General features: G+C 64.1%; 54 protein-coding genes and 1 other RNA gene (1 of these 55 running past the window's edge). 11 read left to right on the top strand and 44 right to left on the bottom strand.

What is annotated here, in order from left to right; genetic code table 11:
* Window positions 1-52: 52 nt before the first annotated feature.
* Together ACVJNE_RS14595 and ACVJNE_RS14590 are read right to left on the bottom strand one after the other, a co-directional pair.
* Window positions 53-349, bottom strand: coding sequence for a hypothetical protein (locus ACVJNE_RS14595; protein ID WP_173192144.1), 297 nt, complete (start codon window positions 347-349; stop codon window positions 53-55).
* 198 nt (window positions 350-547) lie between these two features.
* Window positions 548-1,171 (bottom strand): DapH/DapD/GlmU-related protein, encoded by a 624-nt coding sequence (locus ACVJNE_RS14590; protein ID WP_499566670.1) that lies wholly within the window; start codon window positions 1,169-1,171, stop codon window positions 548-550.
* A gap of 141 nt (window positions 1,172-1,312) precedes the next feature.
* On the opposite strand from ACVJNE_RS14590, the gene ACVJNE_RS14585 reads away from it, so the two are divergent.
* From ACVJNE_RS14585 to ACVJNE_RS14575, 3 genes are read left to right on the top strand one after another with little or no spacing between them, the layout of a single operon-like run.
* Window positions 1,313-1,471, top strand: a complete 159-nt coding sequence (locus ACVJNE_RS14585; RefSeq protein WP_368804418.1) for a hypothetical protein — start codon at window positions 1,313-1,315, stop codon at window positions 1,469-1,471.
* A 42-nt stretch (window positions 1,472-1,513) separates the two neighbouring features.
* Window positions 1,514-2,089, top strand: a complete 576-nt coding sequence (locus ACVJNE_RS14580; RefSeq protein ID WP_499566668.1) for an SCO family protein — start codon at window positions 1,514-1,516, stop codon at window positions 2,087-2,089.
* An 11-nt stretch (window positions 2,090-2,100) separates the two neighbouring features.
* Entirely contained in the window at window positions 2,101-2,976 is an 876-nt protein-coding gene (locus tag ACVJNE_RS14575) for a 50S ribosomal protein L11 methyltransferase (protein ID WP_499566666.1), read from the top strand.
* 71 nt (window positions 2,977-3,047) lie between these two features.
* On the opposite strand, the gene ACVJNE_RS14570 is transcribed toward ACVJNE_RS14575, so the two are convergent.
* On the bottom strand, window positions 3,048-3,236 hold the full coding sequence (locus ACVJNE_RS14570; protein ID WP_499566665.1) for a hypothetical protein: 189 nt from the start codon (window positions 3,234-3,236) through the stop codon (window positions 3,048-3,050).
* Between the two features lie 225 nt (window positions 3,237-3,461).
* Here ACVJNE_RS14570 and ACVJNE_RS14565 point away from each other — a divergent pair, with 225 nt between their 5' ends.
* Complete coding sequence (locus tag ACVJNE_RS14565) at window positions 3,462-5,288, top strand: aminopeptidase P family protein (protein ID WP_499566663.1); 1,827 nt, start codon at window positions 3,462-3,464, stop codon at window positions 5,286-5,288.
* Here the strand turns inward: ACVJNE_RS14565 and ACVJNE_RS14560 are convergent.
* The 22 genes from ACVJNE_RS14560 to mraZ all read right to left on the bottom strand — a co-directional run bounded on the left by ACVJNE_RS14560 (window position 5,283) and on the right by mraZ (window position 31,613).
* Window positions 5,283-5,576, bottom strand: coding sequence for an AzlD family protein (locus tag ACVJNE_RS14560; RefSeq protein ID WP_173192156.1), 294 nt, complete (start codon window positions 5,574-5,576; stop codon window positions 5,283-5,285). The genes ACVJNE_RS14565 and ACVJNE_RS14560 overlap by 6 nt on opposite strands.
* A complete protein-coding gene (locus tag ACVJNE_RS14555; protein ID WP_499566661.1) occupies window positions 5,573-6,298 on the bottom strand; it encodes an AzlC family ABC transporter permease in 726 nt (241 codons plus the stop codon). The genes ACVJNE_RS14560 and ACVJNE_RS14555 overlap by 4 nt, the downstream gene beginning before the upstream one ends.
* Window positions 6,299-6,549: 251 nt before the next feature.
* On the bottom strand, window positions 6,550-8,703 hold the full coding sequence (gene ligA, locus ACVJNE_RS14550) for an NAD-dependent DNA ligase LigA (protein ID WP_499566659.1): 2,154 nt from the start codon (window positions 8,701-8,703) through the stop codon (window positions 6,550-6,552).
* Window positions 8,704-8,771: 68 nt separating this feature from the next.
* Entirely contained in the window at window positions 8,772-10,445 is a 1,674-nt protein-coding gene (gene recN, locus ACVJNE_RS14545) for a DNA repair protein RecN (protein WP_499566657.1), read from the bottom strand.
* A gap of 22 nt (window positions 10,446-10,467) precedes the next feature.
* Window positions 10,468-11,301 carry an outer membrane protein assembly factor BamD gene (locus tag ACVJNE_RS14540; protein ID WP_173192162.1) on the bottom strand — a complete coding sequence of 278 codons (834 nt, stop codon included), beginning with the start codon at window positions 11,299-11,301 and terminating at the stop codon, window positions 10,468-10,470.
* 260 nt (window positions 11,302-11,561) lie between these two features.
* On the bottom strand, window positions 11,562-12,512 hold the full coding sequence (lpxC, locus tag ACVJNE_RS14535) for a UDP-3-O-acyl-N-acetylglucosamine deacetylase (RefSeq protein WP_499566655.1): 951 nt from the start codon (window positions 12,510-12,512) through the stop codon (window positions 11,562-11,564).
* A 316-nt stretch (window positions 12,513-12,828) separates the two neighbouring features.
* Window positions 12,829-14,496, bottom strand: a complete 1,668-nt coding sequence (gene ftsZ, locus ACVJNE_RS14530) for a cell division protein FtsZ (protein WP_499566653.1) — start codon at window positions 14,494-14,496, stop codon at window positions 12,829-12,831.
* A 65-nt stretch (window positions 14,497-14,561) separates the two neighbouring features.
* A complete protein-coding gene (gene ftsA / locus ACVJNE_RS14525; RefSeq protein ID WP_368804410.1) occupies window positions 14,562-15,875 on the bottom strand; it encodes a cell division protein FtsA in 1,314 nt (437 codons plus the stop codon).
* Entirely contained in the window at window positions 15,872-16,807 is a 936-nt protein-coding gene (locus ACVJNE_RS14520) for a cell division protein FtsQ/DivIB (RefSeq protein WP_499566651.1), read from the bottom strand. The genes ftsA and ACVJNE_RS14520 overlap by 4 nt, the downstream gene beginning before the upstream one ends.
* Window positions 16,795-17,721 carry a D-alanine--D-alanine ligase gene (locus ACVJNE_RS14515; RefSeq protein WP_421925862.1) on the bottom strand — a complete coding sequence of 309 codons (927 nt, stop codon included), beginning with the start codon at window positions 17,719-17,721 and terminating at the stop codon, window positions 16,795-16,797. The genes ACVJNE_RS14520 and ACVJNE_RS14515 overlap by 13 nt, the downstream gene beginning before the upstream one ends.
* Before the next feature lie 224 nt (window positions 17,722-17,945).
* The gene (gene murB / locus ACVJNE_RS14510; protein ID WP_499566649.1) at window positions 17,946-18,911 is read right to left on the bottom strand and encodes a UDP-N-acetylmuramate dehydrogenase; all 966 of its coding nucleotides are present in this window, start codon (window positions 18,909-18,911) and stop codon (window positions 17,946-17,948) included.
* Window positions 18,908-20,311, bottom strand: coding sequence for a UDP-N-acetylmuramate--L-alanine ligase (murC, locus tag ACVJNE_RS14505; RefSeq protein ID WP_499566647.1), 1,404 nt, complete (start codon window positions 20,309-20,311; stop codon window positions 18,908-18,910). Before murC ends, murB begins: the two co-directional genes overlap by 4 nt.
* Complete coding sequence (murG, locus tag ACVJNE_RS14500) at window positions 20,308-21,432, bottom strand: undecaprenyldiphospho-muramoylpentapeptide beta-N-acetylglucosaminyltransferase (RefSeq protein WP_499566645.1); 1,125 nt, start codon at window positions 21,430-21,432, stop codon at window positions 20,308-20,310. Before murG ends, murC begins: the two co-directional genes overlap by 4 nt.
* Window positions 21,433-22,587: a putative lipid II flippase FtsW gene (gene ftsW / locus ACVJNE_RS14495; protein WP_368804407.1), complete on the bottom strand. Its 1,155-nt coding sequence runs from the start codon at window positions 22,585-22,587 to the stop codon at window positions 21,433-21,435.
* Entirely contained in the window at window positions 22,587-23,987 is a 1,401-nt protein-coding gene (gene murD, locus ACVJNE_RS14490; RefSeq protein WP_499566643.1) for a UDP-N-acetylmuramoyl-L-alanine--D-glutamate ligase, read from the bottom strand. The genes ftsW and murD overlap by 1 nt, the downstream gene beginning before the upstream one ends.
* 3 nt (window positions 23,988-23,990) lie before the next feature.
* Entirely contained in the window at window positions 23,991-25,073 is a 1,083-nt protein-coding gene (mraY, locus tag ACVJNE_RS14485) for a phospho-N-acetylmuramoyl-pentapeptide-transferase (protein WP_368804405.1), read from the bottom strand.
* 22 nt (window positions 25,074-25,095) lie between these two features.
* A complete protein-coding gene (locus ACVJNE_RS14480; RefSeq protein WP_499566641.1) occupies window positions 25,096-26,541 on the bottom strand; it encodes a UDP-N-acetylmuramoylalanyl-D-glutamyl-2,6-diaminopimelate--D-alanyl-D-alanine ligase in 1,446 nt (481 codons plus the stop codon).
* A complete protein-coding gene (locus tag ACVJNE_RS14475) occupies window positions 26,538-27,989 on the bottom strand; it encodes a UDP-N-acetylmuramoyl-L-alanyl-D-glutamate--2,6-diaminopimelate ligase (RefSeq protein ID WP_499566639.1) in 1,452 nt (483 codons plus the stop codon). Before ACVJNE_RS14475 ends, ACVJNE_RS14480 begins: the two co-directional genes overlap by 4 nt.
* A gap of 48 nt (window positions 27,990-28,037) precedes the next feature.
* Window positions 28,038-29,756 carry a peptidoglycan D,D-transpeptidase FtsI family protein gene (locus tag ACVJNE_RS14470; RefSeq protein ID WP_499566637.1) on the bottom strand — a complete coding sequence of 573 codons (1,719 nt, stop codon included), beginning with the start codon at window positions 29,754-29,756 and terminating at the stop codon, window positions 28,038-28,040.
* Window positions 29,753-30,127, bottom strand: coding sequence for a cell division protein FtsL (gene ftsL, locus ACVJNE_RS14465; protein WP_173192181.1), 375 nt, complete (start codon window positions 30,125-30,127; stop codon window positions 29,753-29,755). The genes ACVJNE_RS14470 and ftsL overlap by 4 nt, the downstream gene beginning before the upstream one ends.
* Window positions 30,128-30,132: 5 nt before the next feature.
* Entirely contained in the window at window positions 30,133-31,149 is a 1,017-nt protein-coding gene (gene rsmH, locus ACVJNE_RS14460; RefSeq protein WP_499566635.1) for a 16S rRNA (cytosine(1402)-N(4))-methyltransferase RsmH, read from the bottom strand.
* Window positions 31,146-31,613 carry a division/cell wall cluster transcriptional repressor MraZ gene (gene mraZ / locus ACVJNE_RS14455; RefSeq protein WP_368804400.1) on the bottom strand — a complete coding sequence of 156 codons (468 nt, stop codon included), beginning with the start codon at window positions 31,611-31,613 and terminating at the stop codon, window positions 31,146-31,148. Before mraZ ends, rsmH begins: the two co-directional genes overlap by 4 nt.
* Window positions 31,614-32,012: 399 nt before the next feature.
* Between mraZ and ACVJNE_RS14450 the strand changes: the two genes are divergently transcribed.
* Window positions 32,013-33,119: a cystathionine gamma-lyase gene (locus ACVJNE_RS14450; RefSeq protein WP_499566633.1), complete on the top strand. Its 1,107-nt coding sequence runs from the start codon at window positions 32,013-32,015 to the stop codon at window positions 33,117-33,119.
* A gap of 54 nt (window positions 33,120-33,173) precedes the next feature.
* Here ACVJNE_RS14450 and rnpB read toward each other — a convergent pair.
* From rnpB to ACVJNE_RS14400, 10 genes are all read right to left on the bottom strand, one after another.
* Window positions 33,174-33,569: RNase P RNA component class A (gene rnpB, locus ACVJNE_RS14445), an RNA gene on the bottom strand.
* A gap of 59 nt (window positions 33,570-33,628) precedes the next feature.
* Window positions 33,629-34,207 (bottom strand): lytic transglycosylase domain-containing protein, encoded by a 579-nt coding sequence (locus ACVJNE_RS14440; protein ID WP_499566631.1) that lies wholly within the window; start codon window positions 34,205-34,207, stop codon window positions 33,629-33,631.
* Window positions 34,208-34,391: 184 nt separating this feature from the next.
* Entirely contained in the window at window positions 34,392-35,156 is a 765-nt protein-coding gene (locus ACVJNE_RS14435) for an N-acetylmuramoyl-L-alanine amidase (RefSeq protein WP_499566629.1), read from the bottom strand.
* A complete protein-coding gene (locus ACVJNE_RS14430; protein WP_499566627.1) occupies window positions 35,153-35,863 on the bottom strand; it encodes a TerB family tellurite resistance protein in 711 nt (236 codons plus the stop codon). The genes ACVJNE_RS14435 and ACVJNE_RS14430 overlap by 4 nt, the downstream gene beginning before the upstream one ends.
* Window positions 35,864-35,983: 120 nt before the next feature.
* Window positions 35,984-36,154 (bottom strand): hypothetical protein, encoded by a 171-nt coding sequence (locus ACVJNE_RS14425; RefSeq protein WP_173192191.1) that lies wholly within the window; start codon window positions 36,152-36,154, stop codon window positions 35,984-35,986.
* A 114-nt stretch (window positions 36,155-36,268) separates the two neighbouring features.
* Window positions 36,269-37,192 (bottom strand): hypothetical protein, encoded by a 924-nt coding sequence (locus ACVJNE_RS14420; RefSeq protein WP_499566625.1) that lies wholly within the window; start codon window positions 37,190-37,192, stop codon window positions 36,269-36,271.
* A 13-nt stretch (window positions 37,193-37,205) separates the two neighbouring features.
* Window positions 37,206-37,724, bottom strand: coding sequence for a winged helix DNA-binding protein (locus ACVJNE_RS14415; RefSeq protein WP_368804393.1), 519 nt, complete (start codon window positions 37,722-37,724; stop codon window positions 37,206-37,208).
* 23 nt (window positions 37,725-37,747) lie between these two features.
* Entirely contained in the window at window positions 37,748-39,052 is a 1,305-nt protein-coding gene (locus ACVJNE_RS14410) for a TRAP transporter large permease (protein ID WP_499566623.1), read from the bottom strand.
* Window positions 39,053-39,055: 3 nt separating this feature from the next.
* A complete protein-coding gene (locus tag ACVJNE_RS14405) occupies window positions 39,056-39,589 on the bottom strand; it encodes a TRAP transporter small permease (RefSeq protein WP_499566621.1) in 534 nt (177 codons plus the stop codon).
* A gap of 77 nt (window positions 39,590-39,666) precedes the next feature.
* Complete coding sequence (locus ACVJNE_RS14400) at window positions 39,667-40,647, bottom strand: TRAP transporter substrate-binding protein (protein ID WP_499566619.1); 981 nt, start codon at window positions 40,645-40,647, stop codon at window positions 39,667-39,669.
* Window positions 40,648-40,805: 158 nt separating this feature from the next.
* Between ACVJNE_RS14400 and ACVJNE_RS14395 the strand changes: the two genes are divergently transcribed.
* Window positions 40,806-44,441 (top strand): hydantoinase B/oxoprolinase family protein, encoded by a 3,636-nt coding sequence (locus tag ACVJNE_RS14395; protein WP_499566617.1) that lies wholly within the window; start codon window positions 40,806-40,808, stop codon window positions 44,439-44,441.
* Between the two features lie 11 nt (window positions 44,442-44,452).
* Here ACVJNE_RS14395 and ACVJNE_RS14390 read toward each other — a convergent pair whose 3' ends face one another.
* The 4 genes from ACVJNE_RS14390 to ACVJNE_RS14375 form a co-directional block, all read right to left on the bottom strand.
* The gene (locus tag ACVJNE_RS14390; RefSeq protein ID WP_499566615.1) at window positions 44,453-44,842 is read right to left on the bottom strand and encodes a cupin domain-containing protein; all 390 of its coding nucleotides are present in this window, start codon (window positions 44,840-44,842) and stop codon (window positions 44,453-44,455) included.
* Window positions 44,843-44,904: 62 nt separating this feature from the next.
* Complete coding sequence (locus ACVJNE_RS14385; protein ID WP_499566613.1) at window positions 44,905-45,390, bottom strand: SRPBCC domain-containing protein; 486 nt, start codon at window positions 45,388-45,390, stop codon at window positions 44,905-44,907.
* On the bottom strand, window positions 45,387-45,725 hold the full coding sequence (locus ACVJNE_RS14380) for an ArsR/SmtB family transcription factor (protein WP_421925890.1): 339 nt from the start codon (window positions 45,723-45,725) through the stop codon (window positions 45,387-45,389). Before ACVJNE_RS14380 ends, ACVJNE_RS14385 begins: the two co-directional genes overlap by 4 nt.
* A gap of 121 nt (window positions 45,726-45,846) precedes the next feature.
* Entirely contained in the window at window positions 45,847-47,220 is a 1,374-nt protein-coding gene (locus ACVJNE_RS14375; protein WP_499566611.1) for a serine hydrolase domain-containing protein, read from the bottom strand.
* Window positions 47,221-47,406: 186 nt separating this feature from the next.
* On the opposite strand from ACVJNE_RS14375, the gene ACVJNE_RS14370 reads away from it, so the two are divergent.
* Window positions 47,407-48,258 (top strand): glycoside hydrolase family 25 protein, encoded by an 852-nt coding sequence (locus ACVJNE_RS14370; protein ID WP_499566989.1) that lies wholly within the window; start codon window positions 47,407-47,409, stop codon window positions 48,256-48,258.
* A 71-nt stretch (window positions 48,259-48,329) separates the two neighbouring features.
* Window positions 48,330-49,502 (top strand): lytic murein transglycosylase, encoded by a 1,173-nt coding sequence (locus tag ACVJNE_RS14365; protein ID WP_499566609.1) that lies wholly within the window; start codon window positions 48,330-48,332, stop codon window positions 49,500-49,502.
* Between the two features lie 37 nt (window positions 49,503-49,539).
* On the opposite strand, the gene ACVJNE_RS14360 is transcribed toward ACVJNE_RS14365, so the two are convergent.
* Entirely contained in the window at window positions 49,540-50,760 is a 1,221-nt protein-coding gene (locus ACVJNE_RS14360; RefSeq protein WP_499566607.1) for an alanine racemase, read from the bottom strand.
* Between the two features lie 173 nt (window positions 50,761-50,933).
* Here ACVJNE_RS14360 and ACVJNE_RS14355 point away from each other — a divergent pair, with 173 nt between their 5' ends.
* Entirely contained in the window at window positions 50,934-51,854 is a 921-nt protein-coding gene (locus tag ACVJNE_RS14355; RefSeq protein WP_499566606.1) for a DMT family transporter, read from the top strand.
* A gap of 361 nt (window positions 51,855-52,215) precedes the next feature.
* On the opposite strand, the gene metF is transcribed toward ACVJNE_RS14355, so the two are convergent.
* Both metF and ACVJNE_RS14345 read right to left on the bottom strand, forming a co-directional pair.
* The gene (metF, locus tag ACVJNE_RS14350; protein WP_499566604.1) at window positions 52,216-53,127 is read right to left on the bottom strand and encodes a methylenetetrahydrofolate reductase [NAD(P)H]; all 912 of its coding nucleotides are present in this window, start codon (window positions 53,125-53,127) and stop codon (window positions 52,216-52,218) included.
* Window positions 53,127-54,146 carry an ArsR/SmtB family transcription factor gene (locus ACVJNE_RS14345; protein WP_499566603.1) on the bottom strand — a complete coding sequence of 340 codons (1,020 nt, stop codon included), beginning with the start codon at window positions 54,144-54,146 and terminating at the stop codon, window positions 53,127-53,129. The genes metF and ACVJNE_RS14345 overlap by 1 nt, the downstream gene beginning before the upstream one ends.
* Before the next feature lie 105 nt (window positions 54,147-54,251).
* Between ACVJNE_RS14345 and tsaA the strand changes: the two genes are divergently transcribed.
* Window positions 54,252-54,755 (top strand): tRNA (N6-threonylcarbamoyladenosine(37)-N6)-methyltransferase TrmO, encoded by a 504-nt coding sequence (tsaA, locus tag ACVJNE_RS14340; protein ID WP_499566601.1) that lies wholly within the window; start codon window positions 54,252-54,254, stop codon window positions 54,753-54,755.
* Window positions 54,752-55,069, top strand: coding sequence for a DUF2293 domain-containing protein (locus ACVJNE_RS14335; protein WP_499566599.1), 318 nt, complete (start codon window positions 54,752-54,754; stop codon window positions 55,067-55,069). Before tsaA ends, ACVJNE_RS14335 begins: the two co-directional genes overlap by 4 nt.
* A gap of 9 nt (window positions 55,070-55,078) precedes the next feature.
* Here ACVJNE_RS14335 and ACVJNE_RS14330 read toward each other — a convergent pair whose 3' ends face one another.
* Window positions 55,079-55,456, bottom strand: coding sequence for a nuclear transport factor 2 family protein (locus ACVJNE_RS14330; protein ID WP_499566597.1), 378 nt, complete (start codon window positions 55,454-55,456; stop codon window positions 55,079-55,081).
* A gap of 32 nt (window positions 55,457-55,488) precedes the next feature.
* On the bottom strand, window positions 55,489-56,062 hold the 3' portion of the coding sequence (locus tag ACVJNE_RS14325; RefSeq protein ID WP_499566595.1) for an MOSC domain-containing protein. The gene runs 44 nt beyond the window's last position; 574 of the gene's 618 nt are visible here — the last part of the coding sequence; its start codon lies off the right edge, out of view; the stop codon is at window positions 55,489-55,491.

Raw genomic sequence — 56,062 nt, 5'->3', positions numbered from 1 at the left:
TATCGCAAAAGAGGAGGCAGGAGACGATCCCCTGCCCCCAAAAAGGCGCGGCCTAGCGCCGATGTCCGCGGCGATTGCGTTCGGGCGCGGTAATCACATTGTTGAGCAGGCCGGTTCCGTTGCCGAGGATGCCCAGTCCGAGATTGTTGCCGGACAGGATCGGCGAGTTGTTGAGGATGCCGATTCCCCTCAGCACGTTGAGGTCACCGGTGCGAACCGTCGGCGAGACGTTGATGAGCCCGCTCGACTGGTTGTTGCCCCGGCTCCCGCCCCAACCGCCGGCTTCGGCCGAGACGGAGGCGAACGAGCAAACGAGTGCAACGGTAGCAAATGCGGTGAACTTCTTCATGACACTTCTCCCTTGTCTTGAAGTCCCTCCGCTTCCTTCGGCCTATCTCCGAAAACAAGAAAGCCACTTATGCGCGAGAAATACAACCAGTAAGTGCATCAATTCTTTAACGACGCCTACAAATGATCTGTTATCGATAACCGGTATGGTTACTACATAAAATACAAATCAAATTTTATCTTGATGGGCGAAAGAATATCAGCCGCCCCACCGAGCAAGGAAAGCTTCGGCATCCATTGCCTGCATATCCGGCACAGCCTCGGCCAGCTTCTCGGCGGGCCAGTCCCACCAGGCCAGGGCCTGCAGCCGGGCCGATATCTCCGGTTCGAAACGCATCCTGATCCGCTTCGCCGGCACCCCGGCAACGATCTCGTACGCGGACACGTCCCGGGTAACCACCGCATTGGCGCCAATGACGGCGCCGTCGCCGATGGTCACGCCCGGCATGACCACCGCCCCGTGGCCGATCCAGACGTCATTGCCGATCGTCACGGGCCGCGCCCGCCTGCGCTCGCGAAAGTCCTGATCGACGCCGAGATAGTTGAAATACTCGTTCGGCCGGTATGTGACCTTGTGCGTTGTGATACGCTCCAGCGGATGTTCGAGCGCGTTGAGGCGCACATTGGCCGCAATCGAGCAGAACTTGCCGATCCTCGTGTAGATCGCCTCACCGTGACGCTCGAAATAGGAATAGTCGCCCACGGAGACCTCCCTAAGGATCACGCGTTCGGCGACCGCAACATAACGGCCAAGCCGACACCCTTTCAGCTCTGCCGTGGTGTGAATGCGCGGGTCGGAATCCTTGGGAAGACTTGGAGCCATGACAAAGCCATTAGCGCGCGCCCTCGCGCGGCTCAATCCTTCACACGCAGCCTTACCGCTTCAGATCATAGTTCCGTGAGCCATCCGTTCGCGGCAAGTTGACATCTTTCGCGCATCGGGCGGAGGGAGTATCACACGCATATGTCTGGTTTCAGTCATCCCTTCGTGCGCCCCGCGGCGCTCGCGCTGGCCGCTGTCGCACTCGCGGCGGCGATGGGCCTTGCTTTCGCGGGCTGGCTGGAGCACGCCCCGGCAATCTTCATGGCATTGGTCGAATCGGGCCTTGCCTGGTGTTTCTGACCCGGCGCACGGCCAGACCAACTCTCAGGGACTTCAATCATCATGATGCGATCGATCCTCGTCGGCATACTCCTGATCATGGTGGCCGGCGTCGGCTGGCTGGCCTTCGACTGGTATCGCGGCCAGAATGCCGGTGAGGCCTACGGCGCCCCCTTCACCCTCGTCGACCAGGACGGCGCAGAGATCACCGAAGCAGCGTTCCGCGGCACGCCGAGTGCCGTCTTCTTCGGCTTCACCCACTGCCCGGAAGTCTGCCCGACGACGCTTTTTGAGCTCGACGGCTGGCTGAAGCAGCTCGGCGACGAAGGCAAGGACATCAACGCCTTCTTCGTGACGGTCGACCCCGAGCGCGACACGCCTGAAGTGATCGGTTCCTACGTCACGAACGTCTCGGACCGCATCACCGGCATCTCCGGGGAGCCCGAGAAGGTGCTGGCGATGGTGAAGTCATTCGGCATCTACTGGAAGAAGGTCGACCTGGAGAACGGTGACTACACGATGGATCACACGGCGTCCGTGATGCTGCTCGATCGCGCCGGCGACTTTGCCGGAACCATTGCCTATGGCGAGAACCCCGAGAACGCGATCGCGAAACTCAAGCGCCTGGCGGCGGGCTGAGACTGCTCGCCGTGGCCCAGACACGCCTGCATTTCATCGCCACGCGACCGGAGTCGACCACGCTTTTCAGCTTGCTGGAACACGAATTCGAGGATGACGGCCTCGCCCTTGCCGTCTTCGAGATCGACGAAGCGGAGGAGACGGAGGAAATCTCCGTTTATACGGACGCCGCCAACGCGGGCGACATCGAAAATCGCATCCGCATCGCCGCCGGTGTCCCGGGCGCATCTCTCGAGATCGCGCACGAAGAACTGCTTGACATCGACTGGGTCACCAAGTCGCTGGAGGGCCTGAAGCCGGTCCGTGCCGGCCGCTTCCTGATCCATGGCGCGCATGACCGCAACAGGCGCCGCATCGGCGATCTGGCGATCGAGATCGAGGCAGGCCTTGCATTCGGCACCGGCCATCACGGCACCACCGCCGGCTGCCTTGAAATGCTTCATCGGGTGGCGCGTCGTGAGGCGCCGCGCAACGCTCTGGATCTGGGAACGGGTAGCGCCGTGCTGGCGATCGCACTGGCGAAACTGTCGCGTATTCCCGTGCTCGCGACCGATATAGACGCGGTTGCCACCAAAGTGGCCGCGCAGAACGTACGGCTGAACGGCGTTTCAACCTATGTCGAAACCGTAACTGCCGCCGGCTTTCAGGACCCCATCTTTTCCGCGCGCGGTCCTTTCGATCTCATTGTGGCGAACATTCTGGCGCGACCGCTGATGCGGCTTGCACCGCAGATGGCGACCTTTGTCACACCCGGCGGCTCGCTGGTCCTGTCGGGCATTCTGGATCGCCAGCGCGACGCGGTGGTCGCAGCCTACGCCGGCCAGCGCTTCCGCCACGTGCGAACGACCCACCGCGAAGGGTGGGTTACGATCCACCTGAAACGATAATCGCTCAACGAAAAAAGGCGGCCCGTCAGGACCGCCTTCTTCATGTTCCGTGCGGCGTCGCCCCACGCGGCTCAGAACAGATAAGAAACTCCACCGGTGCGCTTGAGCTCGGCGCGGCTGTAGCCGCTGGCCTTCAGCGTGTCGTCGTCCAGCGCCAGCAGCGCGTTCGCGACATAGCGCTTGGCCTGCTGTTCACGGGCAGCCACCATCGCGTCGAGTGCAGTACGGAAAAAACCACGCTTTGCAGGGTTGTGTCCCATTTTCACGTCTCCTGTCAGTTACGTTGTTCCTCCGCGCTTTGAAAGGTAAGGATTACTGACCTAAACCACCAGAGACGTTTCCGCATGGGAACCATGCGTTTTTGCAAGTGCGAAGAGATTTGCTGCATCGCACACATGGCAGGCGCCGTCAGCCTCCCGAACGCGTTGCAACCGCTCTGCCACGCGGATAGACCTTTGCAGCGGCACAGCTAAGCGAGGAAAGCCATGTTCCAGTCATTCGATCCGCGCACCGATCCGAGCCAAGGCATCGCCAGGGTCGCGCAATTGCGTGAAAAGCTCTCAGACGCTGGGCTGGACGGTTTTCTTGTGCCGCGCGCCGATGAGCACCAGGGCGAATATGTCGCTGCATCTTCCGAGCGTTTGCAATGGCTGACCGGCTTCACCGGTTCCGCCGGCGCCGCGCTCGTGCTGGCATCGCGCGCGATCCTGTTTGTCGACGGTCGCTACACGCTTCAGGCGCGCGCGCAGGTCGATGCGGCGACCTTCGACATCGACAGCCTGGTGGAGAACCCACCGGCCAAATGGCTTGAGGCGAATGCCCGCGCCGGCATGAAGATCGGCTTCGACCCCTGGCTTCACACGGTGGCCGAAGCTGAAGCCTTGCGCAAAGCGCTGGACAAGGCCGGCGCGACGCTCGTGCCTGTGCAAGGCAACCTCGTCGATGCGATCTGGTCGGACCGGCCGGCGCCGCCGGCCGAAAAGGTCGAGATCCAGCCGATCGGCTTTGCCGGCGAACTGGCGAAGGACAAGATCGACCGCCTAGCCGAAACCCTGCGCAAGGACGGCGCGAGCCACGCCGTGCTGACGGACCCGTCCTCGCTTGCCTGGGCATTCAATATCCGCGGGCGCGACGTGCCGCACACCCCGCTGGCGCTGGGCTTTGCCATTATTGCCGCCGAGGGTCTGCCGAAGCTCTTTTTGGCGCACCAAAAGCTGACAATCGAAACCGAGGCCTATCTGACTCAGCTCGCCGACATTCTGGACCCGCAAATGCTGGAAGGCGAACTCGCCCGGATCGCCGCATCAGGCGGCAAGGTCGCGCTCGACCCGGCGCTCGCCGCGGAGCGCCTGCGCCTCATCGTCGAAGAAAACGGCGGCACGGCTCTTTCCCTGCCCGATTCGGCGCGACTGCCGCGCGCGATCAAGAACGAGGCCGAGCTGCAGGGCAGCCGCGCCGCCCACCGGCGCGACGGTGCGGCCATGGCGAAATTCCTGTGCTGGCTTGATACGCAGAAAGCCGGCTCTGTCGACGAAATCCAGGCCGTCCAGGCACTGGAAGGGTTCCGCGCAACCACCGGCGCGGACGTGCAGATGCCGCTGCGCGACATCTCATTCGACACAATCTCGGGCGCGGGGCCGAACGGCGCGATCATCCACTATCGCGTGACGACGAAGACCAACCGCACACTTGGCGACGGCGAACTCTACCTCGTCGATTCCGGCGGCCAGTACCAGGACGGCACCACCGACATCACCCGCACGATCGCAATCGGCGCTCCGACCGAAGAGATGCGCGAACGCTACACGATCGTGCTGAAAGGCCTGATCGCCCTGTCGATGCTGCGCTTCCCGCCCGGCACCCGCGGCATGGACGTCGACCCGATCGCGCGTCAGGCACACTGGAATGCCGGCATCGACTACGCCCACGGCACCGGCCACGGCGTCGGCGCGTTCCTCTCCGTGCACGAGGGGCCGCAGCGCATCGCCAAGACGGGCACGGAAAAGCTGCAGGCCGGAATGATCCTTTCCAACGAGCCCGGCTATTACAAGGAAGGCGGCTACGGCATCAGGCTCGAGAACCTGATCGTTGTCACGGAACCGGAGCCGATCCCCGCCGGCGACATCGCGATGCACGGCTTCGAGACGCTGACGCTGGCACCCTTCGACCGCCGGCTGATCGCAACCGACATGCTCTCGCCTGCCGAGCGCAGCTGGCTCGACGCCTATCATACGCGCGTGTTGAAGGAGATCGGCCCGATGGTGGATGGCGAGGTGCTTGCGTGGCTGGAGGCTGCTACGGCTGCCCTATAGCGTGTTGCGCAGCACGATCAGCACGACCGCGCCTGCGACGAACATCGCCGACAGACTGCCACGCAACGCAACCACCCCGGCAACCACGAGGGCGGCCCATTCCGCCGGACCGCCGGTGGTGGCGACCGGCGCGACCAGTGTCGTCAGCACCGCAGCCGGCACCGCGTTTAATCCAGCCTCGACACGCGGGTGAACGCGATCGAACCGCGACAGCACCAGATGGCCGCCAATGCGCGATATGTAGGTTGCGAGCGCGCCGGCCAGGATGATCCAGATCGTGGTGCTCATGCGCCCGTGCCCTCCCCGCTCGGCGGCATCATGGCCGCCAGTGCGATGCCGGCAGCGGCACCGATGGACACATGCCAGGGCGAGCCGACGAAATAGTAGGCGGCAATGGAAGCTGCGGCACTGACGCTGACCACGGGCAGCCAGAGCGGCCGCTTGCGAAAGTCCATCACCAGACCGAGGAAATAGATCGGCAGGAGAAAATCGAGGCCAAGCGCATGCGGATTGGGTATCAGGCTGCCGAACGCCGCGCCGAGCCCGGCCTCGATCACCCAGCAGACATAGATCGGTGTGGCCATGCCCATATACCAGGCGAACGAGAGCCGACCCCTCAGGCTCTGTTTCTCGCCCTCGGCATATTGCGGATCGACGAGGAAGAAGAAGCCGAACGCGCGTTGCGCCGACGTCCAGTGCGTTACTTTGCGGCCAAGGGCCGCCGAATAGAGCACGTGCCGGAAATTAACCGCGAAAATCGACAGCACGATGAGCCACGGCGCGATCGTCTGCCCGAACAGTTCGAGCCCGACCATCTGGCTGGCGCCGGCATAGACGGTGGCGCTCATCAGCACCGCTTCGCCGAGTGTCATCCCGTTCTGGATGGCAAGCGCCCCGAACAGCAGGCCGAAAGGCGCAGAGGCGAGCACCACCGGCAGCCCCCGGCGCGCGCCGTCGAGAAAATCGCTTCTGGGGCTGAATTTCTGCCCGGTCGTTTCGGCAATGGACATGTAGCCTCGCTCAGGTGACGCGTATTTAGGTCAGCACCGCTGGCCTGTCACATGAATTCGCTTGAACCAATCAGCCACAAAAAACGAAGCTTCCGCCAGCAAAGGCGAACGCACCGCTGAGGGTTTCCGGATCGCGTTCGCGATGCCGACTTTCCTAAAGGGTTCATCTGGCGGATGACGCATCAACGAAGCTGAGCAATCGGGAGAAACTTTTTCGCATCACCGGTCCCTGCCTCGCGCACTGAAACAGCCTATTGCCCCACCCGCTCGAACCAGGCGTCCTCGTCGATCACCTCGATGCCGAGTTCGGTCGCCTGCTTCAGCTTGGAGCCCGCGCCCGGCCCGGCGACGACAAGATCGGTCTTCTTGGAGACCGAACCGGCAACCTTGGCGCCGAGCCGTTCGGCCATGGCCTTAGCTTCGTCGCGCGACATACGCTCGAGCGCGCCGGTAAAGACGACGGTCTTCCCGGCCACCGGAGACGAGATATCGCCCACGGGTTCCTCGTCCAATGGCGTCACCTCGGCGAGCAGTGCATCCACGGCTTCGTTGTTGTGCGCTTCGGCAAAGAACTCCACCAGCGCCTCGGCCACGACGGAGCCGATGCCGTTGATCCCGACCAGCTCCTGCCAGGCGGCATTGCCGGGGTCGCCCTTGCCTTCGGGCATCACCGCCTCGCTGGCGCCTGCGCGCAGGGCCTCAAACGACAGATAGTGCCGCGCCAGCCGCTTGGCGTTGGTCTCGCCGATGTGGCGCACGCCGAGCGCGAACAGGAACCGCGACAGCGCGACCTGTCGCCGCTCGTCGATGGCTGCGTAGAGCTTGCGTACGGACACGGCGCCGAAACCTTCGACATTCTCCAGCTTGGTCAGCGAGCCGTCCTGCCGCGCCTTGAGCGTAAAGATGTCGGCCGGGGTGCGTATGCGCAGTGAAGCGTCTTCGTGGTTGAAGAAGAACTCGATCTGCTTTTCGCCCAGGCCTTCGATGTCGAACGCGTTGCGCGACACGAAATGCCGGATGCGCTCCACGGCCTGCGCCGGACAGACGAGCCCTCCCGTGCAGCGGCGCACGGCCTCCCCTTCCTCGCGCACCGCATGGCTGCCGCACGCCGGGCAACGGTCGGGGAATACGTAAGGTTGCGCATCGGACGGGCGCTTCTCGGGCACGATGTCGAGGATTTGAGGGATGACGTCGCCGGCCCTCTGCACCAGCACGGTGTCGCCGACGCGGATGTCCCTGCCCTCGCGGATCGGTTGCCCATCATTGCCGATGCCGCGAATGTAGTCCTCGTTGTGCAGCGTCGCGTTGGTTACGACGACACCGCCGACTGTCACCGGTTCGAGCCGCGCCACGGGCGTCAGCGCACCGGTGCGGCCGACCTGTATCTCGATCGCGCGCAGCACCGTCGTCGCCTTCTCGGCGGGGAACTTGTGCGCGGTCGCCCAGCGCGGGCTGCGCGAGCGGAAACCGAGCCGTTCCTGAAGGTCGAGCCGGTCGACCTTGTAGACGACGCCATCGATGTCATAAGGCAGGCTCGCCCGCTCGGCCTCGATTGTGCGATAGTGCGCCAGCATCTCCTCGACCGATCGGCAGATGCCCATATGGTCGTTGATCCGGAACCCCCACGAGCCCAGCCGCCTCACGGCTTCGAACTGCGTTTCCGCCAGCGGCGCACTCGTCTCGCCCCACGCATAGGCGAAGAACCTCAGCGGCCGCTTGCGGGTGTTCTCCGGATCCTTCTGGCGTAGGCTGCCGGCGGCGAAATTGCGCGGATTGGCGAAGACGCGGCCGGCCTCTTCCGCCATGCGCTCGTTAAGCGCCAGGAAGTCGTCGCGCCGCATATAGACCTCGCCGCGCACCTCCACCACATCCGGCGCGTCATCCGGCAACCGTTGCGGCACCTCGTCGAGCGTGCGGATATTGGCGGTGACGTTCTCGCCGGTCGAGCCGTCGCCACGCGTGGCCGCCGTCACCAGCTCGCGATTCTCGTAGCGCAGTGACATCGACAGGCCGTCGATTTTCGGCTCGGCGGTGAATGCCAGCTCGCCCTCCGCCGGCAGAGCCAGGAACCGGCGCACGGAAGCAACGAAGTCGCGCACGTCCTCGTCGGAAAAGACGTTGTCCAGCGACAGCATCGGCTTTGCGTGGACGACCTGCCCGAACGCACCGGAGGGGGCTGCGCCAACAGCAGCGGATGGCGAATCCTCGCGCATCAGCTCGGGAAAGGCCGCCTCTATCTCCGCATTGCGCAAGCGCAGGGCGTCGTACTCGGCATCCGAGATCGTCGGCGCATCCTCGCCATGATAGCGCCTGTCATGTTCGGCGATGTCGGCGGCAAGTGCTGCCAATTCCTCTGCGGCCTCCTCGGCGGAAAGGTCTTCGACGGGCTTTGGGGAACGGGGCATGACGAGAATCCGGGCTGCGGCAGGTGCGATACACTAGCGTGGCCGACGCGGTGCTCAAGAGCCCCGTGTCAGGAGACCACGGCGTTTTCGCGCAGAAGTCGCTCGGCAGCAGCGCGGGCTTCATCGGTGATGGTCGCGCCGGCAAGCATGCGCGCGATCTCTTCCTGCCTGTCGGGCCGCCCAAGCGCCGCGACGCCGGTCGCGACCTTGTCGGCCCCGCCCGACTTTGAGATCAGGTAGTGCGTGCCCGCCCGGGCTGCGACCTGCGGCGCATGGGTGACGGAAAGCACCTGGATATGGCTTGCCAGCCGGGCGAGCCGCTGCCCGATCGCATCGGCAACCGCACCGCCTACGCCGGTATCGATCTCGTCGAAGACGAGCGTGGGTGCCGAACCGCGATCGGCCAGCGCGACCTTCAGCGCCAGCAGGAACCGTGAAAGCTCACCGCCGGAAGCGACCTTCATGATCGGTCCCGCACGCGTGCCGGGATTGGTGCGCACCCAGAACTCGATCTGGTCTATGCCGGCTTCCGTACGGTCCTCCGGCTCCGAATTGATTTCGACGATGAATTCCGCGCGCTCCAGTTTGAGTGCGGGCAGTTCTTTCATCACCGAGCGCGCCAGCGCTTCAGCCGTTCCCTTGCGCAGTTCGGACAGGTGCGCCGCTGCTTCGTCGTAGGCGGCGCGGGTCGCAACCGCGTCCTTCTCCAGCCCGGCAAGTCGCTCCTCGCCCGCATCGAGATCGGTCAGGTCGGCTGCCATGGCGTCGCGCAGTGCCGCCAGATCGTCGACGGCAACGGAATGCTTGCGGGCAACGGCCCGCAGCGCGAACAGCCGCTCCTCGGCATCTTCCAGCGCCTTGGGATCGAACTCGGCTGCCCTCAGCGCGGCATCAACCGCCTCCTGCGTGGCATCGAGCGAAATCAGCGCTTCGTCCAACGTCCTGATGATCTCGTCCAGCAGGCCAGGCGCGGCCTCGGCCTTGCGCTGCAGCCGTCGCAGCAAGCTTGCCAATTGCGGAACCGAGGAATTCGGCCCCGAAAGCACGTCCTGAGCGTCCGAAATGTCGGAGGCGATCTTCTCCGCGTGCATCATGGCCGCGCGGCGCTCAGCCAGTTCGGTCTCCTCGCCGGGCTGCGGCTCGAGACGCGAAAGCTCTTCGACCGACGCGCGCAGATAGTCCGCCTCGCGCGCGGCAGCCTCGACCTTTGCGCGATGGCTGACAAGCGCTTGCTCCGCTGCACGCCATGTGCGCCACGCTCGGGCGACCGACTGCGCCGCGCCGACATGCCCGCCGAACGCGTCCAGCAGGTCGCGATGGGCCGCCACATCCACCAATGCGCGATCGTCGTGCTGGCCATGAATTTCGACCAGCGCGCGGCCGATCTGGCGCAGCAGCGTGACGCTTGTCGGTTGATCGTTGACGAACACCCGGCTGCGGCCGTCCGCCGACTGACTGCGGCGCAGGATCAGATCGCCGTCGTCATCGAGCCCGTTCTCGCGCAGGAGTTCACGCGCCGGGTGGTTTTGGGGAACATCGAAGATCGCGATGACATTGCCCTGCCCCGCCCCGTTGCGGACCAGCGAGGCATCGCCGCGCGCACCAAGCGCGAGCGACAGGGCATCGAGCAGGATCGACTTGCCGGCGCCGGTCTCGCCGGTCAGCACCGAGAGGCCGGTCGAAAAATCAATGTCGAGCCGTTCGATCAGTACGATATCGCGGATCGACAGGTGGGCGAGCATCTAGCCTCTGGCGAAGTCTGGATCAGCTTCTGGCGTTACCGCCGAGCAGCGAGCCGGCCCGGCTGAGCCAGGACTCCTGATTCTCGCGCGGCGAGAGACCACCCGATTGCAGAAGCGCGTAGGAATCCTTATACCACTGGCTCTCGGGATAGTTGTGGCCGAGAACGGCGGCAGCCGTCTGCGCCTCGGAAGCGAGTCCCATGGCGTAATAGGTCTCCGTCAGACGCGCCAGCGACTCCTCGACGTGGCGGGTATCGGAATAGACCTCGACGACATTGCGGAACCGCTTGACGGCGGCGATGTACTCACGACGCTCGAGGTAATAGCGGCCGATCTGCATTTCCTTGCCGGCGAGTTGGTCGCGGGCAAACCGGATCTTGGCCTTGGCGTCCTCGACATATTCAGACTCCGGCCACCGGTCGATCACTTCCTGCATCGCTTCAAGCGCGCGGCGCGATTCCTTCTGGTCGCGGGTGACGTCGCGAATCTGCCGGAAATAGGACAGGCCCACGATGTACTGCGCGTACGCAGCATCGTCAGTGGTGGGATAAAGCGAAACGTAGCGCTGACCGGCGGTCACGGCCTCTTCGTAGTTACCCTGGCGGTACTGGGCGAAGGCATTCATGACCATCGCCTTGCGGGCCTGCTCCGAATAGGGGTGCTGACGGTCCACCGCCTCGAACTTCTTTCCGGCTTCGCTCAGCCGGCCAGCCTCGAGGTTCGCAAGACCCTGGTTGTAAAGGGTATCGGCCGGTTCAACACTCTCGACATATGCCGCGAGGTCGACGTCGCGATCGCTGGCGCAGGCCGAGACAAGCAGCGGCAGCGCAATGGCAGACACGACCAGCCCGACCATACGGGGGCGCCTGTCGCAAGCGGCTCTCCGGAAATCATTCATACGGGTGTTCGCCCCTCTGGCGTTCAGTAACCTGGCAACGCATCGACGCTCTGCGAAAATTGCAATCGTCTCGCGGCCCGATGCTCGAATGTCGCGGCAGTCATAATTCAACTACCGTCCCTCGGCAACGTTCTTGCCCTGCAATGGCACTTTTTTGTGGCGATCAGATGTTACCGTCGCTGCAATGCACAGCCGGATAACGGCCCGTCGGTGAGCTGTCAGATAGCCCAGGGAGCGTAAACCGGCGCGTTGACGGCAATCATCTCCGCCTTGCGGCCGCTTTCCCGGCGACCTGTTTCGACGATCTCGAATGCCGAGCGATCCGAAAGCAGCCGCCGCAGTGCGGTCGCATTCAGCCGGTGCCCGCCACGATAGGACCGGAAGCAGCCGATGAAACGCGCGCCCGCAAGCGCCAGGTCGCCCATCGCATCCAGCATCTTGTGGCGCACGAATTCGTCGGAATAGCGCAGGCCTTCCATGTTGATGACGCGATCGTCATCGCCGATCACCACGGAATTCTCGAGCGACGAGCCCAGCGCGTAGCCGGCGGCCCAAAGACGCTCGACATCCTTCATGAAGCCGAAGGTGCGCGCCCGCGCAATGTCCTTGCGGAACAGGTCCGGCGTGACGTTCGCCGCATAGAACTGCCGGCCGATGGCCGGGCTGTCGAAATCGATCTCGATTTCGAAGCGGGTTCCGTCGTGGGGGCGAAACTCGGCCCAGGACGCGCCGCTCTCGATGCGAACAGGCTTCACGATGCGGATATAGCGGCGCTTGACCGCCTGCTGCTTGATCCCGACCTGATCGAACGCCTCCACGAACGGACCGGCGCTGCCGTCGAGCACGGGAACCTCGTTCCCATCGATCTCGATGGCCAGATTGTCGATACGCAGGGAAGACAGCGCGGCCAGCAGATGCTCGACAGTCGCGACATGAACACCGGCAGGATCGCCGAGGATCGTGCTCAAGTCCGTACCGCCCACTTCCGCCACCAGTGCCCGCATTTCCACTGTCTCGCCATTGCCGAGAACGCGCGTGAATACGATGCCGGTGTCAGGGTCTGCCGGGCTGAAGTGAATGGAAACGGTTTTTCCGCTGTGTACACCCGTGCCGGATAACGACACGCGCGAATTGAGCGTGGTCTGGTAGTCGTGCAAGTCGATCCCCATAGGCCCGTCCCGGTTACGCCCGCTATATCGGCATTCCGATTGCGGCTCTTCTCACCGGTCGGCGGATTCTCATCCCCACGAATCCCCTGACCGTAACGCTTGGTCGAGAAGATAAAGTTCCGGACCGGAGAGTCCAAATCACGGTTTCTTACCTTCTGTTACGCGAGAGCGCGATTTCACTCTGAGCTTTAACCCTTTGTTATCATTTTGCCTTTGACGGCAAAAGGCGAGTGCGTCAGCACTCGCCTGTAACAATGCGTTACCGCAATGAAAGAGCCTTGAAGGTGGCCGGGCGGCGAACCGCCCGGAACCTTTGCTAGTTGGCCTGCCGGCGCAGGAATGCCGGAATTTCGAGCTGGTCGTCATCCTGCGGTCCACGCGGCTGAACCGAGAGCCGGCCCTGGTCGTCGAGCTGGCCACGGCGCGGCGCATAGGCCTGCGTGTCGCTCATCTGCGGACGGCGCTGCTCCGGCTGGCGCAGGCGCGGCTCGCGAGGCTGTGCCGGCTGAAGGCGTGCAGGCTCGTCTTCACGGCGACCTGCCGAGAGCCCCTGGGTCAGGCGCTTTAGCAAGCCCATCGGACCGCGCTCTTCGCCGTCATGTGCATGCGGAGCCTCCAGTTCAGCCCGCACGACCGGCGGAAAATCCTCGACGCGCGGCATGCGCGGCTGGACGGGTGCGGCCATCTGAGGCGCGGGGGCATGCTCAGCCACCGGTGCCGGACGCATCTGTACGGGCTGCTGCACCGCTTGCGGAGCGGCAGCTTCGGGAGCCGGCTGCGCGAACAGCTTGCTCTGCGGGCGGAACTCCTGCTCGGCGGCGGCACGGGGAGCCGTGGCAGCCATTTCGGCGTTCATTTCCGCGATGCGGATAGCTTCGGCAACGGGATCGGCAGCACGCGGCGCTTCGGCCTGCACCGGCGCCGGCTGCGCCGGACGAACCTCGACCGGACGCTGTTGCTGCTGGACCGGCTTCTGCGGCTGGCGCACGGCAATCGGCGGCATGTTGATGTCCGCAGCCGACTTGTCGATGCCCGTGGCGACGACCGAGACGCGGATGACGCCTTCCAGTTCCTCGTCGAACGTGGCGCCGAGGATGATGTTGGCATCCTGGTCCACTTCTTCCCGGATGCGGGTTGCTGCTTCGTCAACCTCGAACAGCGTAAGGTCACGACCACCAGTGATGGAGATCAGCAGGCCCTTCGCGCCCTTCATCGAGGTTTCGTCAAGCAGCGGGTTGGCGATCGCCGCTTCGGCGGCTGCCATTGCGCGGCCTTCGCCGGACGCTTCGCCGGTGCCCATCATCGCCTTGCCCATCTCGCGCATCACCGAGCGAACGTCGGCAAAATCGAGATTGATCAGGCCTTCCTTGACCATCAGGTCGGTGATGCAGGCAACACCGGAATAAAGCACCTGGTCGGCCATCGCGAAGGCGTCGGCGAAGGTGGTCTTGTCGTTGGCGATGCGGAAGAGGTTCTGGTTGGGAATGACGATGAGCGTATCGACGCTCTTCTGCAGTTCCTCGATGCCCATATCCGCCGTCTTCATGCGGCGCTGGCCTTCGAAGTGGAACGGCTTGGTCACGACGCCAACCGTCAGGATACCCTTCTCGCGGGCAGCGCGTGCCACGACCGGGGCTGCACCCGTACCCGTGCCGCCGCCCATGCCGGCAGTGACGAAGCACATATGCGTGTTGGAGAGGTGGTCGACGATCTCGTCGATGCACTCTTCAGCGGCTGCACGCCCCACTTCCGGCTGCGAGCCGGCGCCCAGACCCTCGGTCACGTGCGCGCCGAGCTGGATCAGCCGGTCTGCCTTCGACTGGGTGAGCGCCTGTGCATCAGTGTTGGCAACGACAAAGTCGACGCCACGCAGACCGGCGGTGATCATGTTGTTGACGGCATTGCCGCCACCACCACCAACACCGAACACGGTGATACGCGGCTTGAGTTCGGTAATGTCCGGCTTCTGCAGATTGATGCTCATTTTCCTCGTCCTTTTCGCCTTTCCCGCCGCTTCGCCGCCGCGGCTGCGTGGGGCTATCCCCGCTGTTAGAAACTATCTTTGAACCACTGACTGACACGATGGAGCCTGCCACCGGTACCGGTGCCCTTGAAACGCAGGACACCCCCCTTTCCGTACCGGCTCTCGGCTTCCGCGACCTGCGGATAAATCAGCAGGCCTACCGTCGTCGCGAATGCCGGCCCCTTGGCCGCTTCCGGCAGACCGGTAACGCCAAGTGGGCGCCCCAGCCTTACATTGCGCGCGAGAATGCGCCGCGCCGCTTCCGGCAGACCCGAAAGCTGGCTGGCACCGCCTGTAAGCACCACGCGTTTGCCGACCACGCCGCCGAAACCGGACTTGTTCAGCCGATCCCGCACGATCTCGAGAGTCTCCTCGATCCGGGCGCGGATGATCTTGTTCATCACGGAGCGCGGCGCGTGCTGCGGCATGTCGCCATCGTCCGGGCCGATCGGCTGGATCGTCACCATGTCGCGGTCGTCGTCGACCGCCGGCAGGGCCGAACCGTGCATCACCTTCAGTCGCTCTGCATGTTCGCGGCCGGTCGAAAGTCCCCGTGCCAGATCCATTGTGACGTGCCCGCCGCCGATCGGCAGCACTTCGGCATGAACGAACTTGCCCTCGGCGAAAATCGAGATGGTTGTCGTGCCGCCACCCATGTCGATGCAGGCGGCACCCATTTCGGCCTCGTCGTCGACCAGCGCCGACAGGCCGCTTGCATAAGGCGTGGCAACCATGCGCTCGACCGACAGGTGCGAGCGATTGACGCAAAGCTCGAGATTGCGCAGTGGCGCGGAGTCGGCGGTCAGCACATGCATGTCGACGCCCAGCACGTCGCCGATCATGCCACGCGGATCGCGAATCCCGCGCTCGGCATCGAGCGAGAAGCCGACGGGCAGCGAATGCACGACCTCGCGCTCCGCGCGCAGCGCTTGCTTGGCGCCTGCGGTCAGGACACGCCGGATGTCGCCCTCGCCCGCTTCATGGCCGCCAAGATTGACCGAGGACGAGAAGATCGTGCTCTTCATCCGCCCGGCAGACATGTTCACGAACAGCGACTCGACCGTCAGCCCGGCCATGCGCTCGGCCGCATCCACCGCCAGCCGGATCGACTGCTCGGCGCGATCCAGGTCGATGATCGTGCCGGACTTCACACCCTGCGATTTCTGGTGGCCGATGCCGATGACCTTCACCTTGTGGGTGCGACCGGGCAGGCGCTCACTTTCTTCGCAAGGCTTAAGCCGACCGATGACGCAGCACACCTTCGTGGAGCCGACATCCAATACGGTGACGATGCCGGAGCGACCGGCCGTCGAATCCTTTTGTCCACCGAGCCAGCTCATATGCGTCGCTCCGTAGGACGGTAGTTTTTGCCGAGGCGTTCCTTGAGCGCCGCTTCCCGCGCTGTCGCCGCATCCGGCGTCAGCTTGACCACGAGCCGGTCCGCAAAGCGCATATCGACAGTTTCGATGTCCCGCGACAGCAGACCATAGCGATGGTCGAGTGCCAGCAGATCGCGCAGCGCATCGTCCTCGCCGCGCTCTGGAAGCTTTACGGTCATGCCGTTTTCGAGGCGCAGATCCCAGCGCCGCTCCGAAACACGCACATAGCCACGCACACGCGCCGCGAGATCGGGATAGGCCGCCACCTTGGCGACGAAACCGGCCGCAGGCTCCTCGGCGCCGACACCGACAACCAGCGGCAACGCGCGATAGCGCGCACCCGAAAGCGGCGCGATCGTCCGGCCGTCGCTTTCAATCAGCGAAAGGCGGCTGCCCTGCTGCCAGATCGCGAACGGCTCGCGCTCAACGATCTTCACCTCGAGCGTCGACGGGTAAATCTTGCGAACCGACGCCTCCTCGACCCACGGCAGGCTGGCGATCCGATCCCGCGCGTCCTGCACATCGAACCCGACCAGCGAGGTCCAGCCATCCAGTCCGACGCGGTCGAAGATATCGATCTCGGAGGTCTCGCGATTTCCGCTCACGCGAATCTCGTCGATCGCAAAGCCGGTACGCGCGGTAACCGCCTGGATAACGGTCGGCATGTGACCGCCGAGCACGGCACCGTAGAGTGAAAACGAGCCGACGACGGCGGCTGCAAGCATGGTCATGGTATAGGGTGGCGCCTCGATCTCGCCGGAGACGAAACGCGAGAACGCGCGCGCAGGCTTGCGCAGCCAGCGCGGAAGGACATACCCGCCGGATACAGGCGCAAGCCGCCCGCGCACTCCAGCGATGGCCGTCCTACCGTGTCCTGACGTCAACGCAAACAAGAAGCGTCCTCCACCATCCAACTCAGAAGCTCACCAAACCCATGACCCGCCTCAGCGGCAATTTCAGGCACCAGCGACGTCGGCGTCATTCCCGGCTGCGTGTTCACTTCCAGCCAGATCAGTTCGCCATTTTCCGAATGGCGATCGTCGTAACGGAAGTCCGATCGAGAGACGCCACGGCAGCCAATCGCTTGATGTGCCTTCAACGCCAGTGTCTGTATTTTTTGGTAAATAATTGGTGAAACTTTTGCGGGGCATTCGTGTTTTGAGCCGCCGGCGACATATTTTGCGTCGTAATCGTAGAAGGTGTGGCCGACGGGTATGATCTCGGTGACGCCGAGCGCCACATCACCCATCACCGCGCAGGTCAGCTCGCGTCCGTGGATGTATCGCTCGACCATCACCGTATCGCCGTAACGCCAGTCCGAAGAGCCGATCACCTGCGGCGGATGCGACTGATCCTCCTGGACGATGACCACACCGAAGCTGGACCCCTCCTTGACCGGCTTGACGACATAGGGCGGCTTCATCGGATGCTTGTTGCCGATGTCGAAGCGGTTCATGACCTTGGCCTCGGCCACCGGAATGCCCGCCGCCTTGGCAACCCGCTTCGCCCGTTCCTTGTCCATGGCAAGAGCAGACGCGAGCACGCCGGAATGGGTATAGGGAATTTCGAGATATTCGAGGATGCCCTGGATGGTGCCATCCTCGCCGAAAGGACCATGAAGCGCATTGAAGACCACGTCTGGCCGAAGTTCAGCCAGAACGCTGGAAACGTCACGCGTCACGTCGATACGGGTAACCTTATACCCCTCACCCTCAAGCGCATCTGCGCACGCATTGCCTGAAGAGAGCGAAACCGGCCGTTCGGCCGAAAACCCGCCTAACAGAACGGCCACATGCTTCTTTGCCATGCCCGCAGATCCCCTCTTGAGCCGGGCCGCATTCGTGTTTCGCCAAGTTTGAGTCCGAGTCTTCCGGCGACAAGGGTTCGCCAGCGTCCGCACGCTCGACTCAAATCAGGAAACGATTCTGACCCCAAGGAATCAGAGGATTGATTCCGTGACAAGCCCTTGAGATTCGAAGCGATTCACTTTTTGAAACAGAACCCCTTCAACGGGGTCGAAAATAGTGCGCGCTAAAGCAGCTGCCCCAGGAAAGGCTGCACTTCGCGACCGGACTTGAAATCGCCGATACGCTTGATTTCCCATTCGAGGCGGATGCCTGAATGCTCGAGCACACGGGCGCGCACGGTCTCGCCGAGAAACTCCAGGTCGTAGCCCGTCGCAGACCCGGTGTTGATCATGAAATTGCAGTGCATTGGCGACATCTGCGCGCCGCCGATCATCAGCCCGCGGCATCCAGCCTTGTCGACTTCCTTCCAGGCCGAGGTGCCTTCGGGGTTCTTGAAGGTGGAACCGCCGGTCTTCTCGCGAATCGGTTGCACCGTCTCGCGATGGGTCTGCACCGCATCCATCGCCGCCTTGATCGCCTCGCGATCCTCCGGGTAGCCCTCGAACTCCGCCCCGACGAAAATCAGGTCCGATGCCGCAGACGAATGGCGATAGGCGTAGCCCATCTCCGCATTGCTGAACTCATGCGCATTGCCCTGCCGGTCGAGCGCGCGCACGGACACAACGCGCTCGCGGGTCTCGACGCCGTTGGCGCCGGCATTCATCCGCAGCGCACCGCCGATCGCGCCAGGTATGCCGTGATAGAAATGAAAGCCGCCGAGCCCCGCCTCCAGCGCTGCGGCCGCCACACGTTTGTCGGGCGTCGCTGCGCCGGCACGAAGCCGATTCGCGCCGATCGCCTCGACACTGCCGAAGCCCTTTGCGGAAAGGCGAATTACGACCCCGCGAATCCCGCCTTCGCGGACGAGCAGATTGGAGCCGATGCCAACCACGGTGACGTGAACGTCCTGCGGTAACCCCTTCAGAAAGACCGACAGGTCCTCTTCGTCGGCCGGCTGGAACAGCAGGTCCGCAGCACCACCGGCGCGAAACCACGTGATGGCGTCCATCGGCGCATCCGGCGTCAGCCGGCCGCGCACGGTGCCGGCCAGATCGCCAAGCCGCTTGAGAAGAGCTGCACCGGTCGTCATGACGCCCCTTCCAGTTCCTTCGGAAGCGCGTATGCCCACTGCGTGATGTTGCCGGCTCCCAGGAGCACGACGAAATCGCCTTCGCGCGCCAGCTCACGCACCAGTGGCGCGATCGCCTCAGGGCCGTCGATATGACGGGCATCGCGATGACCGCCGGCACGAATGCGCGAAACCAGCGCCTCCGAGCTGACACCCTCTATGGCATCTTCGCCCGCCGCATAGACCGGCGCGAGCAGGACCGTGTCGGCATCGTTGAAGCAGGCTGCGAAATCGTCGAACAGGTCGCGCAGGCGGGTGAACCGGTGCGGCTGGGCCACCGCGATCACACGCCCCTTGCATGCCTCGCGGGCCGCCCTCAGCACCGCCTTGATCTCCACCGGATGGTGCCCGTAGTCGTCGAATATCTCGACGCCGTTCCACGAACCCGTGTGGGTGAAACGACGCTTGACGCCGCCGAAGGACGACAGGCCGCGCCGGATGTCATCGGCCGACAGCCCGAGCTCGTGTGCAACGGCAATTGCAGCTGTGGCGTTGGAAACGTTGTGACGGCCGGGCATCGGCAGCCGCAGGCCGGCAATCTCCTCCACCCCGCCCGTCTTGCGGTCGCGGATGGTCACGTCGAACACGGATGTCGCGCCGTCCATGTGCATGTTGGAAAAACGAATGTCGGCCTGCTTGTTTTCGCCATAGGTCACGACACGGCGATCCTCGATACGGCTCACCAGCGCCTGCACCTCGGGATGGTCGATGCACATGACGCCGAAGCCGTAGAACGGCACGTTCTCGACGAAGCTGGCGAACGCCTCGCGCACCTTGTCGAACGAGCCGTAATGGTCGAGATGCTCAGGATCGATATTGGTGACGACCGCGATGTCGGCAGGCAGCTTGAGGAAGGTGCCGTCGCTCTCATCGGCCTCCACCACCATCCAGTCGCCTCCGCCCATGCGGGCATTGGTGCCGTAGGCGTTGATGATACCGCCATTGACGACGGTCGGATCGAGCCCACCGGCATCGAGCAGCGTCGCCACCATGGATGTCGTTGTCGTCTTGCCGTGCGTGCCGCCGATGGCGATCGCGTTGCGGAAGCGCATCAGCTCGGCAAGCATCTCCGCGCGCCGCACGATCGGCAGCAGTTTTTCGCGGGCGGCGACAAGCTCGGGATTGTTCTTCTTCACTGCGGTGGACACGACCACGACCTCGGCCGCGCCAAGGTTCTCGGCCGCGTGGCCGACGAAGCAGGCGATGCCCTTGTCGCGCAGCCGCTGTACATTGGCGCTGTCGGCCTGGTCGGAGCCCTGCACCGAATAGCCGAGATTGTGCAGCACCTCGGCTATGCCGCTCATGCCGATACCGCCGATGCCAATGAAATGCACGACGCCGATTGTCTGCGGCATCTTCATGCCTGCATCCTTCCCTTGAACGCTTCGACGGATTCGCCGGAGGCAATAGCCTCTGCAAGGTCCGCAAGCAACCGCGTGGCGTCCGTTCGGCCCACCGACCCCGCGTCTGCAGCCATCTTCGAAAGCTTTTCCGGATCGTTGAGCAGGCCGGCCATGTCGTTTGCCAGGCTTGCCGCGTCGATCTCGTTCTGGCGCCGCATCAGCGCTCCACCCGCCTCGACCAGTATGCGCGCATTGTGGCCCTGGTCGTCGTCCAGCGCATGTGGCAACGGCACGAGAATTGATGGCCGCCCGAGCACCGACAGTTCCAGCACGGTCGAGGCACCGCCGCGCGCCACGACCAGATGCGCGGCAGCCATGTGGGCCGGCAGATCTGCGAAGAACGGCGACACCTCGGCCTGCACGCCGAGCTTCGCATAGGCCTCGCGCACGCGCGCCTCGTCTTCCGGCCGCGCCTGCTGGACGATGCGCAGGCGGGCTCGTAGCGCCTCGGGCAGCTTCGCCACGGCGTCGGGAACCGTATCGGAAAAGAACCGTGCGCCCTGGCTGCCGCCAAAGACAAGCAACCGTATGGGCTCATCTTCCGCTGGCGCCGCGAACGGCACCCGCGCTGCTTCCAGTACCGCGGAGCGGACGGGGTTGCCCACGGGTACGATCTTGCCCGCATAAGCCCCCTCGGGTTTCAGGAAGCCGCCGGCGATAGCCGTCACGCGACCAGCCAGCGCCTTGTTCGCCCTGCCCATCACAGCGTTCTGCTCGTGGACGATAGTCGGCAGTCCGCGCCGCGTGGCCGCCCACAGCGGTGGCAGCGTCGGATAGCCGCCAAAGCCGATCACCGCGTTGGGCGAAATGCGCGCCATGATCCGTCCGGCCTCGCGCGCACCCTGCCAGATAGTCCAGAAGGCCCTGGCGAGCGCAACAGGGTTTCTGGAGCCGATCGTCGCCGACGGGATGGTGTGGATTTCCGTAGCCGGAAACGAACCGGCATAGCGTTCGGCGCGACCGTCGGTTGCCAGATGCACCCCCCAGCCGCGCGCGATCAACTCATGCGCCAGCGCTTCGGCCGGAAACAGGTGTCCGCCCGTGCCGCCGGCCGATAGCAGAATAACGCCCTTCGCCATCTATTCTGCCGGCTGCACGGTGCGGATCAATGTGTGCGAGCCGATACGCATCCGTTTCTGCGGGTCCTTCCGGGTGAGCGCAAGCACCATGCCCATCGAAATCGCCACCGCGACGAGCGACGAACCGCCGTAGGAGATGAACGGCAGTGTCATGCCCTTCGCCGGAAGAAGCTGCAGGTTGACGCCCATGTTGATGATCGATTGGAGCCCGAACAGCACGACGAGGCCCGAAACCGCGTAACGCGAGAACTCGTCGCTCTCCTTCATCGAATGCGACAGGCCGCGTAGGACCACGAACGCAAAAAGCATGGCAATCAGCAAACAGACGATAAGGCCGAACTCCTCGCCGGCAACTGAGAAGACGAAGTCGGTGTGGCTATCCGGCAGGATGCGCTTGACGCTGCCCTCGCCCGGCCCCTGCCCGAGCCAGCCGCCGCGCACCAGCGCCTCGCGTCCCATGTCGACCTGGAAGGTGTCGCCCTCGCCGGTGACGAAACGGTCGATACGCGCGGCCACGTGCGGAAAGGTCGTGTAGGCCGCGACGCCGATACCCATCGCCGCACCACCCAAAACAGCGATCCAGAACCATGGCATGCCCGCCATGAAGAACATGACACCCCACGTCGCCAACACCAGCAGTGATTGTCCGAGATCGGGTTGCGCCACCAGCAGTGCCAGCACGAGGCCGAGAAGTATTATGGCGAAGAGATTGCCCGGAACGTCGGGCCGCCTTGCATGCTCGGAGAAGAGCCATGCGCAGATGATGACAAAGCCGGGTTTCATGTATTCGGAGGGCTGCACCGAGATGCCCAGGATATGAATCCAGCGTCGCGATCCCTTGATCTCGATGCCGAAGTAGAGCGCAGCAACCATCAGCACCAGCGAGCCGGCCAGCATGACAAGCGCCAGCCGACGCACCTGTCGCGCGTTGAGGAACGAGACGCCGATCATGATCACGACGGCCGGCAGCATGAACATCATCTGTCGCGTCACGAAGTGATAGCTGTCGAGACCGATCCGCTCGGCCACCGCAGGGCTGGCCGCGAAGGACAGGACGATACCGAGCCCCATAAGGGTCAGGAACGCGGCGAAGAACCATCGGTCGACCGTCCACCACCAGTTCGCGACGGGACCTCTGTCGATACGACTGACCATCAGCGTTTCCCTCCAAAAGGCACGATTCCATCAAGCGCGAGCACCGCCTCGCGGAAGGCATCGCCCCTGATTTCAAAGTTGCGGTATTGATCGAAGCTGGCGCAGGCGGGCGAAAGCAGCACCACCGCCTCGGCGGCATCGTCCCGCGCCGCGTCCTCGGCGGCATGCTGAAGCGCGGCGTCGAGCGTGCCGGATATTTCATAGGGCGCCGCATCACCGAGCGTTGCCGAAAACTGCGGCGCGGCCTCGCCGATCAGGTAGGCCTTCGCGACACGCGGGAAAAAGGAGCGCAGGCTGTCGATGCCGCCCTCCTTCGGCAGACCGCCGGCAATCCAGTAGATGCGCTGGAAACTCGAAAGAGCCGGGGCCGCCGCGTCGGCATTCGTCGCCTTGGAGTCGTTTACGAAGATTACGCGGCCGCGGCGGCCGACCTGCTCCATGCGATGCGCCAGCCCGGGGAAGCTTTCGAGCCCCGACTGGATTTCACCGAGGTCGAGCCCGACCTTCAGGCAGGCGGCGACCGCCGCCAGTGCGTTCTGCGCATTGTGCAGGCCACGCAGCGAGCCGATGCCTTCGAGGAAGCCAATGCGGCTGTATTGCCCGCGCACGGCCTCCATCAGATCGGTCCCATCGGCGAAATAGCCGTCCGTCAGCGGCAGGCGCTTGGAGATCCGGATCACCTCCTTGCCCACCCGCTCGAGGCGGTCGGCGATCTGCGCGCAATATGAATCGTCCACACCGATTATGGCGGTGTCGCTCCCCGCGACCAACCGCTCCTTGATCTCGGCATAGCGCTGCATCGTGCCGTGCCGGTCGAGATGGTCGGGCGTCAGGTTGAGCAGGATGCCCGCGCTGGGGTTCAGCGATGGCGCGAGTTCGATCTGGTAGGAAGAGCACTCGACGACGTGAAACCGGTCGCGAGCAGGCGGGTCGAGCGTCATCACCGCGCGACCGATATTGCCACCCATCTGGGCGTCACGGCCAGCGGCGGCGAGAATGTGGGCGATCAGCGCGGTGGTCGTCGACTTGCCGTTGGTGCCGGTGACCGCGATGAAGGGCGCATCGGGGCAGCGCGCGGCACGCTCGCGTGAAAACAGTTCGATGTCTCCGATGATCTCGACACTCGCCCCACGCGCAAGCTCGACGGTCCAGTGCGGCTTGGGATGAGTCAGCGGTACGCCGGGTGACAGCACGAACGATGCAAATTCCGACCAGTCGACCTCGCGCAGATTGGCGACGGTGATGCCTTCGCGCTCGGCACGCGCCACACTTTCGGGGTTGTCGTCCCACGCGATGACGGCAGCGCCACCCTCGGCAAGGGCGCGCGCAGTCGCGATCCCCGATCCGCCAAGACCGAAAAGGGCGACCTTGCGTCCGCCGAGTGTGGTGGCCGGAATCATCGACTACCTCAGCTTGAGCGTCGAAAGGCCGATGAGGGCCAGGATGACGGCGATGATCCAGAACCGGATAACCACCTGGCTCTCCGTCCAGCCAAGCTTCTCGAAATGATGGTGGATCGGCGCCATCAGGAAAACCCGCTTGCCGGTCAGCTTGAACCAGGCGACCTGAATGATCACCGACATGATCTCGACGACGAAAAGCCCGCCGATGATAGCCAGAACGATCTCGTGCTTCGCGGCCACGGCGACCGCGCCGATGAGCCCGCCCAGCGCCAGCGAGCCGGTATCGCCCATGAAGATCGCAGCGGGTGGCGCATTGAACCACAGGAAGCCGAGGCCGGCGCCGATGACGGCACCGAGCACGACGGAAAGCTCGCCGGTGCCGGGCGTGAAGTGGATCTGCAGATAGTCGGCGAAGACCGCGTTGCCGGCGAGATAAGCGATGACGCCGAAGGAGGCGGCCGCGACCATCACCGGCACGATCGCAAGCCCGTCCAGCCCGTCGGTCATGTTGACGGCGTTGCCGGCACCGACCATCACGAAGGCAGCGAACGGCACGAAGAAGATGCCGAGGTGGAGGACAAAGTCTTTGACGAAGGGAAAGGTCAGCGAAGATGAGAAAGGCTCGGTCCCGGTCCGCATGATGACGTATGCGGCGATGCCGGCGATGATGAACTCGATCAGCAGCCTTATCTTGCCCGAAAAACCAAGATGCGACTGCTTCGTGACCTTCAGATAGTCGTCATAGAAGCCGATCGCGCCGAAGCCCAGCGTCACCAGCATCACGACCCAGACGAGCGGGCTCGACAGATTGCCCCACAGCAACACCGAACCGATGATGCCGGTCAGCATCATGAGACCGCCCATCGTTGGCGTTCCGGCCTTCTTGAAATGCGTCTGTGGGCCATCGGCGCGGATCGGCTGCCCCCTGCCCTGGCGGATGCGCAGCGAATTGATGATCGCAGGCCCGAACATGAACACGATGAGCGCGGACGTGATCAACGCCCCGCCGGTGCGGAAGGTGATGTATCGAAAAACGTTGAAGGCCGAGAAATGATCGGCAAGTCCAACGAGCAGCAACAGCATTGGCGGCGTCCCCCGACGTCTCTCAGGCTTCTCTCGCAACGCGGCCGGCCGGAGCCGCCGCGGGAAATTTCTCTAGCAGTGCCTCCACGAGCTTTGAGAACCCGGCGCTCTTGGAAGACTTGACCATGATCACGTCGCCGGGCCGAACCGTCTCCATCAGCAGCGGCTTCAACTCGTCGGCGCTGGGCCGATGCTGCGCCGCGGCCTCATCGGGCAACGAAGCAGCGAGTGCCCCGATCTCGGAGCCGCCCAGCAGGATGATGTCGGCTCCGGACTTTGCGATCGGTCCCGCAAGCGCCTCATGCAGCTTTCTCGAATGCACGCCGAGCTCCAGCATGTCGCCCAGAACCGCTATCCGGCGCCCGCCGGGCGGCACGGATGCAGTACCCAGCAGGTCGAGCGCCGCCTTCATGGACACCGGATTGGCGTTGTAGCTTTCGTCGATGACGACGATCTCACCGCCAGCCGGATGGCCGAGCGCATAACGCCGGCCACGGCCGCGTTCGGCCTCGAACTGCGCCAGCGCCGGTGCTGCCTTTGTGACATCGGCACCGGCCAGATAGGCGGCCCCGAGCACGGCAAGCACGTTCTGAACCATATGGCGGCCCGGTGCACCGACCGTCAGCGATAGTTCCTGTCCGGCCATCTTCACGACGATGCGCGAGCTTTCGCCGCCGAGTTGGCAACCCGCAAGCCGGAAGGTCGCGCGGGCATGCTCGCCGAAGCTCCAGATATGCTCGACACCGAGATCGCGCGCGGCCTTGTCGAGGAGCTTCCATTGGCGATCGTCACGATTGATGAGCGCGTGGCCGCCGGGCTCCAAGCCCTCGAAAATCTCGGCCTTGGCTCGTGCGATATCCTCGATGCTCTTGAACGCCCCGAGGTGGGCCGGCGCGATGGCGGTTATCAGCGCGATGTGCGGCCGCACATATTTCACGAGCTGGCGGATTTCGCCGGGATTGCTCATGCCGATCTCGAAGACCGCGTAGTCGCAATCTTCGGGCATCCTCGCCAGCGTAAGCGGCACGCCCCAGTGGTTGTTGAAGGATTGAGGCGACGCATGGACGGTGCCGACGGCCTCGAGCGCGCAGCGCAGCGCTTCCTTCGTCGTCGTCTTGCCGACCGAACCGGTGACGCCGATGATCTTTGCCTTGGCGCGCGCGCGCGCCGCCACTCCGACGGCCTCGAGTGCCACCATGACGTCTGGCACCACGATCATCGGGGCAGTGATGCGGCCCAGCGCCGGCAGCCTGCTTTCGGCAACCACGAGCAAGCCAGCCCCGGCCTTGAGCGCGGCGGTCGCGAAGTCGTGCCCGTCAAACCGCTCACCCTTGATTGCGAAAAAGGCGTCGCCCGGCTTCAACGTGCGCGTGTCGATCGAGATGCCGGTCACACCCTCGGGCATCGCGCCCACGGGCCTGCCGTTCATCGCCCCTGCAAGTGCCTGGCTGCGCCACAGGAGGCTCATGCTGCGCGCTCCGAAAGAGCGGCCCGCACCTCGGCGTGATCCGAGAACGGAAGCGTCACGTCGCCGACGGTCTGGCCTTCCTCGTGCCCCTTGCCCGCAACCACGAGCGTGTCGCCCGCATGCAGCATCGTGATCGCCTCGCGGATCGCCTGACGACGATCGCCGATCTCGATAGCGCCCGGGGCTGCCTCCATGATCGCCGCACGGATCGCCGCCGGCTCCTCTGAGCGCGGATTATCGTCGGTGACGATGGTTATGTCCGCAAGCCGTGTTGCGATCTCGCCCATGATCGGGCGCTTGCCCCTGTCGCGATCGCCGCCACAACCGAAGACGACCAGAACCCGACCGGTCGTGAAAGGCCGCACCGCCTTCAGCACGTTTTCAAGCGCGTCCGGCTTGTGGGCATAGTCGACATAGACCGGCGCGCCTTCCGGCGTTGTGCCGACGTGTTCCAGCCTGCCCGACGCGCCTTTCAATCCTTCCAGAGCCATCAGCGCCTTGCCCGCCTCAAGCCCGGTCGAGATGGCGAGCCCCGCTGCCACCAATGCGTTGGCGATCTGGAAATCCCCTGCCAGCGGCAGATCGATTTCGTGGATCTTGCCAGCAGCAGCGATCTCCGCCCGCTGGCGGAATCGTTCGTGTTCAACCCGCTTGAGCTGTAGGAAATCGCCCTTGCGGCCAACGGTCAGCACCTCCAGGCCGGCCCCGCGCGCGGCCTCGATCGTCGGGTGTGACCATGCATCGTCGGCAAAGACGACTGCCGGCGCGCCTTTTGGCAGCAACTGGGTAAAGAGCCGCATCTTGGCGGCATGATATTCCTCGACCGTCGGATGATAATCCATGTGGTCGCGACCGAGATTGGTGAACCCGCCGGCGGCCAGACGCACCCCGTCCAGCCGTCGCTGGTCGAGCCCGTGGCTCGATGCTTCCATCGCGGCATGCGTCACGCCGGAACCCGCCAGTTCGGCCAGCAGTGCATGCAGCGTCACAGGGTCGGGAGTCGTGAGCGAGCCGTATTCCTCGCGGCCCGGCGCAACGACGCCGGTCGTGCCGATGGACGCGGCCGCTAAACCGGCCTGTTCCCATATCTGCCGGGTGAAGGACGCCACGGAGGTCTTGCCGCTGGTACCCGTCACGGCCACCATCGTTTCCGGCTGCACGCCGTGGAAAACAGCCGCGGCAAGCGCCAGCGCGTGGCGCGGATCATCGATCGCAATCACCGGCACGCCGGGATCGGTGGTCAGCGAGCCGCGCGCCGCAATGACAGCGGCTGCGCCGCGCTTCACTGCGTCGGCAACGAAGGATGCGCCGTCCGCGCGCGTCCCTTGCAGGGCGGCAAACAGAAAGCCGGGTTCAACCCGGCGCGAATCCGACGATATCCCGGCAACCTCGATCTCGCCCAAGGCGTCGGGGACGGGCAGGAAACCGGAAAACTGGCTGAGCTTCATCAAATTCCATTGGTCCGAATACGTGGACGCCCCCGCAATCCCCGAGAATCACTGTGAGGACACCAAAAGGGCGCTACTTTCATGGCCGAAATCGGGCTTTACGCCAAGCATGGCGGCAGAGCGGCGGATGATGTTCGACGCGAGCGGCGCGGCGGTGACACCGGCGGTTGCAGAGCGCGTCGAGTTCTCTCGCTTCGGCTCGTCAATGACGGTCAGCACGATGTATTGCGGGTTGTCCATCGGGAAAACGGCAACGAAAGCGTTGAAATTCTTTTCGTTGGAATAGCGGCCGTTGACCACCTTCTCGGCAGTCCCGGTCTTCCCACCGACCCTGTAGCCGGGAACGGTACCGCGCCTGCCGGACCCTTTCTCGGCATTCAGATTGTACAGGTAGCGCATCCCGTCGACCGTATAATCGTTAACGACCTTTGTAGCCGATGCCATCGCCTGGTCCTGATTGCGTATCAGAAAGGTCGGCGGCATCAGATAGCCGCCATTGACCAGCGCCGAAACGCCGACCGCCGTTTGCAGCGGCGTTGTCGAGAAGCCGTGCCCGAAGGCTGCGGTGATGGAGTGTACCTTCTTCCAGACCTTCGGTTCCGTTGGCCGGGCGACCTCGGGCAACTCAGTGTCCATGCGGCTGAGCAGACCGAGGCGATAGAGAAATTCCCGATGCCCTTCGATGCCGACAACGTCGGCTTCCTTGGCCGAACCGATATTGGAAGAGTAGATAAACACCTCCGGAACCGTCAGCACGCGGCCCTTGCCGTGGAAATCGCGAATCCTGCGTCCGCCGACTACGATCGGCCTGGTGGCGTCGAATCTGCTCTCCATCGTCACTTTGCCGGAATCCAGCGCCATGGCGGTCGTGAAGCTCTTGATCGTCGAACCCATCTCGTAGACGCCTGCGGACATGCGATTGAGCCTGTCCTTGTCATGCGCGTTGTATGGATTGTTTGGATCGAAATCCGGCACCGACGCCATCGCAAGGACTTCGCCAGTACGCACATCCATGACGACGGCACCGGCCGAAAGAGCGCGGTAGCTTTCCATCGCCCGCACGATTTCATCGCGCACGACGTGTTGGACGCGCAGATCGATGGACAGCCGGACCGGCTCAAGGTCCTTGGCAACGGCCAGGCCAGTCGCCTGCAAATCCGCAAGCCCCTGGTCGTCGATGTATTTTTCCATGCCCGCAATGCCCTTGTTGTCGACATTCACGAGGCCGACAATGTGGGATGCGGTGGCGCCGCCCGGATAGAAGCGGCGCTTCTCGGTCCGGAAGCCGATGCCCGGTATGCCAAGCTGCATGATCGCCTGCTGCTGGCGGGGCGAAAGCTGGCGGCGCAGCCAGATGAACCCGGCGTCGCTCTGCAGACGGTTGTAGGTCTGCTCGATGTTAAGGTCGGGGAGCACGGTCAGCAGCTTCTCGAGCGCCTCGTCTGCGTCGACGATGCGGCGCGGCTCGGCGTAGAGCGATGCAGTGTTGATGTCGGTCGCCAGGACCTCGCCATTGCGGTCGACAATGTCCGGGCGCGATGCCGTGACGCGTGACGGGCCGGGACCACCCTCTTCCAGATCCTGGAACCCGAGATAGGTGAGACGGCCGGCAATCACGCCGTAGACGGCGAAGAAGACCGCCATGGTGATCAGAATACGGGTCCGGGCCCGCCCGCCCGTCGACTTGCCGATACCGTCGACAACGATCCGACCCGAGCCGCTATCCTGCTCTTCGGCTTCCTTTTTTGCGCGCCAGCGGCCGATCATTGCACGACCCCGCCAGTGGTGGTTGCATCGATGCCGCTATCGGCCATGCCGCCAAGGTTTTCGTTGATGAAGTCCTCGATCTCGACCGGCCGTATCGGCAGGTCGTCGATATCGGCAATCTGGTAAGGCTCGACAGGCACGAGCTCCAGCTCCGATTGATAGGTCTCGGCAAGTCTCTGCAGGCGAGACGGCTGCGTCAGCAGGCTCCAGTCGGCCTTGAGCACGTCGATCGTTTCCTCCTCGAAGCGGATCGCCGCCTCGAGCTTGCGCAGCTTGGAAAGCTCGGCTTCGGCTGCGTGCTTAGTCGTGTAGGTGAACGCCGCGGCCGAGACCATCACCGCGATCAGCACTAGGTCGGTGGTTCTGAACATGGCGATTACCTTTCCACGACGGGAGAGAGTGCGGGCAGCGCAGGCAGCCCGAAAAGCGACAGATCGGCGGCGCGGGCCGGCGCATCGGTGCGCACGGCGGCCCGAAGTTTGGCGGAACGGGCACGTGGATTTTCGCGCGCCTCGGCATCGCTGGCGGCAACCACCTTGCCCGCCTTGTCGAACGTCGCCGCCTTGATTTCGACGGCAGGCATATGTCGCGACCCTGCGGCCTGACCTGCACGGTCGGTGATGAACTTCTTCACGATCCGGTCTTCAAGAGAATGAAAGGTGACAACGACCAGCCGCCCGCCGGGCTTGAGTGCGCGCTCGGCTGCAAAGAGCGCACGGGCGAGTTCGCCCAGTTCGTCATTGACGAAGATGCGCAGGCCCTGGAACGTGCGCGTCGCCGGATGGATCTTGTCTTTCGGATTATTGCCGAGAGTACCCTCGATCGCATCGGCGAGGTCGCGGGTACGCTCGAAGGGACGAACGGCGCGACGCTTTTCGATCATCCGCGCGACACGGCCCGCGTGACGTTCCTCGCCGAGCATTCCGATGATGCGCGCCAGATCGCCCACCTTGAAGCGGTTGACCACGTCGGCGGCACTCGGCCCGTCCTGCGCCATGCGCATGTCGAGCGGCCCGTCACCCCGGAAGGAAAATCCCCGCTCGGCCTCGTCGAGCTGCATGGAGGAAACGCCGATGTCGAGCACCACGCCGTCGACCGGCTCGCCTGCCACCGCGTCGAGCTCCGAGAAGCGGTCATGCACAAGCCGCAGGCGGCCTGAAAACTCATCCACGAGCGCCTTGCCGGCCTTGATGGCATCGGGATCGCGATCGATCGCAATCACATCAGCGCCAGCCTGCAGGACCGCGCTGGTATAGCCGCCCGCGCCGAAAGTGCCGTCGACGAAGATTTCGCCGGAAACAGGCCGAAGCGCATCCAGCACTTCCGCAAGCATGACCGGAATGTGGCGGGCCGGTCCGCCAACGGCAATCCCCTCGCCGTGGCCCGCCATCACTCCGGGCCCCCGCCCGTTGCGCCCGTCGTTCCCGCCTGGCGCAATTTCATCAGCCGCTCCCGCACCTGCGCGCCGTAGTCCGCAAGCTGCGACGGCTCCCACATCTGAAAAAAGGTCCCGCGCCCCACGAATGCCACCTCCGTGGTGATGCCCGTATGGTCGCGAATGAAATCGGTCACCGTAATGCGCCCATCCTGATCGAGCTTCAGGAAATCGCTGTCGCCATGCACGAAGTAGGACATGTCGTCCGCCGTCTGGAGAAACGGATCCTCCATAGCGATACGTTCCTCGTAGCGATCGAGCAGATCGAGCCCGCCCACATCCAGCGCCGGGCGATCCAGCGCCTTCAGCGCGTAGAGTTCCTGGTACCCGCGGCGCTGCACCACGGCGCGGAAATGTGCCGGCACCGATACCCGCCCCTTGGCGTCGATCCTGTTTACGGCACTGGAAAGAAAACGGTCCATGACCCGAAACTACCGTCCCTGCCGCGCCCGCCTGCGTATCCTCGCGCATGCGCTGAATTGCTTTCCCTGACCCCATCCCGCCGCCAATTCCGGGCAATGCCGAACCACCCCGGCGGGCCGCACTGGCTGCCGGTTTGGGGGACGCTTCACCCGGAACTGAACCGAAGTCGTGATTATGCTTAAGGGATACCATGGGCCAATATGGGCGTCAACGGGAACAGCCTGCACAAACCACCTTTCGGGCATGTACCGGCAGTCATGCAGATGCGACCTGCCATTTATGCTCTGTTAGGCTTAACGAACGGTTAGGAGCCTTTTCGCCGCCGGCTTTCGGTGGCTTGCGTCATGCATCGCGCGTCTCTAGCGTGGTCGCCTATCTCGCCGCTGGAAACCTTTGACATGACCGACAGCTCCTCCGCGCGCGCCGCGCAGCTCGCCCACCTTCGCCGTGCCGAACTGGCAAAGGGCGACCCCGTCGCACTCCCGTTGACCATGGCGAGCATGTTTCATCTGCCGGGCGATCCGGCCGGCTTCGCGCAGTACGGGCGCTTTTCAAACCCGACCTGGGATGCGGTCGAGAAGATGCTTTCACATCTTGAAGATGCGCCCGCGCTCGGCTTTCCCTCCGGCATGGCGGCCAACGCAGCAGTCTTCTTCGCGCTCCTGCAAAGCGGCGATCGGATCCTTCTGCCTTCCGACGGCTACTACACGACGCGCGTTCTGACCGAGCGTTTCCTCACACGGCTCGGCGTCAGCTACGACACACGACCCACGGCGACATTCCTCGATGGCGGGTTCGAGGGCTACCGGCTGGTGTTCGTGGAAACGCCCGCCAATCCCAGCCTCGACATCTGCGACATCGCCGCCGTTGCAAAAGCCGCTCATGCAGCCGGCGCGCTGGTCGTGGCGGACAACACGACGATGACGCCGTACGGCCAGCGCCCGCTGGACCTCGGCGCAGATATAATCGTGGCCGCCGACACAAAGGCCCCCAATGGCCATTCGGACGTGCTGTTCGGCCATGTCGCGAGCCGCGATGCCGATATCATGGCGGCCATTTCCGACTGGAGAAAACTTGCTGGAGGCATACCCGGCCCGTTCGAGGCCTGGCTGGTGCATCGCGGCCTGGAAACGCTGCATGTGCGTTTCGAGCGCATGTGCAACACTGCGGAGGCGGTCGCCTCCCGGCTTGTGGAGCACAAGGCCGTAAAGGCTGTCCGCTTCCCCGGCCTTGCCGACGACCCCGCGCATAATCTTGCCCGCGCGCAGATGGAGCGTTTCGGTTTCCTGATCGGGCTGACGCTGGGATCGCAGGAGCAGGCGGAACGCTTTATCGACGGATGCGCCCTGATCCAGCCCGCGACCTCGTTCGGCGGCGTTCACACCTCTGCCGAACGCCGTGCGCGCTGGGGCGATGCGGTCGAGCCGGGCTTCGTCCGGTTGTCCATCGGCTGCGAGCCGATGGAAGATCTCTGGGCGGCGATCGATGCCGCGCTCGCCGAATAGCGACCACCTGAAGCAACTCGACGCCCCGCCCGGTAGGGCGACGCGTCGAAGTGAAATGCCAGCCGGCCTGTAAGCCGGGTTCTGTATGGCCGCGCCGCCCGAGGGCGCCGCGACGTGGCGACCATTCGTCTTGGGCGGACGTTGCCGCCCGCCTCATGCAACCTACCCGAACGACTGGGCCGGAAACTGCCCGAAGGTTGCCCTTCGCGTCGTCCCTATTCGGTCTTGCTCCCGGTGGGGTTTACCGTGCCGCTCCTGTTGCCAGTCGCGCGGTGGGCTCTTACCCCACCCTTTCACCCTTACCCCGCGAGCGGGGCGGTTTGCTTTCTGTGGCACTTTCCCTGGGGTCGCCCCCGCCGGCCGTTAGCCGGCACCGTGTTTCCCTGGAGCCCGGACTTTCCTCACCTGCGACCTTTCGGTCCCTGCCGGTGCGGCCGCCCGGCCGGCTGGCAGAGCGTATAAAAGGTGCCGCCGCCCAAAACGCAAGCCGAAAGGCGTGGCCGGTTCGATTACGCCCCGCCCAGCTGCCGCTTCACCTTGGCGCAATAGGCTGCGGAAACCTTGTTCATGCGCTTGGCGCCATGGCCGGCATTGTAGCGCAGGATGGTGCCACAGGTGTCGCCGCCGCCGAGCTGATGGGCCTTGGCCAGATACTTCATGCCGTAGCGTATGTTGGTCTCGGGATCGTAGAGACCCTTGGCGCTGCCCGAATAACCCATCATGCGGGCCGTCGCCGGCTTGATCTGCATCAGGCCGATTTCGCCGGCCCGACCGCGGGCGTTCGGGCGATAGTTGCTCTCGATGCGGACCACCGCATTGGCGAGCGCCACCGGCACGCCATGCTCCGCCGCATATTTCGAGATGATCGCTGAATAGCTGCCGCCCTTCACGGTTTTCGCAGCAACAGTGGCCTTGGTGCTGCGCGGTGCCTTGTCCGCGGGAATCGAAGCCGTGGTGGTCTCGTCAACGTTGCGGAGCGCCTGCTCCCGCTTCATCGTTTCCTGGTATGTGTCGCGGTTTTCCGCATGCGCGGCAACAGTCGTCAGGCCGGCTGCAAGCGCAGCCGCTGCAAAGATCATCTTCTTCATACGTTCCAGTTCTTCCGAAATGCCGCTTCTGGGCGCTCGCGGCTGTTTACAAACAACGGCCGGGATCGAGCGCCACCGGCCGCGGGGGAGAGCCGGGGATTTGCAGGCCAAGTTCGAGTCAAAAATGGCCGCACGATTCACTTTGCGTGACAGTATGTTACAGCAAAGACTTAATTACGCTGCGTCAGATCGGGCTGGCCGGCAGCGCCTTCAGCAGCCTGTGTAGCGTCTCGATCGTCGACTGGTCGGCGACGCCGTCTACCCGCGCGGGACGGAAGTGGCGCTGAAACGCTTCGACGGCAAGTCGCGTCTGCTCGTCGAACAAACCGTTGATTTCCAAGCCATAACCGTAGAGCGACAGCATCGACTGGAAGGCCTCGACCGGCTCTCCGGAATCGCCCATCGCCAGAAATCGCCCTCCGCGCACCGGGGAAGGCGAGACGTAATGGCCGATGCCTTCTTCGGCGAGCCACGCCCAGGGGAACCGCTCGCCGGGGTCGATTTTGCGGCCCGGCGCAACGTCCGAATGTGCCAGAATTCGTTCGGGCGGAACCGACCATCGCGCGCAAATGTCGCGGGCGAGAGCCGCAACCGCCTCAATCTGAGCGTCAGGAAACGGCGGAAACCCCTCCAGCGGACCCGGATTGACGATCTCGATCCCGATGGAAAACGAGTTCACATCGGACACGCCTCGCCACGAGCCCTTGCCGGCATGCCAGGCGCGGTCCGCCTCCCGCACCATCTGCACGACGCGCCCGTCTTCGTGGACGAGATAATGCGACGAGACCTCGCTTTCCGGCGCGCAAAGCCATGCTTCCGCGGCAGGCCCTGTCTCCATGCCGGTATAGTGCATGATGATGCAGTCCGGCTTGCGCCCTTCAGCACGCGGCCCGAAATTGGGCGAAACCCGCACCTCGGAACCGGCATGGTCGGGCGCGAAGCCGCTCATGTGCGCTGCATGCTCCGCTCGATCGTCTCGTAGGCGCCGTTGATCGTTGCAAGCCGGCTGTTTGCGATCGCCAGGAATTCCTCAGGAACCCCGCGCGCGATCAGCCTGTCGGGATGGTTGTCCGCAACCATGCGCCGATATCTGGCGCGCACCTCCTCGAATGGCGCACCGCGCTCCAGTCCCAGCACGAGCCACGGATCCTTTTCACCGAGGATCGCGTGCCGCGAGAGGATGCGCTCGAAATGCTGTTCGTCGATCTCGAAAATTTCCGCCACGCGTTGAAGAAACGCCACCTCGCGCTCATGGACGAACCCATCAGCCTTGGCGATGTGGAAGAGGCCGTCGAGTATGTCCTCTAGCATCGCGCAATTGGGCTGGCCGGACCCGCACAAGCGCGCCATCCGCTCCGCATAGAGTTCGAAGCCGGCCACGTCCTGTTTGGCGAGATCGAACAGCCGCGCCACGTTGCGCGCCTGTTCCCGCGGCACTTCGAAAATCTGCTGGAAAGCACGGACCTCCGCCTGCGTGACCACACCATCGGCCTTCGCCATCTTCGCCGACAGCGCGATCATCGCGATCGAAAAGGCCACGCGCCGGCGCAATTCGGGATCGCCCTCGAAGACGGTCCGTACGGCCTCGATCAGGTTCGACAGCGCGTTCGCCGGAACGGTCGAGAGAAATTCGCTTATCCTGGCCCAGATCGACATCCGGGCCTTCTTAAGGTGAATCGCCGTCGTTGACGAGATGGCAGGTGGTCGAAGTTGGACCGGTTGGACAAGAAAAAGGCCGGTCTGAAACCGGCCTTCTTCGAGACTGCGCGCTTCGACTTATTCAGTCGGAGCCGGTGCGGGAGCCGGTTCGGTCGGCTCGGGCTGCGCCATCGGCGCCTGCTGCTCCTGGTCTGGCAGGCCCTGCGTGGTGGTGTTGTCCGTGTCGCTGCAGGCAGCAAGACCCATCAGAGCGATGGCGGAAGCGGAAGCGAGGATCAGCTTTTTCATTTCAAATCTCCTTCTTCATCGAGCGCTCGCCCCTCTCAATTCAGACCGGGCACTCGACACAAAAATGCGTGAGCCGCCGTCCGGTTTCGTAACGTTGTGTGACTCTCTGTAAGGCTATTGGCGGCGGTAGAAGCGGCCGAGAATTGCAGGTGTGAGATACATCGGGATTTGGTAGCAGCCGATGAAGAGCAGGATCGGATCGATCGTCTCCTGCGGCAGCACCGTCAGGAACAACGCGACGTTTCGGTTGCCCGCCACGATCCCGATCGCTGCCGCGTGCCTCGCGAAGCTTGCACGGCGTGCGAGCGTTGCCGCAACGATCTGCAGCAGGAAGTTCACCGCACACACCAGCGCGAGGACCCCCGCGAAGATCAACGGCGTCTGGCGGATCGCCGGCCCGACCGCCGACATCAATCCGATCACCACCACGGCCATCGCGATCGCCGACAGCCCGTCGATGGACTGCACGGTTCTCTCGCTCGGGTTATGCAGCCAGTACGCGCGAAGCAGGAAAGCTGAGCCAGTGGCCGCCGCAATCAGAGCCATCAGGCCGCCTGCGGCCGTCAGCACGGCGCGCGCCTCGCCGAAGGCCGGCGACAGCCAGAAGACTGGAAGCACGGTGAGCGGCAGAAGGGCAGTACCCACCACGATCTGGCGCAGCGCGGGCGCCGGATCGTTTCCGGTCATGATCGCAAGGTTCGGGCTGCCGGTCACCGGCGCAGCCGCCAGCATCAGAACGAAAAATGTCGCCAGCGCAGCGCCCGCCAGGCCGAGAACAGCAAAAAGCAGGATCGCCGAGATGGGCAATACCACCTGAAGCACGGTTGCAAGGCCGACCGAGGCACCGAGATCGCCCAGCGCCCCGACCGCCTGCCGATGCCCGACACGCAGCGCCGCCAGAAACAGCAGGCTGGCAATCATGCCGGCGATCCATGGCCGCATCGCAAGCGCAAGGTCGGGCAAGGCGATGCCGGCAGCCAGCCCCAGCACCAGCACCAGCCGGCCGTGACGCGCCGCGGCGGCAAGAAATGCGTGCACGGCCGCTACACTCTCAAAGCGATGCGGCGGTACGCGCCGCCTGATCGTAGTGGCCCGAAAGCGCGCGCAGCGTGGCGGCCACGTTCGAGATCGCCTTGGGATCGAGGCCCAGCCCCTTGACGGATTCGACCAACAACGCCTCCCGCACGGAGCGATAGCGAATGCAGGCTTCCACGCCCTTGGCTGTCGCGCCGACAAGCTTTTCCTTGCCCGAGCGCGTGCTTTTGACCAGTCCGCGTTTTTCCAGCTTCTTGATGGCGTAGATGACGACGTGCGTGTCTTCGATGCCGAGCATGATGCAGAGGTCGGAGAGCCGCTTCGGCCGGCCGCGATGGTTGGCCGAATGCAGCACCTGAACGTCTATCGAGGTCAGGCCCGGCTCGCCCGCCGCCGTCATGCAGCGCACCATCCAGCGCTCGAAGGCGTTGCCCGCCAGCGTCATGCCGAATTCGAGTTCGGAGAGCGCCGGCAGCGCCCCATCGGCCAGATGTGCCGACGAGACGATCGGTCCGAAATCGGTTTTCTCCGTCATGGCTCTCCTCCAACCATTATGAATCAGCCTGCGAACATGGTCCTTGGCAACCACAGCGCGACGTCCGGGAAGATGGCGAGAATGATCACCATGACCGCCATCAGCAGGAAGAACGGCAGCGTCGCCCGGGCGATCTCGAACAGGTCCCTGCCCGTCAGCCCCTGTATCACGAACAGGTTGAAGCCGACCGGCGGGGTGATCTGCGCCATCTCGACGACGATGACGAGGTAGATGCCGAACCACACAAGGTCGAAGCCTGCCGCCGAAACCAGCGGCATGATGACGGCGGTGGTCAGCACAACCATGGAGATGCCGTCGAGGAAACAGCCGAGCATGATGAACAGCAGCGTCAGCGCGGCCAGCAGCATCATCGGCGAAAGGCCGAGTTCGCCGATCCAGGTCGCAAGCTGCCGCGGCAGGCCGGTAAAGCCCATCGCGGTCGTCAGAATGTCGGCACCAGCCAGAATGAACGCGATCATGCAGGAGGTGACGGTCGCCGCCATCAGGCCGTCCTTGAAGCGCGTCCAGTCGAGAGCGCCCTGCGCGCGCGCCAGCACCAGGCTGAGCGCCACGCCGACAACCGCAGCCTCGGTCGGCGATGCGATCCCGCCGTAGATGGAGCCGATCACTCCGAGGATGAGCATCGCCACGGGCAGCAGCTCGCGCATCGCCGAAAGCTTGTGCGACCAAGAGGTCCGCTCGTCCGGCGGCGGCATCTTGCTAGGGTTCAAAAGCGCCCACAGAGCGACATAGCCCATGAACAGCGTTGCCAGCACCAGGCCCGGTATGACGCCGGCGACGAACAGCCGTGCAATCGATTCCTCGACTGCCGCGCCATAGACGATCAGGATGATCGACGGCGGGATCAGCAGCCCCAGCGTACCGGAGCCGGCAAGACTACCGATGGCCAGACGGTCGTCGTACCCCCGCTTCTGCAGCTCCGGCAGCGAGATCTTGCCGACGGTGGCGGTGGTCGCCGCCGAAGAGCCCGATACGGCCGCGAACACCGCGCAGCCAAGCACGTTGACGTGGGCGAGCCTGCCGGGAATGCGTCGCACGAAGGGTGAAATGCCGGCGAACATGTTCTCCGAGAGGCGCGAGCGGAACAATATTTCGCCCATCCAGATAAACATAGGCAGCGCCGTCAGGTCCCAGGATATGGACGAACTCCACAAGGAGGTCGCCATTACCTGCGCCGCCGGGATGGCAGGCTTTGAGGCCAGCGCCACCAGGGCCACGAGTGACAGTGAAAACGCGATCCACAGGCCGAGCGCCAGCGCCGCGAACATCACGACGATGAGCAGCAGCGACAGTTCGAAAACGCCCATCGCTTAGGCCTCCGTCCGGCTCTGGATGTAGATCTTGCGAGTCCACGCCTGCACCGTCACATCGACGAGCGCAATCGTGAGCACGGCAAGGCCAACCGTCATCAGGCCCTGCGGCAGCGCCAGCGGCACCGGCACGATGCCATAGGACACGTCATTAAAGTTCCAGCTTCTGATCGTCAGCCGTGCCAGCGCCACAGTCGCGTAGAGCGACAACGCGGCCCCCGCCATGCCGAGCAAGGTTTCGACCACGTGGCGGGCACCGCCCCCCAGCCGATTGACCAGCACGCCGACGCGGATATGACCACCGCTCACAAGCGTATGGGCCAACGCCAAAAAGCTCGCGGCGCCGAGCAGGAAGCCGCAGATTTCCGCAATGGACGGTACCCTGATCCCCAAGGGCTGCATGCCGACAAGTCGCAAGCCGACATCAAGCAGGCGCGCGGATACCTGGATGGCCACCAGGGCGAAGATCAAGAAGATCGCAATCGCGGCCGCCCAGCCGGCAACGCGATAGAGTGCGTCGAGAAAACGCCGCATGGGACTTTCCCCTGAATAAGAGACGGGCATCCGGGCGGCGATCCTCGCCACCCGGACGGTTGTCCGCAGTGCAGCGCCTAGTTGCCGCTATATGTCTGCAGCAGAGCCTCGCCGTCGGCGCCGGCCCGCCCCTTCCACTCCTCGGTGATGGTCTCGCCAATCTTGGCGAAATCGGCCTTCAGCTCGTCGGAGGGATTGACGACGGTGACGCCGTTGTCGGCGAGCGCCTTCGTCTTTTCCTGGGTTTCCGTCTGCGACATCTCCCAGCCGCGCGTCTCGGCTTCCGCCGCCGCCTCGAGCACCGCGCTCTTGACGTCGTCGCCCAGCGCGTCGAAAGCGGCTTTGTTGACGATCACCATGTTACGCGGCAGCCATGCCTGCGTGTCGTGGTAGTGGGTCAGGAAGTCCCAGGCCTTGGAATCGACGCCAGTGGACGGCGACGTGATCATCGCTTCTACGCGGCCGGTGGCAAACGCGGTCGGAATGTCGGACGCCTCGATCTGCGTCGGCACCATGCCTGCCAGCTCGGCGACACGCTCGGTCCCGAGGTTGTAGGCACGGAACTTCAGCCCCTCGAGCTCGGACAGCGACGTCACTTCCTTCTTGGCAAAGATGCCCTGCGGCGGCCACGGCACCGAGAACAGGAGCTGCAAGCCCTGCTCGCCGAGCAGCTTTTCGAGATATGGACGCTGCGCATCATAGAGCTTCTTCGACAGTTCGTAGCTCGACGCGAGGAACGGTACGGAGTCGACGCCGAAGATCGGGCTTTCGTTTTCAAGGCGCGATACCAGCAGTTCACCGGCAGGCACGATGCCGTCGCGAACTGAGGTCTTGATCTCCGGATGGGCGATCAGTGACTGGTTCGAATGAACGGTGATCTTGAGTTCGCCGCCGGTCTTTTCGCCAACGTCTTCTGCAAACTGCATGACGTTGCGGGTGTGGAAATTGCCGTCAGGATAAGGCGTCGGCAGATCCCAGGCGGTCTGCGCGAAGGCCGCGCTTGTGACGAAGAGGCCGCCGGCGAGAAGGCCAGCCGCGAGCGGTGCACGGTATTTCATGTCGTTCCCCTTTTCATCTTAATGCTTCGACTTCTGTGTCCGGAGCATGCCGCGTTTCTCCGGCAGATGCCAACGTTGACAGTTTATCGAGAAATCGTCAATAAGTTTTGACGTTGGGGCATCCGGACGTCGGACCCCGCCAGAGGGAGACAAGAAAAATGGCCGGCAAATGGGACTTCTGGATCGACCGCGGCGGCACCTTCACCGACATCATCGGCAGGGACCCCGAAGGCGAGCTCCATCCGCTTAAGCTCCTTTCGGAGAACCCCGAAGCCTATAGCGATGCGGCGATCGCCGGCATCCGCAGGCTGCTTGGTGTCGCAGCCGATGCGCCGGTTCCCTCCGATGCGATCGGCGACATCAAGATGGGCACGACGGTGGCCACCAACGCGCTCCTGGAGCGCAAGGGCGACCGCGTGCTGCTGTTGATCACAAAGGGGTTCCGCGATGCGCTGCGCATCGCCTACCAGGCCCGCCCGGACATCTTCGCCAAGGAAATCGTCCTCCCCGAGCAGCTCTACGAGCGCGTGGTCGAAGTCGATGAGCGCGTGCGCGCCGACGGCACTGTCGAAATGGCGTTCGACGCGGAGCATATCCGCGACGCGGTGAGCCAAGCCAAGGCCGACGGCATCGATGCGGTTGCCATCGTCTTCATGCATGCATGGAAATATCCCCAGCATGAGGAAATGGCGGCAAGCCTTTGCGAAGAATCCGGTTTCTCGCAAATCTCGGTCTCCAACCGCGTCTCGCCGCTGGTCAAGCTGGTCGGCCGTGGCGACACCGCCGTAGTCGACGCCTACCTCTCGCCAATCCTGTCGCGCTACGTTCGGCAGGTCGCGGGCGAACTGGGCATCTCCAGCAACAAGACCGGCGTGGCCTCCCCTCGTCTGATGTTCATGATGTCGTCGGGCGGCCTGACGGCGGCCGACATGTTTCAGGGCAAGGACGCGCTTCTGTCCGGCCCGGCCGGCGGCGTCGTCGGCATGGTGGAAACCGCGCGGCTTGCCGGTTTCGGCAAGGTCATCGGCTTCGACATGGGCGGCACCTCGACCGACGTTGCCCACTATGATGGCGAATATGAGCGCGCGTTCGACACCGAAGTTGCGGGCGTTCGCGTCCGCGCGCCGATGATGCGCATCCACACTGTGGCCGCCGGCGGCGGCTCGGTCCTGCACTACGAGGCGGGGCGCTTTCAGACGGGTCCGGATTCGGCAGGCGCCAATCCCGGCCCGGCATGCTACAGGCGCGGCGGCCCGCTGGCCGTCACCGACGCCAATGTCATGCTGGGCAAGCTCCAGCCCGATTTCTTCCCGGCGATTTTCGGCCCCGAACAGGACCAGCCGCTGGACACCGAGACCGTGCGCGCGAAATTCGCAGCGATGGCAGGAGACATAGGCGATGGCCGCGCACCGGAAGCGGTTGCCGAAGGCTTCGTGACGATCGCCGTCGAGAACATGGCCAACGCCATCAAGAAAATCTCCGTGCAGCGCGGCTACGACGTCACCGAATATCTGCTCAACTGCTTCGGCGGCGCGGGCGGCCAGCATGCCTGCCTCGTAGCCGACGCACTCGGCATGGAAGCCGTGCTGATCCACCCGTTCTCCGGCCTGCTCTCGGCCTATGGCATCGGTCTCTCGGCCATCTTTGCCTCGCGCCAGCAGGCCTTGCTGGCGCCGCTGACGGACATTTCGCTTACGGAAATCGAGGCGACCATCGCCCATCTGCGCGATGCAGTAGCCGAGGAGCTTTCCGTCCAAGGTGTTCCGGCTGACAAGATCGGCTGGAAACCGGTGCTTCAGGTGCGCTACGACGGCACCGACACCGCCCTGCCCGTCACCTTCGACGCGGGTTCGATCGTCGATGCCCGCGCGGCATTCGAGGCTGCCCACAAGGCCCAGTTTGGTTTCATCTACGACGACAAGCCGGCGGTCGTGGAATCTGTCAGCCTGGAAGGCGTGGATACCCGCGGCACCGGCCGCGACGAGCGCGACGGCGAAACCCGCGACATCGACCTGAAAGCCGGCGATACGCGCAAGGTATTCTTCGAGGGCGAATGGCAAGACACCGCCGTCCACCGGCGGAAAAACCTCAAGCCGGGAAACCGCCTCGCCGGCCCCGCTTTGCTGATTGAAAGCCACCAGACCATCGTGATCGAACCGGGCTGGCAGGCGGAAGTGACGGCCAAGAACCACGTGCTGCTGCGCCGTGTCGAAAAGAAGCGCCGTTCGGCGGCCCTTGGCACGGCCGCGGACCCGGTGATGCTCGAGGTGTTCAACAACCTGTTCATGTCGATCGCCGAGCAGATGGGCGTCACGCTGCAGAACACCGCCTATTCGGTGAACATCAAGGAACGGCTGGATTTCTCCTGCGCCGTATTCGACAGGACCGGAGCGCTGGTTGCCAACGCACCGCACATGCCGGTGCATCTGGGCTCCATGGACCGGTCTGTGGAAACGATCATCCGCCTCAACGAGGGCGACATTCATCCGGGCGACGTCTTCGCGCTCAATGCGCCTTACAATGGCGGCACCCACCTGCCCGACATCACCGTGGTCACGCCCGTCTTCGACGACGCAGGCAAGGAGATCCTGTTCTACGCGGCCTCGCGTGGCCACCACGCCGACGTAGGCGGCACCGCGCCGGGCTCGATGACACCGCTTGCTACCACCGTGGACGAGGAAGGCGTGCTGTTCGACAATTTCCGCCTTGTCGAACGCGGACGCTTCCGCGAGGCTGAGCTCCACACGCTTCTGACCGACCATCCCTACCCCGCCCGCAACCCGCACCAGAACATCGCCGATCTCAAGGCGCAGATCGCGGCCAACGAGAAGGGCGTGGCGGAGTTGCGCAAGATGGTCACGCATTTCGGCCTGGAGACGGTGCAGGCCTATATGGGCCATGTGCAGGACAACGCCGCCGAAAGCGTGCGCCGGGTGCTGGAGCGGCTGCCGGACAGCTCGGAATACGAATACCCGACCGACACCGGCCAGCTCATCAAGGTGAAGATCACCGTCGACCGCACAAAGCGCGAGGCCACCGTCGATTTCACCGGCACGTCTCCAGTGCAGAAGAACAATTTCAATGCGCCTGAGCCGGTCGCGCGCGCGGCCGTGCTCTACGCGTTCCGCGTGATGGTCGAAAACAACATCCCGATGAATGCCGGCTGCCTGCGGCCGATCAACATCGTCATTCCCGAAGGCTGCATGTTGAGGCCGTCCTATCCGGCCGCGGTGGTAGCCGGCAATGTCGAGACCTCGCAGCACGTCACCAACGCGATATTCGGCGCGATGGGTGCCATCGCCAACTCGCAAGGCACGATGAACAATCTCACCTTCGGCAACCAGACGTACCAGTATTACGAGACGATCTGCTCCGGCTCCCCGGCCGGCCAGACCAATGACGGCAAGGGGTTCGCGGGAACGTCGGGCGTCCACGTCCACATGACCAACTCACGGCTGACCGATCCGGAAATCCTGGAACTGCGCTTCCCCGTACTTCTCGAGGATTTCCACATCCGGGAAGGATCGGGTGGCAAGGGCAAGTGGAATGCGGGCGACGGCACCAGGCGCAGGATCCGATTCCTTGAGCGGATGGAATGCGCGATCCTGTCGTCGCACCGACAGCATCCGCCGCGGGGCGTGGCCGGCGGTGGCGATGGCGAGACCGGCTCCACCGAGGTGCGCCGGCTCGACGGCTCGGTCGAGTTGCTCAAGGCCTGCGATCAGACGATACTGGAGGCCGGCGAGGCCGTCATCCTCACCACGCCGACAGCGGGAGGCTTCGGGCGCGGCTGAGCCGCGCCCTCTTATTCCAAGTTCGTCTGGATCCAGCGCGGCGACAGGTGGATGTCGAGCGTCTGGAGCCGGCCGGGGCCGAGGTTGATGAACCTGTGCGGCACCGCGGCGGGGGCCATCACCGTTTCACCCGCCTCGGCGTCGATCGTATGGTCGCCTACAAAGAAGCGCGCCCGGCCTTTCTGGACGACGAACACCTCGTCGTAAGGATGGATATGCAGCACCGGCCCGACCCCCGGCTCGTCGTTGCCGTAGGTCAGCACCGTGATCTGCGTTGCAAGGGTCTCGCCGTTGATCGAGCCACGGTACGGCCCGTCAATCGTGGCATCGAAAAGCCGCGCCTTGGCGGGTGGGCGACCGTCGGGCTTGACGGTCGCAGGGTCGAAGTCGCGTCGTGTCATGTAGCCTCCTAGAATTGAAGACGGAGGATGATCGACGCGACGCCGGGAGGCAAGATGGGGCCTCAGGCCGCGAGCTTGCCCGCCGCGATAAGCTCTTCCATCCGCGCGTAGCTCGCCTCCATGCCCTGGTCCATACCGGTGGCAAGCATCGCCTCGCGCGTCGCGCTGTCGGGCAGCGTCATGCGCATGGTCATCAGCGTGCCGTCGCCGTCCGCCGCGAAACGCGTCTCGATATGATTGTCCGGCGTCGGGTCGGGCAGGTGCATGCGCTCGACATGCTCGATTCGGCTGAACGGCTCCAGCGCAATATATTCGCCGGTAAGATGGAACCCGTTGCCGTTGCCGTCCGACCAGGCGTAGCGGACGTTACCGCCCGGCTTCGCCTCGTTGATGCACTCGGTCATTGTCCAGCCGTCCGGGCCCAGCATCCACTTGCGGATCAGCTCCGACTCGGTATGCGCACGATAGACCGTCTCGGGCCGCGCGGCGAAATGGCGGGTGACGACGACATGGGTTTCGCCCTCGGTGACGAGCTTCAGCTTGCTCATTGTTCTTCCTTTCCTTCGTTCTGTTCCAGTTCAGCCAAGACTGCGTCGAGCCGGTCGTAATTGGCTTCCATCGCCTTCCTCAGCCAGTCGAGCCAGCGGTCGATCTCCTTGATCGCCTGCGGCGCGAGACGGCATGGCCGTTTTGCGCCCTCCACCCTCCGCGTGATCAGCCCCGCACCTTCCAGCACCTTGAGATGCCGGGAGATCGCGGGCTGCGACATCGCGAACGGCTCCGCCAGTTCCATCACCGTCGCCTCGCCGGTTGCGAGCCTTGAAAGGATCGCGCGCCGGGTCGGGTCCGACAAAGCCGCAAACGCGGCATCGAGAGTGTTCATCTCCAATCACTCCTATAACTTGAATGTTATATAACACATAAGTTATGTCAATCGAAAAAATCCGTTTGCATGCGCCGACCGCCCGGCGCATCCCTGTCGTCAGAAAATCGGAAGCCTGCGCCTAGTCGTTTTCGCCAGGCAGCAACGCTGCGAGCGCGGCCACAAGCGGTTCCGGTCGATGGCCGAGCTTCGACGGCGTCAGGCCGAGCCTCACGACCACCAGCCCTTGCGACGGCACGACGGCCACGGTCTGCCCGTCATGCCCCCGCAGCCAGAACGTATCTTCGGGAAGCCCCGGCGCTGAGGCCCCGGCGTCCGAGCCCTCCAGCCAGACTTGCCCGCGCCCGTATTTGCCGTCGGAGGCAGGCGCCTCCTCGCGCATCCACGACACAAACCCTTCCGGAAGAACCTGCTGCCCTCGCCACTCGCCTTCATCGAGCAGGAACTGCCCGAACCGAGCCCAGTCGCGCCCGGTCGCGTAGAGGTAGGACGAGCCGACGAAGGTGCCGCTCGCATCGGGCTCCAGCACCGCGCTGGTCATGCCGATGGGCGCAAAGAGCGCTTCGCGCGGAAAGGCGAACGCCTCGGCCGGATCCTCGAAGGCGTTCTGCCAGATGCGCGAAAGCAGCACGGTCGTGCCGCTGGAATAGCTGAAGGTCTCGCCGATCGGCCCTGCAAGCGGCTTGTCGGCCGCGTATGTCGCCATGTCCGGCTGCAGGTAGAGCATGCGGGTCACATCGGTGACGTCGCCATAGTCCTCGTTGAACTCCAGACCGCTCGACATCGCCATAAGGTCGGCGATGGTGATCGTTCCACGCTCGTCGACGTCCCATTCCTCGAACAGCCCGTCCTGGTCGAGCGACAGCCTGCCCTCGCCGACCAGCGCGCCGATGATGGCGGCGGTCACGCTCTTGGTCATCGACCAGCCCAGCAGCGGCGTGTCCGGCCCCGAGCCGTCGCCGTAGCGTTCGCCGACGATGCGCCCATTGTGAACCACGACGACGGCGCGCATGCCGGGACCGGTCAAGGCCGCATCGTCCAGCACGGCGGCAAGCGCGGGGTCCTGTGATGCCTCGACACGCGTGCCGAGCGGCCACAGCGCATTCGGGTTCGGCTTCCCGGCTGCCGGAATCGGCCCCAACGCTGCAAGTTCCGCGCCGGCCGGCAGGGTCGCACAGCCCGCACCCTCGCGGTAAACGGCACGCCCTTCCCCGAACAGCCCGAGAAGCTTGGCCGAAACGCTGCCGGCCGCCTCGTCCACATCGACGTAGATGTATTTGAGCAGCGGGTGCCCAGGCGCCTGCACGTCCAGCGCCAGCACGGCCTGTGAGTCGCGCCCGGCCAGGAAATGGTTGGAACACACGATCTTCGCAGAATAGGCGGTCCCCACCCGGATCAGCGCAGGCGGCGCGAAATAGAGCCAGCCCGCGGCTCCCACCACCACGAGCACGACGAGAAGCAGCAGCCCCTTAAGTATCTTGCCGACGATTCGCATCTTTCCCCGCTCGCCCCATGACTTTGTCGTGAACTCTTGGCAGGAAGCGACGGAAAATCAATGCTTTCGAGAATGCGGCAGTACTTCGCACCCGCCGCATGGATGACGGAGCGGCAGGCATCGATTATTGCTGGCCTTGGTGCGCAGGCGATTCGGGCGCTGCCGCAATGGACCTCGGGGGGATTGATGCTGCGGATCGCGGCCCTTTTATTGACCGCTTTTGTCGCCGCCTGCACCAGCGTCAGCTACGATTTCGGAGATATTGCACCCGAATCGTCGTCTCCGGCCCGTGCGTCTGCACCGCTCGCTTCCGGTGCCGGCAATACGTCCGCATTTCGTGTGGCCGTGCGCAATCCGCGTTTCGGGGACCGCAAGCCGCATCCTTGGGCGGATCGCGCACCCTGGACCTATGCCGTCCACGGCACCGACGCGTCCAAATATCAGGGCCCGGTCGACTGGAAGGCCGCCAGGGCCGCTGGCATCTCCTTCGCCTTCATAAAGGCGACCGAGGGTGGTGACCGGCTCGACGACTATTTTCACGAACACTGGCGCGGCACAAAAGCGGCCGGCATTCCCCGCTCAGCCTACCATTTCTACTACTTCTGCCGCCCGGCGCGCGAACAGGCCGCTTGGTTCATCCGCAACGTGCCGCGTGAGGCGGGCACGCTGCCCCACGTGCTCGACATGGAATGGAACCACTTGTCGCCGACCTGCCGCCTGCGCCCGCCAGCGGCAACCGTGCAGCGCGAGATGCGCGTGTTCCTCGACATGCTGGAACGGCATTATGGCAAGCGGCCGATCATCTACACCTCTGTCGATTTCTACCACGACAACAAGCTCGAGGGATTCGAAGGCTATGATTTCTGGCTGCGTTCGGTCTCAGCTCACCCCGACGAGCGCTACAACCGCGAGCGCTTCCTGTTCTGGCAATATACCGGCACCGGCAAGGTTCCGGGCATGAGCGGCGACGCCGACATCAACGTCTTCAACGGCAGCGAGGCGCAATGGTATGCCTGGTTGCAGAAAAATGCCCGGTAACGCCGAATTTACGCCGTGTTCGGGCGTTTGAAGGCTAGGACTCGAAGCCCCTGCCTCCCGGAGACCTACAGATGAAAACGACGCTGGCCGCCCTTACCCTGACGCTCGCGACAGCCGGGCCAGCGCTGGCGCAGCAATGCGGCGGCGACTTTTCCGCCTGGCGCGCCGGCGTCGCGCAGGAGGCTCAGGCGGCAGGCGTCGGCCAGCGGGGGCTCGCAGCGCTCGACAATGCGCGCATCGACGAGCGCGTTCTCAGCCGCGACCGGGCGCAGGGCGTTTTCACGCAGACCTTTACAGAGTTTGCCGGCCGGATGATCAACAACTACCGGCTGGAACAGGGCGGAAGCCTGCTGCGGCGCCACGCGGACCTGTTCGCCAAGGCAGAGCGCGACTACGGGGTGCCGGGGCCGGTAATTGCCGCCTTCTGGGCACTTGAAACCGACTTCGGCGCGGTACAGGGCGATTTCAACACGCTGAATGCGCTGGTCACGCTGGCCCACGACTGCCGTCGCCCGGAACTGTTCCGCCCGCAGCTCGTGCCGATGCTGACGTTGATCGACAATGGCACGCTGCCGGCCGACAGCCAGGGTGCCTGGGCCGGCGAGATCGGACAGACCCAGATGCTGCCGTCCGACATCCTCAAGCTCGGCGTCGACGGTGATGGTGACGGCGTGGTCGACATGCGCAGGAGCGTACCCGATGTCATCCTGACCACCGCCCGCAAGATCCAGTCGCGCGGCTGGCGCGCCGGCGAGCCATGGATGCTGGAGGTGCAGGTTCCTGACACCCTGCCGTGGGCTGAAACCGGCCGCGTCAATCGCCTGCCCATTTCGCAGTGGACGGCATGGGGCGTTACAAAGCGCGACGGCAGCCCGCTCGATGCAGGCGCACCGGACGCAGGCCTTGCTTTGCCGATGGGCCACAAGGGCCCCGCCTTTCTCGTCTACCCGAACTTCGACGTCTACCTCGAGTGGAATCAGTCCTTCACCTATACGCTGACCGCCGCCAATCTGGCGACCCGTCTGGCCGGCGCGCCGCGTTTCGACGCGCGCAGCCCCGAACAGGGATTGACCGGCGACACGATGAAGCTCCTGCAGCAGAAGTTGCTTGACCGCGGCCACGACGTGGGCGGCATCGACGGCATTCTCGGAGCGATGACCCGCGAGGCCGTCCGCGTCGAGCAGCAGCGTCTCGGCCTGCCGGTCGACGGCTGGCCAACGCCGGCGCTACTGACGAACCTGTGAGGGTGAAGGAAGTAAGGTACCCTGCTGCCCTACTCCCTTAATCCGCCATCGTCTCCAGGCTTGCAAAGCCTTCAGGCGCCGCGCCGGCATCGAACGGCGTCGCGATCTCGACGAAGGTGTCGGGATAGAAGCCGTTGAAGCGCGTGCGCAGAGATAGCGAATAGGCTCCGATATGGCCGATCTCTATCCAGTCGCCCGTGTCGACAGTTTCCGGCAGCCAGAAAGGCCTCGACAGGATATCGACGGAATCGCAGGTCGCCCCGCAGACCCGGAACGGCACGACCTTCTGCTTGTCGCCGTTGCGATGCCGAATCGCGGGGTCCGGAATGAAGCGCGCTGGCAGCGTGATCTTGCCGGTCCATGAATCCGACAGCGATGCCCAGATGCCGTCATTGATGTAGAGCCGCCTGCCCTTGCGCAGCAGCACCCGCACGATCAGCGAAAAGGCGCGCGCGACGATCACCCGGCCGGGCTCGGCGACCAGCGGCGTCTCGCCGAAACCCCATTCCCTGATGTCGCCGCGCAGCCGCGACATGATCTGCCCGAGCGAGGGCATTTCCGGCTTCTTGCGGTTGGGATCGTGGCCGTATTCGGCCGGAAACCCGCCACCGACATCGAGTGCGACGATTTCGGCTTCCGCGCGGTTGCGCACCCAGTCGGCCGAAGCGAGCGCCCTTTCGTACGTGTCTGGGTCCTCGATCTGGCTGCCGACGTGAAAGCACAGCCCGACCTTGAAGCCGCCCCGCGCCAGCCGGTCGGCGAGCTCGACAGCGGTCGCCGGCCCAGCCCCGAACTTCTTGGAAAGCTCATAGGCGGCGCTGCCCTTGGTCTGGATGCGCACGAATACAGTGATGCTGGCCGGATCGATGTCGAGCGCCTTGACGACGCGCGTCAGCTTCACGACCTCGTCCTCGTGATCGATGGCGATCACGCGGATACCGTATTCCTCCAGCGCAAGCCGGATATGCGACTGCGCCTTGATCGGGTGCATGTAGAGCATCTCGGCCTTCGGGGCGATCGCGCGAACGTCGGCGATCTCCTGCGGCGAGGCGACGTCGAACGCCGTCACCCCTGCCTCGGCAAGCGCCTTGAGCACCATCTTCTCGCCGTTGGTCTTGACCGCGTAAGCCGTCTTGCCGGGAAACATCGACATGAATTCCCGGCAATCCTGCTTCAGCACCTCGGGGCGAAAGCAATAGACGGGATCGTCGGGACGAAGCGCGAGCGCTGCTTCGCGGGCATTGTCGAATCGCTGCAAAAGGCGGCCTCCTCGATATTTGCGGCGAGCCTAACAGGCTGCGATGCCGCAACAAAGACGATGTTTCCCAATGCCGGCCACCTCGCGCCAACATATGGACCAAAACACGAAACGGGTGGTGAAACGCTCTGCGGGAGCCCTATTGTGCACCGAACATCGAGGAGCCTGCCGATATGAGTGAAGCTGCCGTTTCACCGCCTTCCCGCCGCGCGATGAGCGGCCGGGACTGGGGCATGCTCGTGCTGCTCGGCGCGATCTGGGGCGGTTCGTTTTTCTTCGCGCGCGTCGCCGTCACAGAGATTCCGCCGCTCACCCTGGTGCTGTTTCGCGTCGGTATCGCCGCTCTGGCGCTTCACCTTTACCTCGCTGCCGCCGGACCGTCGTTCCGGCTCGCCTTCCCGATGGCTGCCAGCTTCTTCCTGCTGGCGATCCTCAACAACATCATCCCCTTCACGCTGATGTTCGCCGGCCAGACGGAACTCGGCGCGGGTGCGGCCTCCATCCTCAACGCGACCACGCCGTTCTGGACGATGATCCTCGCAAATCTGCTGACAGAGGATGAAAAGCTGTCCTGGAACAAGGTCGTCGGCATCGGCTTCGGCATGGCAGGCACCGCAGTCATGATCGGTCCGGGCGTCATCACCGATGCCGGCGCGCCGGTCTGGGCCAAGCTTGCGCTGGTGGGCATGGCGCTCTCCTACGCGCTGGCCGTCATCTATGCGCGCCGGTTCCGCGCCCTGCCGCCGCAGGTGGTCGCAACCGGGCAGTTGACCGCCTCCACCATCATCATGATTCCCGTTGTGCTGCTGTGGCACGGCCCTGAAGGCCTGTTCTCGGCCAGCCCGCCCGTTTGGGCCGCCGTACTCGGTCTGGCCGTGCTGGCAACCTCCTTCGCCTACATCCTCTATTTCAGCCTCATCCGCTCCGCCGGCGCCACCAACGCCTCCCTCGTCACCCTGCTCGTTCCCGTCAGCGCCATCCTGCTTGGCGCGCTCTTCCTCGGCGAGCGGCTGGAGATTTTCGAAATGGGCGGCATGGGTCTGATCGCGCTGGGCCTGATCACCATCGACGGGCGCGTTTTCGGCCGCGGATAGATGTCGCTTCGTCACAATTTTTCAACAGCGGGACGCGACTTCGTTTTGCCAGCGAAAACAAGAAACTGCGCGCGACAGTTCCAACGGATGCCGGACTGGCTTCGCAGCGCAGCATAAAATGCGCTTGCCTGCCGTGCAAAGCTGCCTAGAATCTCCACCATAGTCGTAGAGGAGACTATGCCATGGGACTTGCACGACCACTCAACACATTGATCATCTGTGCTGCGTTTGCCTTCGTAGGCGCCCTCATCATGGGTATATTGGCATAAAGGCGGGGCCGTCACTTCCCTGAAGCGACATATGAACACGACGAAAAGGCCGGACAATCCTCCGGCCTTTTTGCTGTCTGGATCTGCGAACCCTAGGCGGCAGCAGCGGCAGTGCGGACCTGCGGCCTGATCCCGATCAGGTGACAGATCGCGAAGGCCAGATCGGCACGGTTCATCGTGTAGAAGTGGAATTCGCCGATGCCCCGCTCGACAAGGTCCAGCACCTGCTCGGCCGCGATCGCGGCGGCAACGAGCGCATGGGTCTGCGGGTCGTTCTCGAGCCCCTCGAAGCGCTCCGCCAGCCATGCGGGCACATGGGTGCCGCAGCGGGCCGAGAAATTCGCCACCTGCTTGAAGTTGTGGATCGGCAGAACGCCCGGCACGATCGGGATGTAGATGCCTGCCCTGCGCACGCGCTCGACATAACGCTCGTAGAGATCGTTATCGAAGAAGAACTGGGTGATCGCGCGTGTCGCGCCATTATCGACCTTGCGCTTGAGCATGTCGATGTCGGTGGCGAAATCGGCGCTTTCCGGGTGCTTTTCCGGATATGCCGAGACAGAGACCTCGAAATCGCCGATCCTGCGGATGGCGCCGACCAGCTCCGCACCGTTCGAATAGCCCTGAGGATGCGGCCTGTAGGCCTCGCCCACGCCCGCCGCCGGGTCGCCGCGCAACGCAACGAAACGGGTCACGCCAAGGCTTGCGAAGTCGCGCACCACCGCGTCGACGTCCTCGCGCGTGGCATCGACGCAGGTCATGTGCGCGGCAGGCTTCAGCGCGCTGCCGGTGAGAATGCGCCCGACCGTGCGCGCGGTGCGCTCGCGGGTCGATCCGCCCGCACCGTACGTGACGGACACATATTGGGGCGCCAGCGGCTCAAGCCGCGTGATCGTCTCCCACAGGCGGCTTTCCATCTCGTCCGATTTCGGCGGAAAGAACTCGAACGAGACCTTGATCCGGTCGCCAATATCGGTGCGGCGGGACAGGCGGGGATCGGCCATCAAACGGTCTCCTTGGGGGCAGTCTGCATTGCGTGGGAAGAATCGGCGATCAGCAGGCGGCGGTCTCGCGCCACCCACAGCTTCACGGTAAGGCCCGATGCGCCGGCGGTAGGCGCAAACGCGCGTTCGTCCTCCAGTTCGAGCCCGGCCTCCTCCAGCCAGTCGGCGATCTGGCGGTCGGAAAAACCGAGCCGCACGTGCGCGTGCGCGTCACGCAGGAATTCATGCGTATGCGGCGCGAAATCGACGATGACCAGGCGGCCGGCCGGCCGAAGCAGCCGCGACGCCTCGCGGATCGCAAGACCGGGGTCTTCAAGGTAGTGCAGCACCTGATGCATCGTCACGAGGTCGAAGGCATCGCGTTCGACCGGCGGCGCATAGAGATCGCCCTGACGCACCTGCGCATGGGCGACATCGGCCTGGTCGAGGTTGGCGCGGGCGACCGATAGCATCTCCCGCGACAGGTCGATGCCGACGCCGCGCCGGTAGAGCGGCGCGAACAGCTCCAGCAGCCGCCCCGTGCCGGTGCCGAGGTCGAGCATCGCCTGGAACGGGCGCTCACCGATCAGTTCCGTTAAAGCGGCTTCGACGGCCCCATCGGGAACATGCAGGGACCTGATCTGGTCCCAGCTCGCCGCATTGGCGCTGAAATAATCCGCAGCCTTCTCCTGCCGGCGGCGCTTGACCGACGACAGCCGCTCAAGGTCCCGCTCCACAATGGCGTCGGCAGCGTCCACGCGGCCGATCACGCCGCCAAGGAAGTCCCCCGCCGCCTCGCCGTCCGACAGTCGGAAATAGGCCCACGAGCCTTCCTGATAGCGTTCGATGAGCTGTGCATCCATCAGAAGCTTGAGGTGGCGCGACACGCGCGGCTGCGACTGGTTGAGGATTTCGGTGAGGTCAGTGACGGTCAGGTCGCCGCGCGACAGGAGCAGCAAAATCCGTAGGCGGCTGGATTCTGCAGCCGCCTTCAGCGTATCAACCATCATGTTCAGGCCGGTCGAGGAGCGTGTCAGCATCCCAATCTCCAGAAAGACATAAAGATATATTTATATCGATCAGGAGCCGCTGGCAAGCACCGTGTCGCGATCCGGCCAAAAAATGACGCTGCCATGGAAAGCAGGATGACCACTCAAGACAAGCGTGACGGCGAGACCGAACTGGATTTCGACCCGGCCGAAATGGCCACGGATGCGGGCATGGTCTTCATAGGCCGCGTGCGCTCGCCCTGGACCCGCAGGGAGGAATGCCCAAAGAACATGGCCGCCGCACGCGAGCGCTGCATTCCCGCTTTGGTGGAGGTCGATGCCGCCTGGAGAAGCGGTCTGTCAGGGCTGGAGCGCGCCAGCCATATCGCCTTGCTCACATGGCTTGACCGCGCGCCGCGCAACCTCATCGTCCAGAAGCCGCGCCATGCCTCGCAGCCGCGCGGCGTCTTCGCGCTGCGCTCGCCCGCGCGGCCCAACCCGGTTGGTCTGCATGTCGTGCGACTTCTCGGCCTTGATCCCGAAGCTGGTATTCTGACGCTGGAGGCAATCGACGTGCTCGACGGCACACCCGTCATCGACGTCAAGCCCTACTACGCGTCGACCGATGCCGTTCCGGATGCAGTGGTCGGCCAGCCATGAACCCCTCGACCAACCGGCAGCGCGCCATCGCCAAGGCGCTGACCACGCTGCTGCCGATGGCGCCCTATGCCGACATCGAGAAGATCAGGGAAATGGCGAGCGTGCGCAAGATGCGCGACCTGCCGGCCTCCATCGCCGTCTGGATCGCGACCGTGACATACGTACGCCACGAGCATTCGAGCTACGACACGCTGCTCGCCGAAGGCTATGACCGCGACGCGGCGCGCTTCTTCGTCGTCGACGAGATGAACGAGACGCTGACGAGATGGCGCGCGACACGGCTGCTCGACCCGGACGATGGCGAAGCCGACTGATCCGCCCCGTCAGCTCTCGTCGATGATCCGCGAGATCAAGCCATCGGAAAGCTCAAAATACGACGCGCCCCGGAAGGCCAGCTCCTGTCCCGCCTTCCAGCCGTTCGGCAGGTCGGCCGCCACCGTCGCCCAATAGTCGATTTCAACCATTGTTCGGCGGGCGACCGTGATCGATTGCGTAACGGTCTGTCGCCGTGCAGCGAATGCGGCAGCCCCGGCGCGAGCCGATGCCGCAAATTCTTTCTTGTCTCGGGTTTCGGCATTGACCGCACCTTCCGCAACATTCTGAAAATGCACATCATCCGCAAGGCAGACGAGCATCGCATCGACATCGATCGTATTATACGCGGCGATATAGCTTTCTATCGGCTTCGGCAGATCGGCCATCGGTCTTCCTTCGGGTCGGTGCAACCTGGCGGTCAGGTCGGATAAATCCATTGTTCGGAAATGCGCACGGAAATCTCCTCGCCTGCCTCGATACGGCCCGGCTTTTCCACCCAGGCGACAAGGCCACGCAGTCGCCGCGCCACCTTGGGAAACAGCAGCGAGCCCGCCTCGTGATCGGCCATGCCGGCATTTGCAGCGACCGAACGACCGGCGACCCGACACGGCACGTTCTGCCCGTCCACCTTCAGCGTCACGCCGTTTCTGAAAAACAGCATCGTACCGGCCGGCAACATCGAAAGCTGCGGCACGCCGTCGATCAGCAGATTTGCGCCGATCCATTCCGGCTTGACCTCGTCGATCTCCATGCGTGCCGCGATTCCGGCCAACTCGTCGGGCGCGACGATCGACAGATGGCGCTCGTTGCGCATCTCCGTGCCACGCGGATACCAGGGCTCGCGCCCGCCGGAGCGTCGCGTGTGCCCGGCATGATAATCGCCGACAATCCCCTCGAAGGTAATGTCGAGCGCATCGACCGGCCGTGTCTCGAAATGATTGGCGGGCGCCAGAAAAACGCCTGCGGCCCTGGCGAGCAACTTCTTCGCCGGC

The sequence above is a fragment of the Mesorhizobium sp. DxT genome, from assembly GCF_058448885.1.
This window is presented reverse-complemented; position numbering and strand designations above follow the sequence as displayed.

Coding starts and splice junctions, on each gene's coding strand:
- ACVJNE_RS14595 (WP_173192144.1), bottom strand. CDS start 349: ATGAAGAAGTTCACCGCATTTGCTACCGTTGCACTCGTTTGCTCGTTC.
- ACVJNE_RS14590 (WP_499566670.1), bottom strand. CDS start 1,171: ATGGCTCCAAGTCTTCCCAAGGATTCCGACCCGCGCATTCACACCACG.
- ACVJNE_RS14585 (WP_368804418.1), top strand. CDS start 1,313: ATGTCTGGTTTCAGTCATCCCTTCGTGCGCCCCGCGGCGCTCGCGCTG.
- ACVJNE_RS14580 (WP_499566668.1), top strand. CDS start 1,514: ATGATGCGATCGATCCTCGTCGGCATACTCCTGATCATGGTGGCCGGC.
- ACVJNE_RS14570 (WP_499566665.1), bottom strand. CDS start 3,236: ATGGGACACAACCCTGCAAAGCGTGGTTTTTTCCGTACTGCACTCGAC.
- ACVJNE_RS14565 (WP_499566663.1), top strand. CDS start 3,462: ATGTTCCAGTCATTCGATCCGCGCACCGATCCGAGCCAAGGCATCGCC.
- ACVJNE_RS14560 (WP_173192156.1), bottom strand. CDS start 5,576: ATGAGCACCACGATCTGGATCATCCTGGCCGGCGCGCTCGCAACCTAC.
- ACVJNE_RS14555 (WP_499566661.1), bottom strand. CDS start 6,298: ATGTCCATTGCCGAAACGACCGGGCAGAAATTCAGCCCCAGAAGCGAT.
- ligA (WP_499566659.1), bottom strand. CDS start 8,703: ATGCCCCGTTCCCCAAAGCCCGTCGAAGACCTTTCCGCCGAGGAGGCC.
- recN (WP_499566657.1), bottom strand. CDS start 10,445: ATGCTCGCCCACCTGTCGATCCGCGATATCGTACTGATCGAACGGCTC.
- ACVJNE_RS14540 (WP_173192162.1), bottom strand. CDS start 11,301: ATGGTCGGGCTGGTCGTGTCTGCCATTGCGCTGCCGCTGCTTGTCTCG.
- lpxC (WP_499566655.1), bottom strand. CDS start 12,512: ATGGGGATCGACTTGCACGACTACCAGACCACGCTCAATTCGCGCGTG.
- ftsZ (WP_499566653.1), bottom strand. CDS start 14,496: ATGAGCATCAATCTGCAGAAGCCGGACATTACCGAACTCAAGCCGCGT.
- ftsA (WP_368804410.1), bottom strand. CDS start 15,875: ATGAGCTGGCTCGGTGGACAAAAGGATTCGACGGCCGGTCGCTCCGGC.
- ACVJNE_RS14515 (WP_421925862.1), bottom strand. CDS start 17,721: ATGGCAAAGAAGCATGTGGCCGTTCTGTTAGGCGGGTTTTCGGCCGAA.
- murB (WP_499566649.1), bottom strand. CDS start 18,911: ATGACGACCGGTGCAGCTCTTCTCAAGCGGCTTGGCGATCTGGCCGGC.
- murC (WP_499566647.1), bottom strand. CDS start 20,311: ATGAAGATGCCGCAGACAATCGGCGTCGTGCATTTCATTGGCATCGGC.
- murG (WP_499566645.1), bottom strand. CDS start 21,432: ATGGCGAAGGGCGTTATTCTGCTATCGGCCGGCGGCACGGGCGGACAC.
- ftsW (WP_368804407.1), bottom strand. CDS start 22,587: ATGGTCAGTCGTATCGACAGAGGTCCCGTCGCGAACTGGTGGTGGACG.
- murD (WP_499566643.1), bottom strand. CDS start 23,987: ATGATTCCGGCCACCACACTCGGCGGACGCAAGGTCGCCCTTTTCGGT.
- mraY (WP_368804405.1), bottom strand. CDS start 25,073: ATGCTGTTGCTGCTCGTTGGACTTGCCGATCATTTCTCGGCCTTCAAC.
- ACVJNE_RS14480 (WP_499566641.1), bottom strand. CDS start 26,541: ATGAGCCTCCTGTGGCGCAGCCAGGCACTTGCAGGGGCGATGAACGGC.
- ACVJNE_RS14475 (WP_499566639.1), bottom strand. CDS start 27,989: ATGAAGCTCAGCCAGTTTTCCGGTTTCCTGCCCGTCCCCGACGCCTTG.
- ACVJNE_RS14470 (WP_499566637.1), bottom strand. CDS start 29,756: ATGATCGGCCGCTGGCGCGCAAAAAAGGAAGCCGAAGAGCAGGATAGC.
- ftsL (WP_173192181.1), bottom strand. CDS start 30,127: ATGTTCAGAACCACCGACCTAGTGCTGATCGCGGTGATGGTCTCGGCC.
- mraZ (WP_368804400.1), bottom strand. CDS start 31,613: ATGGACCGTTTTCTTTCCAGTGCCGTAAACAGGATCGACGCCAAGGGG.
- ACVJNE_RS14450 (WP_499566633.1), top strand. CDS start 32,013: ATGACCGACAGCTCCTCCGCGCGCGCCGCGCAGCTCGCCCACCTTCGC.
- ACVJNE_RS14440 (WP_499566631.1), bottom strand. CDS start 34,207: ATGAAGAAGATGATCTTTGCAGCGGCTGCGCTTGCAGCCGGCCTGACG.
- ACVJNE_RS14435 (WP_499566629.1), bottom strand. CDS start 35,156: ATGAGCGGCTTCGCGCCCGACCATGCCGGTTCCGAGGTGCGGGTTTCG.
- ACVJNE_RS14430 (WP_499566627.1), bottom strand. CDS start 35,863: ATGTCGATCTGGGCCAGGATAAGCGAATTTCTCTCGACCGTTCCGGCG.
- ACVJNE_RS14425 (WP_173192191.1), bottom strand. CDS start 36,154: ATGAAAAAGCTGATCCTCGCTTCCGCTTCCGCCATCGCTCTGATGGGT.
- ACVJNE_RS14415 (WP_368804393.1), bottom strand. CDS start 37,724: ATGACGGAGAAAACCGATTTCGGACCGATCGTCTCGTCGGCACATCTG.
- ACVJNE_RS14410 (WP_499566623.1), bottom strand. CDS start 39,052: ATGGGCGTTTTCGAACTGTCGCTGCTGCTCATCGTCGTGATGTTCGCG.
- ACVJNE_RS14405 (WP_499566621.1), bottom strand. CDS start 39,589: ATGCGGCGTTTTCTCGACGCACTCTATCGCGTTGCCGGCTGGGCGGCC.
- ACVJNE_RS14400 (WP_499566619.1), bottom strand. CDS start 40,647: ATGAAATACCGTGCACCGCTCGCGGCTGGCCTTCTCGCCGGCGGCCTC.
- ACVJNE_RS14395 (WP_499566617.1), top strand. CDS start 40,806: ATGGCCGGCAAATGGGACTTCTGGATCGACCGCGGCGGCACCTTCACC.
- ACVJNE_RS14390 (WP_499566615.1), bottom strand. CDS start 44,842: ATGACACGACGCGACTTCGACCCTGCGACCGTCAAGCCCGACGGTCGC.
- ACVJNE_RS14385 (WP_499566613.1), bottom strand. CDS start 45,390: ATGAGCAAGCTGAAGCTCGTCACCGAGGGCGAAACCCATGTCGTCGTC.
- ACVJNE_RS14380 (WP_421925890.1), bottom strand. CDS start 45,725: ATGAACACTCTCGATGCCGCGTTTGCGGCTTTGTCGGACCCGACCCGG.
- ACVJNE_RS14375 (WP_499566611.1), bottom strand. CDS start 47,220: ATGCGAATCGTCGGCAAGATACTTAAGGGGCTGCTGCTTCTCGTCGTG.
- ACVJNE_RS14370 (WP_499566989.1), top strand. CDS start 47,407: ATGCTGCGGATCGCGGCCCTTTTATTGACCGCTTTTGTCGCCGCCTGC.
- ACVJNE_RS14365 (WP_499566609.1), top strand. CDS start 48,330: ATGAAAACGACGCTGGCCGCCCTTACCCTGACGCTCGCGACAGCCGGG.
- ACVJNE_RS14355 (WP_499566606.1), top strand. CDS start 50,934: ATGAGTGAAGCTGCCGTTTCACCGCCTTCCCGCCGCGCGATGAGCGGC.
- metF (WP_499566604.1), bottom strand. CDS start 53,127: ATGGCCGATCCCCGCCTGTCCCGCCGCACCGATATTGGCGACCGGATC.
- ACVJNE_RS14345 (WP_499566603.1), bottom strand. CDS start 54,146: ATGCTGACACGCTCCTCGACCGGCCTGAACATGATGGTTGATACGCTG.
- tsaA (WP_499566601.1), top strand. CDS start 54,252: ATGACCACTCAAGACAAGCGTGACGGCGAGACCGAACTGGATTTCGAC.
- ACVJNE_RS14335 (WP_499566599.1), top strand. CDS start 54,752: ATGAACCCCTCGACCAACCGGCAGCGCGCCATCGCCAAGGCGCTGACC.
- ACVJNE_RS14330 (WP_499566597.1), bottom strand. CDS start 55,456: ATGGCCGATCTGCCGAAGCCGATAGAAAGCTATATCGCCGCGTATAAT.